Raw genomic sequence first — 47,985 nt, forward strand, 5'->3', positions numbered from 1 at the left:
AGGAGCTGTCCTTAGTACGAGAGGACCGGGATGGACGTACCGCTGGTGCATCAGTTGTTCCGCCAGGAGCATGGCTGAGTAGCTACGTACGGACGGGATAAGCGCTGAAAGCATCTAAGCGTGAAGCCCCCCTCAAGATGAGATTTCCCAGTATGTAAGACCCCTTGAAGACGACGAGGTAGATAGGTTGGAGGTGGAAGCACGGTAACGTGTGGAGCTGACCAATACTAATCGGTCGAGGGCTTATCCAAATCTTAAAACGCAGATTCGTTTCGGATTCAGTTTTCAGGCGATCCAGCTTGAGCAAGATGTCGGCCGCAAAGGTCTGATATTTTCTTGCAGCGATTTCAAGAAGCGAAAGCTTCAAAAAATCATGTTTGGTGGCGATAGCGGAGGGGTTCCACGCGTACCCATCCCGAACACGACCGTTAAGCCCTCCAGCGCCGATGGTACTTGGACCGAAGGGTCCTGGGAGAGTAGGACGTTGCCAAGCACATGAAGCCATTGTTGAGTCATCGACAATGGCTTTTTTGTTGTTTTTGGCGGAATTTGAGGAATACTAGTAAAGAGAACATCTCTTTACCTTATGCCGGTTGCTGTGTTGGCAGCGAATGGCTATAGATATTTATAAATGAAGTGTCCACTCCAAGCGGACTTTCGTCCAAGAATTCGCTTACTCATAGGCAGTTTTCTGAATAACTTCTCCCGTGATGTAATATTCTTGACAGGCCAAAAACCCTTTGCTAAGATGGCAATAATATATTTTTGGACAAGCATCTCAAACCTTAACTGAAGATACGAAAACGTATAGCTTCTAGGTCTTTACCAGTGTCTATCGGGTATGGACTTGAACCTTAGTTTCTTCATTCATAAAGTTTGCAGGCGTTTAGAATAAAGACATTTGAGGAGGAATGACCCAGGTGTGGGAAGATAAGTTTGGCAAAGAGGGATTAACTTTTGATGATGTGCTGCTGGTACCGCGTAAATCCGAGGTGCTCCCAAAAGAAGTTGAATTAACTACGGTATTAAGCAAGAATGTGAAGCTGAACATCCCTTTGATGAGTGCGGGTATGGACACGGTTACGGAAGCGGCAATGGCAATTGCTATTGCGCGTGAGGGCGGTATCGGCATTATTCATAAGAATATGTCTGTGGAGCAGCAAGCGGAAGAAGTGGACCGTGTTAAGCGTTCCGAAAGTGGCGTTATCACCAATCCCTTTTCCCTTACACCAGAACACTGGGTATCTGATGCGGAAGTACTGATGGGTAAATATCGTATCTCCGGTGTGCCTATTGTAGATGACAACAACAAGCTGGTTGGGATTTTGACCAACAGAGACTTGCGGTTTATTCATGATTTCAATATTCAGATCAAAGAAGTAATGACGCATGAGAACTTGGTGACTGCTGCTGTAGGCACTACCCTTCAGGAAGCTGAAGTTATCCTGCAACGACATAAGATTGAGAAGCTGCCTCTGGTGGATGAGAACAACATTCTTAAGGGTCTGATTACAATAAAAGATATCGAGAAGGCCATTCAATTCCCGAATGGTGCCAAGGATGCCCAAGGCCGGCTACTGGTTGGCGCTGCCATCGGCATTTCCAAGGATACGTTTGAACGGACAGAAGCATTGGTAAAAGCCGGTGTCGATCTCATCACTGTAGATTCTGCACATGGGCACCATATCAATATTATTGATGCTGTCCGCAAACTACGCGAACAATATCCTGATCTTACCATTGTGGCTGGTAATGTTGCCACCGGTGAAGCTACCCGTGAGTTGATTGAAGCCGGAGCTTCAGTGGTCAAGGTGGGTATTGGACCTGGATCAATCTGTACCACACGCGTTATCGCCGGTATCGGTGTACCTCAAATTACAGCCATCTATGATTGTGCAACAGTAGCCCGCGAGTACGGAGTTCCCATTATTGCGGACGGCGGAATCAAATACTCCGGAGAGATCACCAAAGCCATTGCTGCAGGAGCATCTGCAGTTATGATGGGTAGCTTGTTCGCAGGTACGGATGAAAGCCCTGGGGATTCGGAAATTTATCAGGGACGTAAATTCAAAGTTTATCGCGGCATGGGCAGTATGAGTGCCATGAAGCAGGGAAGTAAAGACCGTTACTTCCAGGATGATGACAAGAAGTTGGTTCCTGAAGGTATTGAAGGACGCGTTGCTTTTAAAGGCAGTCTCTCAGATACGGTTCATCAACTGATTGGCGGACTTCGTTCAGGGATGGGCTATTGTGGAACCAAAACATTGGAGGAGCTTCGTAATGATACCTCCTTTATCCGGATTACTGGTGCCGGTCTGCGTGAGAGTCACCCGCACGATGTGCAAATTACCAAGGAAGCACCTAACTATTCCCTATAAGTTTGGATATTCGGCATTTTAAGGGCAGATAGGACGAATTTCGTCCTGTCTGTCTTTTTTTGAAGGTACCCCTGTGTTAGAATAGAACAAGCAATGGATATGAGGGCAAAAAGGAGAGTAGTAATCATTGAAGTACAAGCATAGATTCAGCAGTAAACAATTTGTGATTAAGACAGCGACAGTAGGTTTGCTTTTAAATATGCTGGCCTCACCGGTGAATTCAGCACTGGCTGATACAGTCAAGACCCCCGCTACTACAGAGTCAGGCACAGCAGCTACAAGTACAACTGGAACCAAGGCGACAACTGCAGTCAAGATTCCTTCTGTGGAATCGCTGGGATTGAATCTGAAATCGGCCGTTCTGCTGGAACCTACAACTGGTGAAGTGCTGTTATCACTAAATGCGGATGTGCCTCTGCCTCCAGCGAGCATGACCAAGATGATGACAGAGTACCTAGTTACAGAAGCCGTTAACAAAGGCCAGCTATCATGGGATAAAAAAGTCGTAGTGCAGGAGAATGCCTCCAAACAAATTGGATCACGTATTTTTTTGGCACAAGGGGACGAACATACAGTCAAAGAGCTATACATAGCTATGGCGGTAGGCTCTGCAAATGATGCTACGGTAGCTTTGGCAGAAGAGGTTGCTGGATCTGAACAGCAATTCGTTGCTCTAATGAACGAAACAGCACAGAAGATGGGGATGAAGACCGCCTATTTCATCAATGCGACCGGGCTCGACCGGGATGATATGCCTGCGAAATTCCGGCCTGACACAGATCGGGAAACCGTAATGTCTGCTATGGATGCGGCACTCTTGGCTAAATTCATTGTAACTGATCATCCGGATTTCACGGATTTTACTACTATCCAATCCTACAAATTCCGTGAACGTGATAAAGCGCCAATGGTTAACTATAACTGGATGCTGGAAGGAAACAAAAATGTTACAAATTTCAAAGCCTACGCTTATCCGGGGCTTGATGGTCTGAAGACTGGACATACTTCCAATGCGGGTAACTGTTTCACAGGTACAGCTGTCCGCGACGGGATGCGGCTGATCAGTGTGGTAATGGGAGCCGATTCAGAGCCTCACCGTTTCACCGAAACAAAGAAAGTTCTCGATTTTGGTTTTAATAATTTTGAGATTAAGCAGGTTGTTGCTCCTAAGGCAGTTATTGCGGGCAATGAAACCGTTCCAGTATTAAAAGGTAAGCACAAAGACGTCTCCGTTGTAACGGATGCCGGCGTAACATTTATCGTACCGAAGGGAACTGTATCTCCACAAATCAAAACGACTGTTGTTACCAATGATCCATCAACCTTGGTAGCACCGATAGCCGGAGCCAGCAAAGTGGGGAAAGTCACTTATTCCTACCAGGTGGAAGGTATTACTCAGGTTCAGGAGAAAACCGTTAACCTGATAACGGCTGAAGAGGCAGAGAAGGCCGGTTGGTTCAAACTGCTGATGAGAGCCATAGGAGAGTTTTTTGGCGATCTGTTTAAAGGAATTAAGAACTTGTTCTAACGGCTGAAAAATGTCGAAAACAGGAGAAAATCCGAGTAAATAGGTTGTATATATAGCCGCCTTGCGGTAAAATTATATGTTAGATTAAGTAAGTTCATACGGGAGGCTTGGTCATGGAAACAGGAACATCGCGTGTAAAAAGAGGCATGGCAGAAATGCAAAAAGGCGGCGTCATTATGGACGTCATGAATGCAGAACAGGCAAAAATTGCTGAGGCTGCCGGAGCAGTAGCCGTTATGGCACTGGAACGCGTCCCTTCTGATATTCGTGCAGCGGGCGGTGTAGCCCGGATGGCCGATCCTACGATTGTGGAAGAGGTTATCAAGGTAGTAAGCATTCCCGTTATGGCCAAAGCCCGCATCGGACATTATGTAGAAGCGAAGGTTCTGGAATCCCTCGGTGTGGACTATTTGGATGAGAGTGAAGTACTCACTCCGGCTGATGAAGTGTTCCATATTAACAAACGTGAATTCACGGTTCCTTTTGTATGTGGCGCCAAAGATCTGGGTGAAGCGCTGCGCCGTATAAACGAAGGTGCTTCCATGATCCGTACCAAAGGCGAACCGGGAACAGGTAACATTGTTGAGGCCGTGCGTCATATGCGGTACATCAACAGCCAAATCCGAAAGGTGACTAATCTTTCACTGGATGAGTTGTATAATGAAGCGAAGACTTTGGGGGTTCCTTACGAACTGCTGCTTGAAGTACATCAGTTAGGTAAATTGCCGGTTGTTAACTTCGCTGCAGGCGGTGTAGCAACACCGGCGGACGCCGCTTTGATGATGCACCTGGGTGCCGATGGTGTGTTCGTTGGCTCCGGTATTTTCAAATCGGATAATCCTGAGAAGTTTGCCCGTGCAATCGTTGAAGCAACTACTCACTTCACCGATTACAAGCTGATTGCAGAAGTATCTAAGAACCTCGGCACCCCAATGAAGGGAATCGATATTGCCTCATTGTCGCCGGCAGAACGTATGTCGGAACGCGGCCGTTAAGAGAGAAGGTTGTCCCGATGAGAATAGGAGTGCTGGCGCTTCAAGGCGCTGTAACAGAGCATATTGTCAGTATAGAGAAAACCGGGGCTCAGGGCCTGCCAATCAAACGTGTAGAACAGCTGGAGGAGATCGAAGGATTGATTATACCCGGCGGCGAAAGCACTACGATAGGCAAGCTCATGCGCAAGTATGGCTTCATTGAAGCCATCCGTGATTTTGCTGGTCAGGGGAAGCCTATTTTTGGGACATGCGCGGGCATGATCGTACTGGCGAAGCACATTGCGGGGGGCGAACCTGGTCATTTAGAGCTGATGGACATCACCGTTGCCCGGAATGCCTTTGGCCGCCAGCGGGAGAGTTTTGAATGTGATCTGCAGGTTAAAGGAATCCTTGAACCGGTGCGCGCTGTATTCATCCGTGCTCCTCTTATTAACGAGGTTGGGCCGGAAGTTGAGGTGCTCACTCTCTATAACGATGAGATTGTGACTGCCCGCCAGGGGAATCTGCTTGTATCTTCTTTTCATCCGGAGTTGACAGATGATTATAGGCTGCACCAATACTTTGCCGATATGGTAGAGCGTAGTGTAGTGGCCAATCAATAGAACCGCATATAAGAACATTCTGACTCTTTCAAAGCTGCAAACAGCATTTTGAAAGAGTTTGGGCTGTTTTCAGGAGGGAAACTTTGTGCTAGATGTAAAAATATTGCGCAGTGATTATGCCAGAGTAGAAGAGGCACTCAACAAACGGGGTAAATCGCTTGAACTGATTGCTGAATTTCCACAGCTGGATCTGCGCCGCCGTGAGCTGCTGCAAGAGACCGAAGGATTGAAAAACCAACGCAACACCGTATCAGGTGAAGTGGCGAAGAAGAAGAAGAATGGCGAACCTGCAGAGGATTTAATCGTTGAGATGCGTACGGTATCCGACCGGATTAAAGAGCTTGATGATGAAGTAAGAGTGCTTGAGACCCGTATTGAAGAACTGACGATGAGCATCCCTAATATTCCGCATGAATCGGTGCCCGTAGGCAAATCCGAGGAAGAGAATGTGGAATTGCGCCGCTGGTCACAGCCGCGTGAGTTTGGATTCACACCAAAGTCACACTGGGAGCTGGGACAGCAGCTGGACATTATTGACTTTGAAGCCGCTGCCAAGGTTACTGGCTCGCGTTTTGCCTTTTATAAAGGCCTGGGAGCACGTCTTGAACGTGCACTTATCAACTTCATGATGGATCTTCACAGCGGGGAACACCATTATGATGAGATGCTGCCCCCATATATCGTAAATAAGGACAGCCTATACGGCACAGGTCAGCTTCCTAAGTTCGAAGAGGATCTTTTTAAGCTTCGGGATACAGAATATTATCTGATTCCTACAGCTGAGGTTCCGGTAACGAATTACTATCGTGAAGAGATTCTTACAGCTGCGGATCTGCCGAAATATCATGTGGCTTACAGCTCCTGTTTCCGTTCGGAGGCCGGCTCGGCTGGCCGTGATACTCGCGGGCTGATCCGTCAACATCAGTTCAACAAGGTCGAGCTTGTGAAGCTTACCACACCTGAGACCTCTTATGAGGAATTGGAGAAGATGACGGCAGATGCCGAACGCGTGCTACAGCTTCTGGAACTGCCATACCGTGTACTGGGACTCTGCACAGGTGATATGGGCTTTACCTCTGCCAAGACGTATGACCTTGAGGTATGGCTGCCTGAGAGCGGCATGTACCGTGAAATCTCCTCATGCTCGAACACAGAAGACTTCCAGGCGAGACGGGCTAACATTCGTTTCCGCAAGGAGCCTAAGGCGAAGCCGGAATTTGTTCATACGCTGAATGGTTCTGCTCTTGCTGTTGGCCGTACGTTAGCCGCCATTCTGGAGAATAATCAGCAGGAAGATGGCTCGGTAGTAATTCCTGCAGTACTGCAGCCGTATATGCGAAATGTGAAAGTGATCAGCCCGAAAGCTGCACAATAATCATTGTTGCATAATGCTTGCATTGTGTGGTACAATCCTAATGCATGTGAAATTTGGATGCATTGGAGAGGTACCGAAGCGGTCATAACGGGGCGGTCTTGAAAACCGTTAGGGTGCAAGCCCACATGGGTTCGAATCCCATCCTCTCCGCCATTTCTTTTAAGATGAATATATGAAGATAGAAGCTGCCTTCCTTGGAAGGTGGCTTTTTTTGTCCAGCCAGATGGCTCGTTTTCGTGTGTTATGTACAGACAAGTATAAAAAACGCCCTTTCTCCGCAATGTAATAGGGAAGGAGGCTGATAATAACAATGAACCGACAATTACAGCTGGATCAGCAAAGCCTGGTTTCTGCTTGGCAGGAGCGCCTGCCTGCTCTGATGGAGGAGGGAGACAGCTTTAGCCTGCAGGGAGATGCGGCAGACCCGAGCAGTCTGCTCATTCATTTTAATGCTGCCGGACGGCAAGCCTATTCCCTTGATTTTCGTTGTACTTATGTCGATAGCCGCGAAGTAGCCGTAAGTTTGATTGATGCCGAAGAGGCTGGCCGGCCTACCGATGAGCGGGCGGATGCCGTTCAGTCATTGGCGCAGCAGTATACCAGACAAATTCATGAATGCGCGCAGGCCCTTCAAGACCTTACCAATCCATAGGAGGAAACTTAAATATGAGCAAACCGAAGAGCATGCCTGTACCGGGCGTCGAGAACAACAATCAGGAGCGCCGCAAGGATCATAAACCCTCAGGTCCAGAGCCTTTATCCGGTTCCAAAAAGGTTAAACAGGCTAACCATGTAGACCATCATAATCCACAGGGGTAATTGCTTCTGTAGAATATATGGCGAGAAATGTTTCTCATTTTTCCCAAATGGTTTATCATTAGGGAGGGTGAAGAAATTTTTTTCATGGGAGAGGAGATTTATAATGAACAAAAAATGGGGGTTGTCCGCTGCCGCATTGCTGCTAACCGCTGCAGTAATTCTGCCTGGCTGCGCAAACAAAGAGCAAGCACCTAAAGAAGCGTTGAAGTCGGCCGCTGTCAAAGCGACAACGCTCAAATCGTATGAGATGAAGAGCAAGGTGGCCATTAATAATCTGACTATTGATGCGCCGGCTAACGGGGAGTCCGATGCCACCACGGCGCAGGTGCTCAGTATGCTGAAGAATGCCGAGGTTACCATTGATGGTGTCTATCAGGCAGATCCTATGCAAACTGAAATGACGCTGGTGCTCAACCTGAAGGGCGATATGACGATGTCTTTTAATATTCCAATGGTCATGACCGCAGAGAAGATGTATATCAAAGTACCTTCTATTCCGTTCCTGCCGCTTCCGGAGACGGTGGTTGGCAAGTTCGTAGAACTTGATCTGAAAGAACTGGCAGAGAAGCAAGGAACCGAATTTAACCCTGCCTCCATGGATACACAGAAGGTGCAGAAGCTCTCAAATGAGGTGCTAAACACACTGCTTGGGGAATACGATGATCAAAAGTACTTCAGTGACATTAAACCTAAGGACGCCGCTTTGCCGGAGGGTGTTGAAGCAAAACAGGTCGTTCAATTCAAAATCACGAATGATAACGTCAAAGAGGCACTTACTATTTTTGTGAATAATGCCCTGCCGAAGATCATCGATATCGTGGGTAAGCCAGAGTATAAGGAAATGTTGAATATTAAAGATACGGACCTGGCTAAAGTCAAAGAAGAGCTGCAGTCCAGTAAAAGCCGTGCAGAATTCGACAAAGACCTGGCGGATTTGGGGACTTATCTGACAATCAATCAATTTCATATGAACACAGCTATCAATAAGGATGATTTTCCGGTCTATCAGGATCTGCTGATGGATATTAAAGTAAATGATCCTGATAAAGGTGAGAATGTCAGTGTATCCTTAAATGCGAGCAATCAATATAGTAAAATTAATGAAAAGCAGACCTTTACCATCGGTATTCCGCAGGGAGAAAACGTCATTACCATGGATCAGCTTGAAAAGGAATTTGGTTCTATGGGTACTACTTACTAAACAAACTCTGCAATTCGAAAATCCCGCATATGAGCGCCGTCTTGGCGCACATGCGGGATTTTTGGCTGTATCGGATGTAGGTGGGAACAGCTCTTACTCCTCATCCGGCTGGATATCATCAGCAAGTATAGCGTACATACGATGATCTTGCCATTGTCCATTAATTTGGATGAAACGCCGAGCAATTCCCTCAGCCTGAAAGCCATTCTTCTCCAGAACCCGGCGGGACCCGTGATTATGGAGTAAAATGGAGGCTTGCACTCTATGCAGGCCAAGGGAGCGGAATGCAAACTTAAGGACAAGCCGAACGGCGGCGCTTGTGTACCCTTTTCCCTGTAAGGCATAATCCATGAAATATCCAATATCCGCAAACTGTCCAACACCACGCACAACATTGGAGATAGTGATCTGGCCAATCAGCTGACCGTCCAATAAAAATATACCGAACATATATGCCCGGTCTTGCTTAGAATCCTCCAAACGTTGACCGATAAGCTGCAGCTGACTCTCAAGGGTAAAGTAGTCTACCTCCCTCAGGGGCTCAAAGGGCTGATGCTGTTCTTTATTACGCAGACGCAGTTGGAGTAGCTCACTTGCATCTTTGACCTCCAACAGAGCAATATAGATGCCTTGAGGTGTGTCATATAACTTATGAGACATGAATTGTCCTCCTTTATCCTAAGATTTCTTCCGGAGCCGGCGAAAAAAGGTGGTTAGCAGCTCTGCACATTCCTGTTGCAATATGCCCTGAATGACCTCGGTGCGGTGATTAAAACGGGGCTCTTCCAGCAGATTCATTAGTGTGCCTGCGCAGCCGGCTTTGGGGTCGGGTGTACCATATACAGTAAGCGGCACTCTGGACTGGACCATTGCCCCGGCACACATGGGACAGGGTTCCAGGGTCACATACAGCTGACAGTCCAGGAGACGCCAGGAATTGAGCAGGGTACTGGCCTCACGAATAGCAACCATCTCTGCATGGGCGGTAGAGTCCATAGTTGTTTCACGCAGATTGTAGCCCCGGCCGATAATCTCCCCCTGGCGGACTATTACGGCTCCGATAGGAACCTCACCCAGGGCCTCCGCCTTGCGCGCCTCCGCTATCGCTTCTCCCATCCAATATTCATGAACAGCCATTTCCTCCGGGGACAGTTCATTATTTATACGATTCAAGCTCATCTTCCCTTCCAAAACTACTCTTTGTGCAACGAACAAATATTCGTTCTTAACAAATTGTGCATAACTCTGTGGATAAAGCCCGACTTATACACAATTTTGTACACATCGCCATTTGATAAAATGTTTATATGTGCATAACCTGTGGATGGTTTCTTATTCATTGTAGAGAAAGTGTCTATAAAATTCAATATTCACCGAAGTAGGCCTTAGAAGTGAAATGTCTTTTCAAATGAGGGGGCAAAAGGTATGATAATGTTTGAACGCTCCGCTAGGATTTACCAGCGGATAAGAGGTGAACAGACAGCTTGTCTATAAAAATTAAGTTATCGGTAATCATTTTTGGTTCAGTACTTTTAATTCTGGCGCTAAATCTCACACTTAATCTTCACGCAGCCCGTAACAATCTCCGTAATGAGAGCGTACAAAATATGAAGATGACCGCCAGTCAGATTGCCGTTTCCGTCGAGCAGAGCAGCTACAGCTCCAATTACGTGCAGCACCAGATCGCCCAGAACCTGAGATTGGCTGCTATTTTGGCTTCTAAGGAACTAGATCCCGATATTAAGAATGTCAAGAACGCACAGCTGGTAGCTCTAGCTCATAAGCTGGGTGTGTCTAATATTTCACTGCTGGTCAAGACTGAGGATGATGTGGTCGTTGCCAAATCCTCGGATCCTAATGAACTTAATTTGTCCACCAAAGGTATGGGCTATTGGTATGTGGCTTTTCTCGAGCTGTTTGCGGGGCAGGAGGTATCAGTTGGGCAAGGACAGACCTTTGAGCATTTCTGGTCAGGGCCTTTTGAATATTCAACCTCCAATCCCAAATACATTGAGAAGTGGGGATACTATTATGATCCATCGAGAAACTATATAATAGATCCCTTCATTCGCAGCACTGCAGTAAGCGATTATGTGAAGATTATGAACCCTGATGAGATTGTCCGCCAATCTAAAGAGGTCAATCCGGGGATCTTAGAAATCACAGGGATCAATCCCAAAACATTTGGCGTATCGACCATGAAGTCTGATGGCAGTGATTCTGTATACCTTAAGCTGAAAAACCAGGCTATTAAGTATGGTACTTACAAATACGGCAATGTTGAAGAAGACAGGTCGGCGATCATGGAAGCGCTCAGCAGCGGTGAACCCATTACTCTGGACACGCAAGCTCTTGGCAAAAGAGTGCTGAAAACCTTCATTCCAATTAAGCAGCCTGGAGCTGAGGATTATGTCATCAGTGTAGTTATGGATTATTCGGTCATTTCATCGGTAATCCGGGAGCAGCTGTTGAATAATGTGACTACGTCGGTTGTGCTGCTTATTGTCTTTTTCATGGGAAGCTATATTCTTGCAGGTATTGTTACGCGGCCAATTCAGGATATCCTGGCAAAAGTCAACGACGTGGCCAGAGGCAAGTTCGAGCCTCCGCTTAATGTGGCCAGCCGTGACGAGCTTGGGCAATTGGCGCACCGTATTAATGCTATGACCTCACATCTACTTCAGCACACGAACCGGCTGGGACAGACACTGGAAGAGAACCGGGCTGTCAAAGAGCGTCTGGAGTCTGTGATTAACGGTACCTCCGATGCGATTCATACGATGGATATGGAGGGCCGGATTATCAGTACGAACCGGGCCTTTGAGGAGTTGTACGGCTGGAGTGCGAATGATGTATGGCGGAAGATGCCTTATCTGGTGCCAGCCACTGCGCAGAAGCAGGAAGAAGCCCGACTGAGAGAGCTGAAGAACGGTGCCGTCCTGCCTCCGCTGGAGACGATAAGGTTGAAACGTGACGGCTCGGTCGTCGAAGTCAGCGTCAGCAGCTCGGTTATTCGTGACGAGGAGGGCAATCCGCAGTCCTTCGTCCATGTCTCGCGTGATATGACAGAGCGTAACCGGATCGAAGAACTGCTGAGACGCTCTGAGAAGCTGACAACCGTCGGCCAGCTCGCAGCCGGCGTTGCCCATGAAATCCGGAATCCGCTCACTACCCTGCGGGGATTTCTGCAGCTGCAGCAAGAGAAGAAGCTTCTGGTCCCGCTCCATATTGATCTTATGCTCTCAGAGCTGGAGCGGATTAATCTAATCGTAAGTGAATTTTTAATTTTGGCCAAGCCGCAGGCCGTACATTTCCAGCAAAGAGACGTCCGGCTTATTCTGGGTGATGTAATTTCGTTGCTGGACAGCCAGGCGCATTTGTTCGGCATTGAATTCGAAGCCCGGTTTTCCGAACAGCCGGCAACGGTGCATTGTGAAGAAAACCAGCTGAAGCAGGTGTTTATCAATATTGTCAAAAATGCGATTGAAGCTATGCCTGATGGCGGTACGATCACACTGGAGCAACATATGATTGACGATATCGTAGTGATCGTTATCTCTGATGAGGGTGAAGGCGTTCCAGAGGATATGCTGCCCAAGCTTGGGGAGCCCTTCTTTACCAACAAGGAAACCGGAACAGGCCTTGGGCTCATGGTCAGCCAGAGAATTATCCAATCCCACAAAGGCAGCATGGAGATACGCAGTGAATATGGGTGCGGGGCGGAAGTTACCATCAAGCTGCCTGCAGCCGGAGAGCAGGCTCCCGGGCAGGCTATGAATGAAGAACGGAGTGAAGATCGAAGTGAGAATTAATAAGTTCATCAGTGAGACAGGGTTCTGCTCACGGCGTGAAGCAGACAAGCTGGTGGAAGGCGGTAGAGTTAGCATCAACGGAGAACGTGCTGTGCTTGGCAGTCAGGCCGAGCAGGGAGATGAGGTGCGCATAGATGGTAAACTGCTTGAAACAGGCAGTAAGGTCGTCTACATTGCACTGAATAAGCCGGTGGGTATTACCTCTACCACTGAAGCGCATATTCAAGGGAATATTGTCGACTTTGTCGGACATCATGAGCGTATATTCCCCATCGGGCGGCTTGATAAAGATTCTGAAGGATTAATTCTGCTGACCAATGATGGAGATATCGTGAACAAAATATTACGGGCCGAGGGCAAGCATGAGAAAGAATATATCGTGACTGTGGATCGGCCCCTTACCCCATCCTTCATTACCGGAATGTCGAGCGGAGTCAAGATACTAGGCAGCCGGACACTTCCCTGTGAAGTAACGCGAATCAGTGAGCGGGTCTTTCGAATTATTCTTACGGAAGGTAAGAACCGGCAAATCCGCAGAATGTGTTCTGCTTTTGGGTACGAGGTACGGCGCCTGCAGCGCATCCGTGTGATGAACATCCGCCTGGGTACGCTGCAAACTGGAGAATGGCGTGAGCTGTCTGCCCAAGAGAAGCAGGAACTGGGTACCATGCTGAACTATAAGCTGCAGTAACGGCGGTAATTGGACATAGAATAAACAATAAAGAGCTGTTCCGGAGGTCTTATTCAGACCTTTCGGAACAGCTCTTGTTGAATACACATGATTCTATTTTCCGGTAGCAGCAGGATCTATAGTCTGCGTGCCATCCTGATACTTCCGGAGGATGGAGACCTCTACGCGGCGGTTCTTTGCCCGGCCTGCGGCCGTTGAGTTGTCAGCGATTGGATGATATTCTCCATATCCGATGGGACTGAACTTAACCGGGTCCAGATAGGGATTAAGCAGCAGGATCTTCATGAATTGCAGCGCACGGGCTACACTGAGATCCCAGTTGGATGGATACTCACTGTTGGAGATCGGGATATTATCCGTATGGCCCTCTACCAGTACATCGTAATCAGGAAATTGCTGTAGCATCGTAGAAATGGATTTCGCCAGCTGACGGGAATCATCCTTTACCACGGCTTGTCCGGAAGAGAACAAGGCATTGTCGCTAATGGTGATGGTTAACTGTGATTGGTTCAGCTTGGTGCTGAGCAAATCAGTTAAACCATTATTCTTGATATACTGATCGAATTGCTTCTTCAGCTTCTCAAGCTCTTCTTGCTCTTTTTGCTTCAATTTGGCGATTTCATCCTTGCCGGTATTAGGGGCAACGACATTGTTCATTTTTTCTTCTTTACCCTGGTCCATTTGAGTATTTGTAGGAGCATCAGACTTATATTCCAGAACTCCGGACCCGCCGTTAAATACGGATTTGAAGGCCTGAGCCATTTGTTCAAATTTCTGGGCATCCGTAGCGCTCATAGCGTACATAGCGAGGAACAGGGCAACCAGTAGGGTCATCAGATCGGAATAGGGCAATAGCCAGGATTCATCGGCATGCTCTTCGTGCTCCTCATGTCTAGTCTTTTTGCTCACTCGAAGCACCCTCCTTATTAGCTAGTTTCTCGCGTTCAGAAGGTGTAAGGAAGACGGAAAGCTTCTGATTGATGGCAATGGTCGATACCCCGGATTGGATAGACAAGAGTCCTTCTACCATCATTAGCCTGATCTCAATTTCACCTTTGGAGAGCCGCTTCAGCTTGGTCGCAATCGGATGCCATAATACATAACCTGTAAAGATACCAACGATGGTGGCAATGAAGGCTCCCCCGATGGCGTGAGCCAGTTTTTCTACTGCGCTCATATCTGAAAGTGCGGCAATCAGCCCGATTACGGCCCCGAGCACGCCCAGCGTTGGTGCGTACATACCTGCTTGGGAGAAAATCAGTGCTCCGGCTTTATGCCGATCCTCTGTAGCGTGGATATCTTCCATTAATACATCACGGACAAATTCCTGGTCATTGCCGTCGATAATCATCCGCATGCCGTTTCGAAGGAAATTGTCCTCAATTTCGTCCACCTTGGATTCCAGGGCGAGCAATCCTTCACGACGGGTAATGGAGGCCCATTCCATGAACATGGTAATCAGTTCCGATTTGCTGACCATTTTCTTTTTTACAAATATTAACTTGAACAATGACGGGATTTTCTTCATTTCCGAGAGCGGAAAAGCTATAAATAAAGATGCGGCTGTACCTAATAAAATAATTACGTAAGCAGCGGGTGCTGCCAAGGCAGTTAACGGTGCACCTTTAAGAAACATCCCCCATACTATTGTAACCAGACCAAAAATCAAACCGATTATTGTTGAAATTTCCATTTATGCACCTCGTCCATGAGAATTAAGATATGATCTGACTATACCGCCTGTATCATCCATGACCAGCGGTGTGACACTCTGCGTCTGACCAATAACGTATATTCTTATTTATCGACAGCATTCCCTTTTTTGTGAAGTCATTTTTTCGGCTATAATGAGTAGGGCAGGTTATTATTCATCTATGGAGAAAACGGAGTGATTGACGTGGGTGTGAAGCATGGCAGAGATTACAGTGATATTCTGAGTGAACTGACAGAAGCGGTAGGAAGAATTTCTGACGGGTATATATTTTTTGAGATGGAACCTGACGAATGGCAGGAGCTCCCGCAGGAATCGAAGACGGAGGTATGGGAAGCGCTCGCTGAGGACTTGTTCTACGCCTTGGGCAATGAACCGGTTATTGAGGTTGGCAGCGGCGTTGTAATCTACGATAAAGAAACACACCGGATAAATATTTTATTGGGTGAAGAGGATCTGGCTTCAGTTCTACTGGTCTAAAAAACAGACAGCCTTAAGGCGGCCGGTTTGCCCGCAGCCTATGCCACGTGGTAAAATTGATGGAGCCGAGTACTATTTGCCAGGGTTTGCGAATACAATAAACCGAAAAATAGCCATCATCCTGGCGCATCCCTTGGTCTTTTAAAAGCTGAGGGATGTTTTGTTTAAGGCATCAGGTATCATCGCATGGAGAAGGAGCAATAAGCTGTTAATTTAGTAAGGGAGGAAGAACATTGCAATTTACGGAGGAAGAGCTGCGGGAGCAGGTGAGTAAGCTGGAAGGATGGAAGCTGGAACCGAGTACCCTGGTGCGCAAATACATGTTCAATGAATATATGAAAGGCATTGCCTTTGTGGATGAGGTTGCAGCTATATCGGAAGCATTCGAGCACCATCCGCATATTACGGTTGATTACAAAACCGTTGTCCTGCGTCTGTCTACCCTCGGGGAGGATGGCCTTACGGCGCTCGATATCCGGCAGGCTCATGAATTTAATGAGGCTTTTGAGAAGAACCGTTAAAAATTTATCTCATATGTGGCCGATCAGATTGCGAATTCATAACCCTTATATAAAAGAATGCCCGGTACAGGATCAGTGTGATCCGTGCACGGGCATTTTGTGTTCCATATGATGAGATAAGAAGTAAGGTTATTTCTTCTCCGCAAGCCACATCGCTACATTCGCGATCTCCTCAGGCGCCAGCTTCTCCTTGAAAGAAGGCATCTGTCCGCGGCCTTTGGTGACAATGGTGAAAATCTCTCCGGCGTCATGCTTGCCGCCTTCCTGCTGGAGGCTGGGGCCTACGCCGCCCTGAAGCTGGTCACCATGGCAGGTGATGCAATTCGCCTTCTTTACTGTGGCCTCGGCGCTCGCCGCATCCATCTGCACTTCCGGCATCGTTGGTTTGTTCTCCTCAGCGACTTCGGCTTTGCCGGGTAAGGTGAACATTAAGATTACCGCAAAGGCGCAGGCGGCGAAAAACAAACCGCTCATGATCCATTTCTGCATCTGCATCCGTCCCCTCCATGTAAGCTGCTTCCTACATTATACAAGAAGGTAAAGCGTTATCATAGGGTTTGTGACAAAAAAACGAATGATTTGTGCTATTTATCATAGACCATACAATAAAATGGCTTATCGCCCGTTGGAGTCCGGCGTTCATAAGTATCCGTAATCGTAAAGCCACTTTTTTGATAAGCACGAATGGCTCTCTGGTTCCAGGTAAGTACCTCCAGATCTATCTCACGCTCCGGATACCGTGCGAGGGCTGCCTTGACGATGGCGTTCATGAACAGATGCCCCAAGCCTTGCCCGCATAGCTCAGGCCGCATACCAATTCCGAGCCGAACTACACCTTCCATCGGGAACAGCTGTGCAAAGCCACAGAGAAACCCTTGGCTGTTCACCACCGAGACGTATTGCTCACTCCGCAGCCGGGGATCGCCAAACTCAATATCCAGAGCCTGCATTTGCTCCCAGGACATCCAGCCATAAATGTTGTACGGAGGTTTGTATACCCATTCACAAATTTCTGCAGCGTGATTAACTTGCATGGGGACAACGTAAAAAGTTACCGGAGAACTAATCATCCGCCATCCGCCTCCCTTCAGAACGAAACGTTATATCATAATTATATACAAAACGGTTCGATTTCGACGCACAAACAATATATTTTAAAAAATTACAAAAATCGCGGGATTTTATGTTTTGCAAATAACGAGAAGGGTAAGTAATTTTTATAGCAAGTGGAAACGGCTTCGCCGTCCTTTTAAGGACGGTACCCGTATCAGCGAGAAATATAAGGATAATTTATTGCGTGAAACATATAAATTCTTATCTTTGGACAAAAAAACAAGCCCCCTCCAAGATTTCGGCAAAAATCCTGGATAAGAGCCTGTTCGGTTACAAAATTATTGCTTATTGTACATCGTCATTATCTTGGGAATCGGTTGCTACTGCTTGAAAAGCATCTGTGCTCATGATTCGTTTGGCGCCAACGTAGCGGTTGACGTAGTAGCTGTCACCCAGCGAGCTGATGGTTACACCACGCTTGGAAGAAGCGTGTGCGAACTTGCCTTCACCGACATAAATGCCGACATGAGATACGCCTTTGCCGCTTGTATTGAAGAATACGAGATCTCCCGGTCTGATATTATCACGGGATACGGCAGTGCCCATCTGGTACTGGGAACCGGACTGGTGGGGAAGGTTAATTCCCATCTTATCAAACACATACATGGTAAATCCGGAGCAATCGAACCCGTTAGTCGAAATTCCGCCGGTGACGTATTTAGTTCCGATGGCTTTGTCGATAACCTGATCCATTTTGGAGTCTGCGAAAGCGCTTCCTGCTCCGATGGTAAGAATGATCGAAAAGCTGAGTAATGCTGCTGCTAGCTTCTTCTTCAAAAGTGAATACCCCTTCCAAATGCCTACGAGGTTAGCTTAAGGGTTCGGTTGAAGGTCCCCTATGACCCCTCTGTAAATAGGAGGTCAATTCACCCAAAATCGGTTCCCCCGTTTCCCTAATGAATAAGGAACTCGGCATGACTATTGATTAGATTAGCTTACGGATTAAAACAATGACAAAACCTTTGTAAATCAGGTTTGAATAATTACAAAAATGTTACTATCAACTCACTGCGATAATTGTAACAAAGACGGAAGCACTTGGCAATCACCTAAAGCATATTAATACATATTTTTTGAGCCTATTAAGAGAAAAATGCTTGATTTACGCTGGTTCTTTACGCTGTAAGTGAGCTGCATGGAAGGTGTTACTGGAATTTTTATCAAAAGAGGTGTTTCAAAGCTCTAAAATGTGTGTAAAAGGGAGAATAAGGAAAAGGAAAAACCCGGAAAATGATTACGGCAATAATCAGCTACCGGGCTTGTATAAATTACTTTTAGTGTTAGAGGTGTAATGTGAGGGGAACAAGCTTCAATTAATCGTAGGCAACAGTCTTGTAAGCTGTAGTGCTCATCACTCGTTTAGCGCCAACGTAGCGGTTGGCCCAGTAAGCTTGACTCAGCGAAGTTATGGTTACACCGCGTGAGCTGGAAGATTGTGCGAATTTTCCGCCACCGACATAAATGCCGACATGGGAGACTCCTGATCCAAAGGTATTGAAGAATACCAGGTCACCTGAACGCAGGTTGCTCCGTGATACGGAAGTTCCAACGCTGAATTGAGCCTTGGACGTGCGCGGCAGGGTAAGGCCGACATTTTTAAAAACATACGAGGTGAAGCCGGAGCAATCGAAACCGCTTGTGCTAGTGCCTCCGAATTTATAGGTGGTTCCGATAGTTTTTGCGATAACGGTGTCCATCTTGGAATCGGCGAAAGCGCTACCGGCTCCGATTGTGAAAATCATCACTAGTCCAAGTGCTGCTGCGGTACATTTCTTCTTAAAATTCTGACTTTTCAAAAGATGTACTCCTTCCAAGGCCTGCGAGGTTAGCTTAAGGATTCGGTAGAAGGTTCCCCTATGACCCCTCTAAAGCGAGATCAATTCACCCAAAATATGGTTCCCCCGCTTCCCGGTGCAGGGAATTTGGCGTTTTATGCACCAGAAGAGCGACGTGTCGACAATTAGTAAATGCTCGGAATGTTAACGTGTTTGAATGTGTTGCATCTGAAAGATTACAAATTTGTTACTAGTGGTACAGGCATCATTGTACCAGAGGATTTACAGTTTTGCAAATACTCTTATTCACTTTGTAATCTAAAAAAGAGTCCCGCCCCCTCAAGGAGCAGTGACTCTTTTATTATGCCGGCTGAGCGGCTTAATTATTGTGGGAATGATTTACTGGACCAAAGGTGGTATTGAGCGGCGATTCCCCACATTTTGAACAGTGTAGTGGGAAGGGGAGAGAACTGTCTAAGCAGAAGTGCCGGCATCCCCGGACAAAAGATCGATGCCGCTCCGCAAGCAAGCATCATGATCACGCCCCCTGCCCCCATTGCAAAAGATAATCCGACAGAAGGAAGGATCACCTTCAGACACACCAAGAGAGAAGAGAGAGTGCCTGTACCACCCGTATACCCGAACTGCATGTACAGCAGTACTTTTCGGATGAAGAACAGATATAGCAGCCAAGCCAGAATGTAAGGCACCAGTTTCAGCAATAACTTATAATCCAGAATCCCGCTTAACAGCAATCTGTACATTTTGGGAAGAAGCCAATACAGGGGCAGGGCTGTAAGCACCCATTCTGCCAGACTGAACAGCATTACCGGAAGCCCATACAGCCGCATACCCGGAAAAAAGAACATCCCTCGCTCCCCCTTACGTTCCTGATGGAGTTCATGGAGCAGTCCAGCGCGGATGAATGGGGAGAGCAGCAGTCTAAATGCGCTTAGCGCCAGAAGCATCCAAAGCCAGTGCTGAACAGCGGAATCGGTACCCAGTGCGAGCTGGCCCTCCACATAATACAGCAGCCTGCCTATCCCGCTGCCGCCCGCATCCTGATCGGGATAGCGCAGAAGTACCGGGACTACAGCGCTTTTAACGAACTTGTACATGAAATAGCCCCAGAACAGCCGGTAAATGAACAACAGAATTAGTATATAAAATTGCTCTTTCATGCTGTGCCAGCCGCGGGATATCGATCTTTTCACAATCCTTCACCTCACCAGACAAGAGTTCCGAGCAGATTTTCAATCAGGTTGGTTATGCTAAGCGTCCATCGTGAGAGCGTATCAGGTTCCAGTGCCGCGAGCCGGAAATTATTCAGATGCTTATTCTCCAGCAGGATGGAATGTTCGGGGTCAATCTCTGCCGACATTAGCGGCGCTTTGTAGGACAGCTGAAATGTAGTTTGTTTGTCTTTTCCATCCCAATACCGTTGAACAGTATATCCATCCGAAAAGGTGAACTTTACTGGTACATTCCCGTACTGGCTGCCTTTGTTACTCACGGCAACTGTCGAATCATAACGAAGGCTATCTATATCGCTCCCCTTGTGAAGGGTGTTGATAATGTCATCTACGGCAAAATCAGGAGCGCCGCCACTGTAAACATATTGATCGAAATACATCTGCCACGATTTTTTGGTCACTTTTTCTACGGTCTTTTGAAAATCCGCTGTGGAAGGGTGCTGGAAACGGTATTTACGGGCATAGGCGGCCATGATGGCATCCATCGTTTTGGTCCCCACTTGCTGCTCAATGTCTTTAAGGACCAGTTTGCCCCGGATGTATACGTTGCGTGTATAGGCGTCATCTCCGGTGTATTTCCAGGTCTCCAGATTGAGCGGCTGTGATGAGGTAACCAGACTGGCCTGAAGTGCAGAATTAGAGGCTACACCATATTCCTGTTCCATCAGCCGGTCTTCTGCATAAGAGGTGAAGCTCTCATCCAGCCAGGCTTCCTCAAATTCATTGCTGGCTATCATGCCATAAAAAAACTGATGCCCGATTTCATGGATAACCGTACGTTCAAGCTGCGTTCCTGGAGCATCTTCGGTTGCGCCGAAGGCTGTGATGAGTGTAGGATACTCCATCCCGCCTGCGCCATTCCCTGCCTTAGGCGGGACGACGATAGATAGCGTGGAGTAGGGATAAGAACCGTACCATTTGCTGAAAGCGCTAAGAGCAGCTTTGGCCGCCTGAAAATAACGCTCCTGTAAATCCTTATGCAACGGGTCCAGATAGAGCTTAATCCTTACCCCGGGCACGCCAGGAGCAGAGAAGGCTTCCTCGGCAACCGCAAAGTCGGGAGAGGCCGCCCAGGCGAAATCATGAACATCATCGGCGTAGAATTGGTAAATCTTCTGGCCCTGCTTCAGCCTCGCGGTCTTCACTGGGAAGCCGGTTGCTGCGACTGTATAATTGGAGGGCACGGAAAGGGTTACATTGTAGATCCCGAAGTCGCTGTAGAACTCGGAGGTACCGTGGTACTGATGCAGATTCCAGCCTTCCTGTTTTGCCCCCCGGGTGCCAACAGGCTCATACACACTGATCTTGGGAAACCATTGACCAGCCATGACAAAGTCACCTGAAATTCCCATGCGGGCGAATATTTTAGGCAGCTTGACCTCATACTTCAGCCTGAGCGTAACACTTTCTCCTCCGTTGACGGGTTCAGGAAGATGCACCTTCACCAGTGTCCTGTCATTCACATTGCCATCGTCAGGCTGGGCATACTGCAGACGCTGCATGAGTGAGACACCGTCAGAGGTCCGTAAATCGGTCAGAGTCATGCTGCCGTATCCATTCGCTGGCATTCTATCCCCGCGCAGTGTTCCTCCAGATTCTTTCATAAAGGTGGTATCTTCAGAAGCAAAAGCATTCGGGTAAAGATGGAAGTAGAGGTCTTGTACCGGTTTTTGGCCGGGATGGGTCCAGGTCACCGTTTCGGAAGCCCTTAATGACCCGGTAGAGGGGATTAGCTGCGCGTCAATATGATATTCGGCCACCCGCTCGCTTAGCGCCTCCGAGACGGGGAGCGGCTTACTCTCCGGGAGAACGGGTTGCGGAGCTTTGATCTGTGCAGCTACAGGGGACTTGGCCTCTTTGGGTGCGGCAGCTGTCAGAACATCGGGGTTGTGCCCTGATAACGCCCAAATTCCACCTCCTAAGGCGAAGGCGGCCAGGGCCGCAAAGATGAGGGTGTACCTTAATGACAGTGGCTTCATACTGTGATTCCTCCCGTGACAAGCATCTACGGGATGTATATGTTTGCATTCGGCGCATTATTAGCTAAAATTAAATTATATTCACGTTCTATTAGTGAGAGGAAGGATGTGCACCTGTGGATAACAATCAACCAGAGGGTAAAAAACCGATGGCTCTGAATATCGTGAACGCAAAGAGCAAGCATAAAGGCTTCGGAGCAGGTTCCATCGATTTGAACAATGTATCGCCTGTTATTATTGACGGCGGCGAGGCCGTTATCGATATCGGTGCCATGCATGCCAAGAGCAAAGTGGAGAAGGGGATTAAATTCAGCCCGAACCGTGAGGATGTCCTGGACGGAAGACAGGTATGGGTGGTTTGGGTAGCGGTGGACCGTACCCCGGAAGGCCAGTCTTACGGCGGGATTACTGCTTGTGAGATGTGGATTGATACTGAAGCCCGCCGGGGCTGGAAAATTCTTGCTGATCATGTGAACAAGCTGGATTCCGCGCTGAAGCGCAGAGTGATTCTGGAGGGGATTGGAGCAGCTGACAAAGCAGCCCTAAAGTCGCTGCTGATTGCCCATAATGCAGAATGGTGGGACGCGTCGACCGAAGAGTTAAAGGCAGCATTGTCGGAATAAAATTACCTCCGGTGTCTATGAGGACCAATAGATCACGTTACCCAACAACAGCCAAGTCCTCCAATTCAGGAGAGCCTGGCTGTTTGTATTGTGTATGAAAGCGCAGGATGCCGGGATAGCATTGATCCTATGATCTACTGAGCAGGTTGAGCTTGCGCTTGAGCTGGCTAACGCGGGCTTGGCTGATGCCTAGGACCTCTGCGAGCTCCTTCTGATTGGCATAAGGATGCTCTTCAATAGCCTTCTCCAGGCGCTGGCTCATTTCCTCAGTCTTTGTCCGCCGTCCTCCGCGGATAGGCTCAGGATTAAAGTCTGCGGGGCTCTCCGGCTGAAGGTCGTCATCGGCTGTCCGTTCTGGATTGCTGAGTTCTTTCAGACAACTGTTGCAAATGAACTGGTCTTTATAGTAGGTCACATGATCAAGGCTTCTGCAGAACGTGCATTCCGTTGAGGTGTACTTTCTGAGTACGATGATTTCATCATTCAAAATAAAAAATTCGATAGGATCCCCAATGTCAATATTGCGTGTCATGCGGATTTCTACGGGAACCACAATTCTGCCAAGACTGTCCAAACTCCGGATCATGCCTGTATCCTTCATCCCATGTCCCTCATTTACATCTTTAATTTTTTTGTGGATATCTATGATTATAGCAGTAATTGTAAGTTATGAGAACGGGGAAAGCGCATTCATAGTAGATTTTTTGTAAAAAACAGGAAGATTTTTTTTGCGGATTTAAAAATCTCTCCATTCGGGAAGTCCGAAAGGAGAGATGGATTAGGGTTCTTTTGTTTTTTACCCAATTCCGGGTGGCGAAACAGCCTTACCAAACTTTTGGGAGATGAAACGGCTGGGCCTGTCTATCCAAGACACTGACGTAAGGGTTGCCTCTGAGGTAGAACCGCCAGGGAAGCAGGGCGTATTCTTCGGCATAAGAAATATTGATTCGCGGGGCTTGTACAATATCCAGGGTATCGGGCGGGTCACCCTGCTCCAGCCACAGTGGCTCCGCAGGATCATTCAACGGACAGCCGTTCAGACTCTTATCTATACGAAGTGCCCTGCACAGCTTCCCCGGACCGCCGGAGAGGTCCGATGGCTTCTTGACCGTAATGCCGCGATAGGCCGCCATCTGCCCCGTATCGTTGACAGTCAGCGGCTCCACCGCACGAATCAGCACGGCATGCGGATCATCCTTGGCGGCAGTTACTACATTTACGCAGTTGTACATACCGTAAATGAGGTACACGTAAGCAACTCCGCCGGTTCTGAACATGACCTCGGTACGCGCCGTGCGGCGTCCGCCGTAAGCGTGGCTGCCTTTGTCTTCTGAGCCGCCATAACTTTCAGTCTCGACGATCCGGCAGCGGATCTCCCCGTCCTCGGTCCGCCGGACCAGATGCTGTCCCAAAAGAAGCGGTGCAGCCTGGAGTGCTGTAAGCTTATATATATGCGGGGACAAGAGTTTTCTGGAAGACAGTGTCTCCCTGGTACCAGCGTTATCCTTCCGTTCCATAGATTAATGACACCTCACTGGCCGAATCAGGCTATTCATTAGCGCCCTCTTCGATGATTGGTCCCATCGTACCGCAGGAACGGCAGCTGAGCAACCGGGATCAGTTCATCCACCAGCGTTTGATGTCGTTCCATAGGGAGTGATCATCCTTGGTGTCCGCAGCAGGGGGAACAACTTTTCCGTCCTGAGGATCTGCTGCAGAACCGCCTGCACCGTGCCGATCACAGTATTCGGTAGGCTCTGTGCCACTGATGAAGGTTTCCAATTCCTTCTCGGGACAATCAGATGTAGCGAGCTTTCCAGACTCAGGATTGATATACACACTGACGACTCCGTCAGGAATCGGAAAGATTTTGGGCGGTACGTTTGCCAGTGCCTTTTCTGTAAACTGGGCGAATATGGGGGCGGCACGCCGCCCGTCTGATGTAGCAATATTACGCCCTTTGTCATAACCGACCCAGACGGCTGTTGACAGCTCAGGCGTGAAGCCGACCATCCAGCCGTCGGTATCGGTGGTGCCGGTCTTTCCGGCAACCGGACGCTTAATAATGGACGCCACACGGTTGCCTGTTCCTCCGCTCTCAAATACGCCTTCCATTAGCCGGGTCAGCACATACGCTGCTGCCGGTTCTACGACCTTCTCTCCTTGCTTCCGGGGAGCCTCATATAGAAGATTTCCATGGGCATCGGTAATCTTTAGTATTGCTGTAGCCGGAAGCTTTATTCCGCCCCCGCCTATCACAGCAAAGGCTGACGCCATCTCCAGCGGGCTCACTGGTGAAGTACCCAGGGCCAGGGAAGGCACTGGCTGCAGCGGACTGTCGACCCCCATTTTGGCTGCCATTTCAGCTACTTTATCCGCGCCTATTTTCATAATCGTGTTCACCGCATAAATATTGTCGGAGGCGGCAATGGCCTGGCGCATATTAATTTCTCCCAGATACTTGTCTCCGAAATTTTTGGGCTGATAGGTCTTGCGGTCATGATCATAATGGAACAGCGTGGGCTGGCTGTTAAATACGGACAGTCCCGTCATTGTTTTGGAGGACAGTGCGGTTAAATACATAATGGGCTTAAAAGAAGACCCGGGCTGCCGGGTAGTGGCTAACGCATGGTTAAACTGATTGGTACGGTAATTTTTGCCTCCTACCATGGCTTTGATATAACCCGTCCGGGGATCTATCGACACCAGTGCAGTCTCCAGGTCACTAGCGGAATCCATCCCTTTGTCCACAGCCTCCTCAGCCGCCTGTTGCATATCAGGATCGAGGGTTGTATATACATTCAGACCGCCCTGATCCAGTTCTTCGCTGCTAATGTGCAGGGAGTCAATGGCCAGGCTGCGGACATAATCGCGGAAGTAAGGTGCAGCGACGAGGGTATCCTTTTCACCCTGTGGCTTGAAGCTTAAGGTCTCCAGTCTGGCGGAAGTCGCCTGTGCCTCCGTGATATCTCCCATTTCCGTCATCGCAGCCAGAATAATCTGCTGTCGTTTCTTGGCATTGTCCATATGGGTGAAGGGAGAATAATAGGTCGGGCCTTTTGGAATTCCGGCAAGCAGGGCACTTTCCGCCAGATCCAGATCTGCGGCTGCTTTACCGAAATACATCCTTGAAGCGGCTTCGATCCCATAGGCGCCATGTCCATAATAAATCTGGTTCAGATACATATTCAGAATTTCATTTTTGCTGTATTTCATTTCAAGCTGCATCGTGTAGAGGGCTTCTTTTGCCTTGCGCGTCCAGGTCTTCTCATGGGTCAGGTAGAGATTACGAGCAAGCTGCTGGGTTAAGGTACTCGCCCCCTGCGTGCGGTCCCCGGACTCCAGGTTGGCAAGAACAGCGCGTCCCATCCCTCTTACATCAAAGCCGGAGTGATCGTAGAATTTACGGTCCTCCACAGCGAGGGTAGCCTGAATAAGAAGCGGCGAAATTTGACTGAGTGTTACGGGCTCCCGGCTGCGGCCGTCTGTGGTAAAGGTAGTCAGCACATTCCCCCGGGAGTCAAGCAGCTTGGAGCGGATATCGTCAGCGATTGGCGGAAGATCCTTTTGATACAGGTAACCCAGCAGCGCGCAGGCTGCCAGCACAAATAGCACGCTCACCACAGCCAACAGCCGGAACAACCGGCGGAGGCGGTATTTAGGTTTTGGAGGTGCTGCAGGTTCGCGGGGCATGGCATCGGGCTCCTTCCTTTTTTGCGTACAACTTGTCAATTCTCATTATGGGAAAGGAAGAGCTTGGATATTCATAAGGTTATAAGGGCTTTTCCGGAAAGAACAACGTTTTCTGCAATACGGAATAAGGTGGTAACCAAATTGTTTTCATTTTGTGACTTTATCCAGGTAGAAAGAAGAGGGATTGGACAGTATAACAGAGTAGTGTCAAGTAGTATCTATTAGAGACGACAAATCGTTCAGGAGGTGTCATTATGAATTGGACTAAAATGCTGCATCAGGGGAAGCTGACTCTCCTGTCCGCAGTTCTGGTGGCAGTTTCTGCTTGGGGAATGCACGCTTCTCCATCACAGGCAGCCTCTGCGGCAACAGCTGTACCGGCTTGTGGCACCGGTGATCATGGATTGCTGAAAGAACTGCAAGCACGGCATGCTGCATCAGAAGAAACCCCGCTGAGTTTCTCGGATCTGCAATTTCTGAGTGCCGATACAGGAAGGGCAGCGGGTAGCGGCTTTATGATTGGAACCTCGGACGGGGGCTGTCATTTTCAGGAGATTTACCAAGGGCAGTGGAATTTCAGGCAGATTGACTTTCCGAATAATGTCCAGGGCTGGGCACTGGCTTCCGTGAAGGATGCAGCGGCAACCTACCTCATTGCCACCACGAATGGCGGTTCTACCTGGACCCGGATAGGGAATACGGCAACGGATTTTGAAAGAATTGACTTTAAGGATAGTAAGCGGGGCTTCGGCTACAGCCCGAATGCTACCTCCTACACTAATGACGGAGGACGTACTTGGAGTCTGATCCGCACTCCGGCCAACACACGCAGCGCGGAATTTACCAGCCGTGACAAGGGTTATGCACTTGTGATAGCACCGGGGGCCGGCTACCGTGTCATGAAGACTTCGAATGGCGGTTCCACTTGGTCTCTCTCGCTACAATCGGCTTTTGCTTATCCTGAGTCCGGGAGAATCTATGCGAGCGGTGATCAGGTGTACGCTTTGCTGTATGGCGGAACAGGGATGTCGCAGACCTCATACTCACTCTATGCCAGCAGCAATAAGGGTGGCAGCTGGAAACGTGTGATTGCCCAGGATTCTGCCGGGGGCGGACCTGCACCAGGCAGCGGGGCGGCACAGCTTCGGTCCGGACCTGCCTCGGGCAAGCCGGGCAATATGCAGCTTGTAGGCAGCAGCGCCGCCTTTCTGGTCGGCTTCTCGCCTGCTGGCGAAAAAGTAGCCGTAGGCCGTTCTTATAAAGGCGGCAAGGAGTGGACTAACCTTCCAGCTATTCCGGGCAATGAGGGGATGATCTCCTTCACAGGTCTTAAGGAAGGGTGGATGGCTGTCCGCGGGCAGAATACTTCTTCCTTATACAGCACCGGTGACGGCGGATCGACATGGAAGTTGAAATTGTCTTTTAAGGGGACAGGGCAATAAGCTGAACGGCATATCTATTTATGATGAGAAATACCATCAGAGACCGGCCTGTATTAACCAGCGGGAGCGGCTCCGTCACAGGAGCTGCTTTTTTGCGTGCAGTCAACCGGATAAAACAACAAGGCACAGAGGTGCAGCATGGGCTTCAGGTGTGATTTTGCGAACCAATATGGTAAAATTTTAGGTACTTTACGTATGCACCCCATTTCATGCTTAGGAGGACTGCGGCTGTGTCCATTCGCGTATCTGCCATACAATATCATTTACATACCATTTCCTCCTTTGAGGAGTTTGCCGCCCAGTGCGAGCATTATATAAAAACGGCCGAGGAGTTCGGCGCCGAGTTCATCCTGTTTCCCGAATTTTTGACGACACAGTTGATGTCCATTGGCGATGAACGGGGGAATGCTCTTGGCATAGAAGATCTGCCGCAATTTACGGACCGTTACCGGGAGATGTTCTCCGGGTATGCCCAGAAATATGCTGTGCATATCATTGGCGGGACCCATGTGCTTCGTAGAAACGACAAGCTCTATAATGTGGCCCATCTCTTTTATCCGGATGGAAGAATTGCCGAGCAGGCGAAGCTGCACATCACGCCGGCTGAAGTCGAGGGCTGGAATATGGGTGCGGGGGAAGGGCTGGAGGTGTTTCAAACGGAGAAAGGAACCATCGCCATGCTAACCTGCTACGATATCGAATTTCCGGAGATTGTGCGCATGGCCCGGGCCAAGGGGGCGGATGTCATTTTTTGCCCTTCCTGCACGGATGACCGCCATGGTTTCCACCGAGTTAGATACACCAGCCATGCCCGTGCCATTGAGAATCAAATCTACGTCGTGCTCACAGGCACTGTAGGCTCGCTGCCTACCGTAGACCTGATGCGGGCGAACTTTGGCCAGGCTGCGGTAATTACGCCCAATGATATTCCGTTTCCTCCCAGGGGTCTGTTGGCTGAGGGTGAAATTAACGATGATATGATTATCACCGCCGACCTGGATCTGGAGCTGCTCTACAGAGTTCGTGACCGCGGGTCGGTGACCACTTGGCGGGATCGCCGAACGGATCTGTATACAGACTGGATGTAAGGGGGACGAAGAGGCATGTATAACAAGAGCTTTTACGCTTTCGACGGTAAAATCCCAGTGCCTGCAGTGCTCCGCAGCTACAAGGAAGCCGATTTTGCCGAGCTGATTACCATTCAGTCCGAAGCCTTTCCGCCTCCCTATCCTGCTGAACTATGGTGGAACCGGGAGCAGCTGATGAATCATGTGACGCTTTTTCCGGAGGGGGCGCTATGTGTGGAGGTGAACGGGGAACTGGCAGGGTCAGTAACCGGACTGAAAATTCATTTTGACACTGAGGCCCCGGCGCTCCATCATACCTGGTCAGAGGTTACGGCTGACGGATATATTACTACCCACCAGCCGGGCGGGAACACGCTCTATATTGCCGATCTGTGCGTCCGTCCCAAACACCGCAAGCTGGGGCTGGGCAAAGAGTTGGTACAGTCGCTGTATCATGTTGTGGTAGAGCAGAGGCTGGAGCGGCTGCTGGGAGCGGGCCGTATGCCAGGCTATCATCTTCAAGCCTCCAGGATGTCTGCGGAGGAGTATCTGGAAGGAGTGACAGCCGGCAAATGGTCCGATCCGGTGCTCACCTTTCTGCTGCGCTGCGGGCGGTCCCCGGTGGGAGTGGTGGCTGATTATCTGGAAGATGAAGAGTCGGGCAACTACGCTGCGCTCATGGAGTGGCGTAATCCTTTTCTATAATAAGTAAGGAAACATCTTTATCAGAATCGGAGGAGATCCTTGAGTATGGAATATACAAGAATTACGAGTGTCGCGGATCCTTTGTTCAGACAAGTACATCATCTGCTGTCAGATGTGTTTCCCCCTGAGGAAGTTCTTGAATTCAGCTTGTGGAAGGAACCTCTGGAAGATCCCGGCATCCGTGTATTTGCTGCTGTGCATGATGGCGCTGTTGTGGGCACTACGGAATACCGTTATTACACCGACTGGAATGTGGCGATGACCGATTTCACTATCATTGGCCGGGAGGGCCTGGGAATAGGGCGCTTCCTGGCTCAGAGCCGCCTGAAAGACTTGAAGAAGCTGGCAGCAGGCAATGGTAAAGAGCTATTTGGCATGTTCGCCGAGATTTACGATCCTTACCGGGTGGAGTATGCATTTGGGGGCATCAAGCCTATGGACCCGTTTGTCCGCAGGGAGGTGCTGTCACATCTGGGATACAAGCGGATGGATTTCCCGTACGTTCATCCCTCCTGGCAGGGTGACGGGGAGGCGGTGTCGGGTCTTGACCTGTGCTTTATGCCGGGGGATGAGGATTTGAGGCAGGTCAAGGCTTCTTTGGTTGCGGACTTTCTGACCCGCTATTATGCAGTACTTGCCGATAAGCCGGAAGCCTGGACGTCTATGGTAGAGGGGCTGAAGAGCAGGGATACAGTGTCGCTGCTGCCTTTGTGACTCTGGAATTCATCCGCTAAAAGCGGCATGAATCAAGAAATCCGGAGACAACAGCTCCTGGAAGTCCAAATTAGCGATTGAATTGCCCTCCCGATCTGGATATAGTGTACAATGGGAAAGCGAATGTGCCTTAGATTATATAAGTGTGAATAAGCGAGGAACGTGTGATGACTGAAGTGCAGCAAGGCAAATACGGCGTTTCCGTAACGCTTACGAGCGTACAGGGCGGAGAACGGAATGTGGTACACGCCTCAGGTGAGGCTATTGCCAGAGGAGATCAGCTGTATATCCGTTATGAAGAAACGCAGACAGGCCCTAAGGGCGAGCAGGTTTCTGTCCGAACCACTTTGAAGATTTCAGACAGTGAACTGAAACTGATTCGACACGGCGGTGTCCAGTCGGAGCAGTCCTTTGTTCCGGGACAACGTCGGCCGGGATTCTACCGCTCGCCATATACACAGTTTAATCTCTCCACAGCCACCCGGAAACTGGATATGAAGCGCGAGGGAAGATCGCTTGCGGTTTCGTGGGAATATGATCTTTACGTATACGGGGAATTATCGGGACAGTTCGCTATAAGTTTGCATATACAGGAGGAACTACAATCATGACACATAGTCAAAATCCGCTTCAGTTAGCCAATGAACGGGTGAAGGAAGCGATCGCTGGCGCCATTGTCGCCGCTGGCCTGGTCACCATAGAGGAGCTTCCGGCCATCGTACTGGAAGTACCCAAGGACAAAGCCCACGGAGACCTGGCTACCAATGCTGCGATGCAGCTAACCAAGATTGCCAAGCGCAATCCACGGCAGATTGCTGAAGCGATCATTGAGCACCTGGATAAGGGCAATGCTTCTATTGAAAAAGCAGAAATTGCCGGACCGGGCTTCATCAATTTTACGTTGTCAAAAAGCTACCTCTACCCGGTAATCGCCCTCGTGGCTGAACAGGGTGAGGACTATGGCCGCATTAATGCAGGCCAGGGGCAGAAGGTCGAGATGGAATTTGTCAGCGCGAATCCTACCGGCAGCCTGCATCTGGGACATGCCCGCGGGGCTGCTGTTGGCGATGCGCTGTGCAACGTGCTTGATTTTGCCGGGTACCAGGTCACCCGCGAGTATTACATAAATGATGCCGGAAACCAGGTTCAGAACCTGTGCAAATCCATCGAAACCCGTTATCTCCAGGAGCTGGGCCAGCAGGCGGAAATGCCGGAAGACGGCTACCATGGCGAGGACATCAAGGGTTTTGCCAAAGAGCTGGTGGCCGAAAAGGGCGACGAGCTGCTGTCCATGACACCAGGCGACCGCGCAGCCTTCTTTCGTACCTATGGTCTTACCAAGGAGCTGGATAAAATCAAACGCGACCTTAACCGGTTCCGCGTGGGCTTCGATATCTGGTTCAGTGAGACCTCCCTGTACGAGAACGGTGAAGTGCTGCGTTCCCTGGACGAGCTGCGCGATCGCGGTGAGGTCTACGAACAGGACGGGGCGACTTGGCTCCAAACAACGAAATACGGCGATGACAAGGACCGCGTATTGATCAAGAACGACGGAACCTATACCTATCTAACCCCGGATATCGCGTATCACAGCGACAAATATGGCCGGGGCTATGACAAAATGATCAACATTTGGGGCGCCGATCACCACGGCTATATTCCCCGGATGAAGGCGGCCATGTCTGCACTTGGCAATGATCCGGAGAAGCTGGTCGTGTTGATTGCCCAAATGGTCAGTCTCTTCCAGAACGGCGAAAAGGTTAAAATGTCCAAGCGTACCGGCAAAGCGGTAACGATGGAAGACCTGATGGACGAAGTCGGAATCGATGCCATCCGTTATTTCTTCACCATGCGCAGCATGGATTCACATCTGGACTTCGATATGGATCTGGCGATTTCCACTTCCAACGAGAACCCTGTATTCTATGTGCAGTATGCACATGCGCGGATCTGCAGTATTTTCCGTCAGGCTGAGGAGCAAGGAATTCTATTGCCTGATTTTGCCGAAATCGACTATGCCAAGCTGACCGCTGCACATGAATATGATCTTCTTCGCAAAATCGGCGAATTGCCGGCGGAGATCGAGATAGCTGCCAGCAGCTATGCGCCGCATCGTCTGATCCGTTACGTATACGATTTGGCTTCGCTGTTCCACAGCTACTACAAAGCGGAGCGCGTCATCACCGAGGATGCCGCCCAGACCGTAGCCCGCCTTGCTCTGCTGGGCGCGGCCCGGACCACAATTGCCAACGTGCTTCGTCTCGTTGGTGTAACTGCACCGGACCGGATGTAACGGTCCAGTTTAAGCAAAAGCTCCGCCCCCGTATAATTTGGAGGCGGAGCTTTTGCTATACTTACTGACTAGGGGAATGTGATTGATCTACGCTACTCATTCCTACTGCTCAACCCGGCCTAAGCCAGCTGGGTATGCCGGGACAACTCCCGGTGCAAGCGGTCCGCCCGTGGCCCGCCCAAGGCCTACCCGCTGCCCTTGCGGGCATAGGAGGCCGCCGCCCCTACGCCTTCGCGGCGGTGGCCCGCTTCGCCCGTGCGCCTGCCCGCAGCAGGCGCAGGGCATCGGCCACCCCGCCGCCTAAGGCCGTGCGGCGCTGGCCTTTGCGCAGCCGCACCGGCGATGCCGTGCGGCGCAGGAGCAGCTTCAGCTCCCGTGGCGAGAGGCCCGGGCGCAGCGCGAGCAGCAAAGCGGCGGCTCCCGTGACATGCGAGGTCGCCATGGAGGTGCCGCTCATCTCTTTGTAGCCCTCCTTCAGCCAGCAGGAGGGCACGCCCTCGCCGGGTCCGTATACATCGATATACGGACCCCGGTTGCTGAAGGCCGCGACGCGGTGCCTCCGGTCAAGGGCGCCGACGGCGATCGTCTCGGGGTAGCGGGCGGGATAGTCCCCGCCGCGTTTGCCGTCGTTGCCGGAGGAAGCAATGATGGCGATCCCGGCCCGGTAGGCCTTGATCACCACATCGTGAAGGGCTTTACTTCTCGTTTTCATGCCGAAGCTCATATTAATGATATCGATCTTGTTCTGTACGCACCAGTCGATGCCGAGTACAATGTCCGACACATAGGCCGAGCCGCTGTGGTCAAAGGCCTTGACCGGGTACAGCTGTGCCCGCGGCGCTACGCCCATCATGCCGCGGGTGCCGCCGGCCGCCGCCAGCGTACCGGCGATATGAGTGCCGTGTCCGTTATCGTCGAGCGGCAGCATGCCGCGGTGCAGCAGGTTCACGCCGGAAGCCAGCGAATGCCTAAGATCCGGGTGCCGGTAATCGGCACCTGTATCAATGACTCCGATCTTTACATGCACTCCGGTCGACCGGGACCACGCCTGCGGAGCATGAATGGCTCTGACGCCCCAAGGCATCATGGCGGTCCCTGATTTTTCAGGGGCCACCGCGTGAACCTGTATCCGGGAATCCTCTTCGATGCTTAGGGAATCTTCATATTTATAGAGCAGCTTCCCCGCACCCGCGGCGGGCACAACAAATGCCCGGATTAATGGGGATATTTGTACTTGCCGCAATTCTGGTTTCTTTGCCTTCAGTGCCTTCCACTCTGATAGCGCTCCGGCATACTGGCGGGCATCATTGAAGGTGACAATGCGCCGCTCGGCATTTTTGGGGGCAGCCGATATCTCACCAAGCAGCATCTGCCAAAATCCGTAGTAATCCATAAGTTACGCCGTCCCCTCCTCGGTGCCGTGCTGCCATATTGTATGAGGGGAGGCAGACGTCCGAATGGGAACTTGCCCTTTTTTAGCGAAATAGGCTGCCCATCGTGTCAAAAGGCGGAGCTTTACATAAAATAAACAGAAGAGAGCGCGAGTTCTCTTTGCAACATCCCGTAAGGAGCCGATCCTTGGCGTGGATACAGTCATGCGCGGAGGAACTTCCTCCGCCTTTTTGGCGTGAGTGAATAACAGGTTTCAGAGCAGGCCCGGGAATACATCATTCAGCCGGATGGTTTTGACTTGCAATTTGCTGCCAAATAGGTTTTACTTAGTTTTGTTAATGGATATTATGAAATAGAAATTAACGGTAATGTGAACAATGCGTGAGAGGAAGTGTCCTTTAGTGAGTACGCCACTCAATTTAAAGCTGGACCCTGAGAAAATAAAAGAAATGCCGATGGTGGACCTGGCTTTCCTGGTACTCAAAGCAGCCAATACACCTTACTACTACCGTGATCTGATGGTTGAGGTAGCCAGTTTGCGCGGTATGACCGATCAAGAAAGCCAAGATACTATTGCCCAGTTATATACCGAGATTAATATTGACGGGCGTTTTGCCTGTGTTGGAACCAACCTGTGGGGGCTTAAACGCTGGTACCCTCTGGAACGCTCTGACGATCCTGTCGGCAATACCAAACGCGTGCGTATCATCAACGATGAGGATGACGATCTGGAAGACGATGATTTCGCCGAAGAAGAAGAGAACTACGCTGCAGAGGAAGAGGATTTCGATGCTATCGACGAAGATCGCGACGACCTCTATTCCGACGACGACAGCGAAGAAGAAGTCGACGAAGATGTTGTTATCGATGAAGACGACATTGACGAAGATGAGGTTGATGATGAAGATTCCGAAGACGGCGAAGCAGAAGATGCCGATGATGAGGATGAGGACGAGAAATATTAAAGTAGTATACGTTTGCGCGTAATTCCTCCCTTGACATGGGTGGGACCGTCAGAGTAAACTATTGCATGGGCTTATAATGGAAGTTAATATTGTTTTCTAAAATAAAAAGTGCCCCGGGTCTACGGGTGTCACTTTTTTGTTTTTTTAAAAGATAGAACTCATATGTTTCACGTTATTAATTATCCTTATCTTTCTATAGAAATGGATGGTTTTTTCCGGGATTCATTGGAGAAGTAACTTTTTGGGTTCCCCGTTTTGATAATCGAAAAAAGGGTTACGATAAACACCAAGCGTGCCTGAATTTCTGGACTTTATTTAGGAGGGTTTTACAGTGACAAAGTATATTTTTGTAACGGGGGGCGTTGTGTCTTCCCTGGGCAAAGGCATTACCGCCGCTTCTTTGGGCAGGCTGCTCAAGAACAGAGGATTGAAGGTGACTATTCAGAAGTTCGATCCTTACATTAACGTAGACCCTGGAACCATGAGTCCTTATCAGCATGGCGAAGTGTTTGTCACTGATGATGGAGCGGAAACGGACCTTGATCTTGGGCACTACGAACGGTTTATTGACATCAATCTCTCGAAGAACAGCAATGTTACAACCGGTAAGATATATTCCTCGGTCATCAGCAAAGAGCGGCGCGGGGAATACTTGGGCGGAACCGTTCAAGTCATCCCGCATATCACGAACGAGATCAAAGAGCGCGTATTCCGTGCAGGCCGCGAGACAGGATCAGATGTGGTCATTACAGAAATCGGCGGTACCGTGGGCGATATTGAGAGCTTGCCGTTTATGGAAGCTATCCGTCAGATCAAAAGCGACATCGGCCGGGAAAATGTAATGTATATTCACGTAACCCTGATTCCATATATTAAGGCTGCAGGAGAAGTGAAGACCAAGCCGACACAGCACAGCGTGAAGGAGCTTCGCAGCATCGGGATTCAGCCTAACGTGATCGTCTGCCGTACGGAGTATCCTTTGACCGACGATATGAAGGCCAAACTTGCTTTGTTCTGCGATATCGACGCCAACGCCGTAGTAGAATGCCGCGATGCCTCGACATTGTATGAGGTTCCGCTGAACCTGCGCGATGAAGGCTTGGACGAGATTGTAGTCAATCACCTGAAGCTGACCACTCCTGCACCGGATATGCGTGAGTGGGAGAGCATGCTGAGCCGGATTCAGCAGCTTGAGCGCACGGTTGAAATTGCCATTGTCGGCAAGTATGTAGCACTGCATGATGCTTATTTAAGTGTAGTGGAGTCGCTGTCCCATGCCGGTTTTGCTTCGAATGCTGAGGTGAAGATCCGCTGGGTCGATGCTGAACAGGTTACTGACGAGAATGTAGATGAACTGCTGGGAGGCATTGGCGGAATACTCGTTCCAGGCGGTTTTGGTGACCGGGGAATCGAAGGTAAGATTTCCGCCATTCGTTATGCACGAGAACAATCCATTCCTTTCTTCGGCATCTGCCTGGGAATGCAGGTTTCCGTGATCGAATATGGCCGTTCCATTCTGGGACTGGCTGGTGCAAACAGCTCGGAGATCGATCCGTCTACACAGCATCCGCTTATCGACCTGCTGCCGGAGCAGAAGGATATCGAAGATATGGGCGGGACCATGCGTCTTGGTCTTTACCCATGTAAGCTTCTTCCTGAATCACTGGCAATGTCCTGCTACGATGATGAATTGGTATATGAGCGTCACCGTCACCGGTATGAATTCAATAATGCTTACCGCGATGAAATCGAAAAAGCCGGCCTCGTGATCTCCGGTACCTCTCCGGACGGCCGTCTGGTAGAGATTGTCGAGCTCCCGGGCCATCCATGGTTCTTGTCGGTGCAGTTCCATCCGGAGTTCACCTCCCGTCCGAACCGACCACAGCCGCTTTTCCGCGAATTTGTCAAAGCATCACTGACTCATTCCGAACAACTGTAATTTCATAAGAAGGCCTTTATAGGGCCCCGATGAGCCTCCGTATGGAGGCTTTCTTTGCAATATAGGACTGAACATAGTTCACAATTCCTCATGATACCGCCTTTTTTTTGAAAAGCGTGAATTGTCTGCACGGCGCAGTCTGGTTATAGTCCATAAAATGACATAGATTTAAGCATTTTAACCAATTAGCAGGATTTTGGCTGTAGGGAACGAATAATTAGGTTTCGTATAGACTTTTTAGGTTAAGGGGCCATTAGCTGTGTGAGTGCGCGGTATGGACAATCTGCTTCAAATTCTGGGAGGGTATGGTATGGAAAAGAAAAAAGTGTTAATTGTTGATGATCAGAACGGAATCCGGATTCTCCTCATGGAAGTGTTTAATAGCGAAGGGTATACCACATTTCAAGCAGCTAACGGAAAGCTGGCATTGGACATTGTCCGCAGCGAATCCCCCGATCTGGTCTTGCTGGATATGAAAATTCCAGGAATGGACGGACTTGAGATCCTGAAGCATCTGAAGGAGATCAATCCTGCGATCAAGGTTATAATGATGACAGCTTACGGTGAACTGGATATGATTAAAGAAGCAACCAAACTAGGGGCGCTGATGCACTTTACGAAGCCGTTTGACATCGATGAGATGCGGGTAGCTGTAAATATGCATCTTAACAATAAGTCGATAGACCAGTACAACTAACCTAGGAAATCTACAGTTTGGGAATGAGGGGTTATGGATACGCTAAAAAGGAACAGTCTGCCCGGGCTATGGGTTGGCCTGATATCGTCCCGCCGGGACATTTTTTTGTGTATCCTATTTAGTATTTAACACAGGATGTGCTATAATAGGCCTGTATGTGATGTCGGCTTATATAAGCAACCAAACATTCTTAGGAGGATTGAAACCATGCCATTAGTATCTATGACAGACATGTTAACCAAAGCACTTGAAGGAAAATATGCAGTCGGCCAGTTCAACATCAATAACTTGGAGTGGACACAAGCGATTCTTGGTGCAGCAGAAGAAGAAAAGTCACCAGTAATCCTAGGCGTATCTGAAGGCGCAGCTCGTCACATGGGCGGCTTTTACACAGTAGTTAAGATGGTTGAAGGTCTTGTCCATGACATGAAAATCACCGTTCCTGTTGCTATTCACCTGGATCACGGTTCAAGCTTTGACAAATGTAAAGACGCAATCGACGCCGGATTTACATCCGTAATGATCGATGGTTCCCACCACCCAATCAGCGAGAACATCGAAATGACCAAAAAAGTCGTTGATTATGCTCATGCTAAAGGTGTTTCTGTAGAAGCAGAAGTAGGAACTGTCGGCGGACAGGAAGACGACGTTATCGGCGGCATTCAATATGCAGACCTTAACGAATGTGTAAGCCTTGTTAAAGAAACTGGAGTTGACACTTTGGCTCCTGCTCTTGGTTCCGTACACGGTCCTTACCATGGTGAGCCTAACCTCGGATTCAAAGAAATGGAAGAAATCCGCGATGCAGTTAAGCTTCCACTCGTTCTTCACGGTGGTACTGGTATTCCTGAGCATGACATCAAAAAATCTATCTCCCTGGGTACTTCCAAAATCAACGTGAACACTGAGAACCAAATCGCGTTTGCTAAGGTTGTTCGCGAAGTTCTGGCTGCAAAACCGGATGCTTATGATCCTCGTACATTCATCGCACCAGGCCGCGAAGCTATCAAACAAACCGTTATCGGCAAAATCCGTGAGTTCGGTTCCAGCAACAAAGCCTAATATATTTTTGATGCACTGGACAGGCTCTGTAGAGCTATCTTTAAGCTGAATAGTCTGATATGGAAAGCACCGCCTAGCCGGTGTCTTTCCGTTTAATATAAGGAGTTATTTACCTATGGTGATAACCGGTCCTTATATTTTACTGTTGAAACGGGTGCCGTCCTTGTTATAAGGACGGCGCATCCGTTTCTAATTAATATAATTAAGCTAAGCCACAGCAGGTATTGCCAGGGCAAGCTGCAATACACGTAGGGGGAACCGGATAAATTTATGGAAAAATTAATGATTGGCGGTGGACGTCCTTTAGAAGGCGTCGTGACCATCAGTGGAGCGAAGAATAGCGCAATCGCGCTTATTCCTGCGGCGATCTTGGCCGAGTCTGAAGTTGTTCTGGATAACTTGCCGTCCCTTAGTGATGTAGCTGTATATTCCGAAATTCTGGAAGAGCTTGGAGCCACAGTCTCCTGGACAGGCAGCCAGATGAGAATTAATCCCTCCCGTATCGTATCCATCCCAATGCCTAACGGACCGGTTAAGAAACTCCGGGCTTCATATTACATGATGGGAGCACTCCTTGGAAGGTTCAAGGAAGCGACGATTGGTCTTCCTGGCGGCTGCAATTTCGAGCCTCGTCCAATTGACCAGCACATTAAGGGCTTTGAAGCGCTGGGTGCAACTGTGACCAACGATCATGGCTCTATTCATCTGTATGCCAAAGAACTGCGCGGTGCCAAAATTTACTTAGACGTATCTAGCGTAGGTGCCACTATTAACATTATGCTTGCGGCTTCACGTGCCAAGGGCTCAACAATCATCGAAAATGCGGCTAAAGAGCCTGAGATTATAGATGTAGCTACTCTCCTGAACTCCATGGGCGCTGTTATTAAAGGCGCTGGTACCGAAACGATCCGGATCGAAGGTGTTACGGAAATGCACGGGTGCCGTCACTCTATCATACCCGACCGTATTCAAGCTGGAACATACATGATTGCTGCTGCGGCTACGCGCGGCAATGTATTGATAGATAATGTAATTCCCAAGCATTTGGAGGCACTCACGGCCAAGTTGCTTGAGATGGGCGTAGATATCGAAGAACTGGATGAAAGTATCCGAGTCATCGGCAGAGCTAAATACGAGCATGCTGATGTCAAAGCACTGATATACCCCGGTTTTGCCACCGATTTGCAATCTCCAATGACGAGTATGCTTACCCAGGCGGAAGGCGTTAGTGTACTCAGCGATTTTGTATACAGCAACCGATTTAAGCATGTGCCCGAACTGGTGCGAATGGGCGCCAAAATCCGTGTAGAAGGCCGTTCTGCCATCATTGAAGGAAGTAAGCTGAATGCTGCTAAGGTCAAGGCTGCCGATCTGCGTGCAGGTGCAGCACTTGTGATTGCCGGCCTGACGGTGGAGGAAGGAATTACTGAAGTCACGGGTGTGGAGTATATAGATCGTGGTTACGACAATTTAGTTAGCAATTTGTGCAATTTGGGAGCCAAAGTATGGCGTGAGAACGAATAAATCAGGTTTAACCGATCTCCTGGAAGAGGTGTTTTTTTGCTCTCGAACTGCATATCCTCTTCCAGAATGGGTAATGCTATCCTAATAAGCAATTTAATAGACTCCTATTTTTTGCTGGTTAACCTGCTAGAAGAACTTATCATAAAAATTGAATAGGTGGTTATTACATGGATCTTCAAATTTCCGATTTGGAAGAAATGAAGCTGACCGATTTGTATAAGCTGGCGAAAAAATACCAGATTCCATACTACGGGACGCTTAAAAAGCGGGAACTGATTTTTGCCATCCTCCGGGCGCAGGCAGAACAGAGCGGGCTCATGTTTATGGAAGGCGTTCTTGAGATTTTACCGGAAGGATACGGTTTTCTTAGGCCGATCAATTATTTGCCCAGTGCGGAAGATATTTATATTTCGGCTTCACAGATCCGCAAGTTTGACCTCAGAAGCGGCGATCTTGTATCGGGCAAATGCCGAACACCCAAAGAGAATGAACGCTACTTCGGATTGCTTCAAGTCAATGCCGTCAACGGCGAGAATCCTGCCAGTGCAGCAGAGCGTTTGCATTTCCCGGCGCTAACACCTCTTTATCCGCAAGATAAGCTGCCGCTTGAAACATCCCCTACACACTTGTCCACTCGAATAATGGATTTGCTTGCTCCTGTTGGCCTGGGGCAGCGTGGTTTGATTGTAGCACCTCCCAAAGCAGGGAAAACGCTCCTCTTAAAAGAAATTGCCAACAGCATTTCCACTAACAATCCTGAAATTGCCCTGTTCGTACTACTTATTGATGAACGTCCCGAGGAAGTAACGGATATGCAGCGTTCCGTGAAGGGCGAAGTTGTGGCATCTACGTTTGATGAACTTCCAGAGAATCATATCAAAGTAGCTGAACTTGTATTGCAGCGGGCTTTGCGGTTAGTGGAGCATAAGAAGGATGTTGTTATTTTGCTGGACAGTATTACCCGGCTTGCACGTGCCTACAACTTGGTTGTACCCCCGTCCGGGCGTACACTGAGTGGCGGGATTGATCCGGCCGCGTTCCATCGTCCCAAGCGTTTTTTCGGATCGGCGCGGAATGTGGAGGAAGGCGGAAGCTTGACTATACTTGCTACAGCGCTTATTGATACAGGATCGCGTATGGATGATATCATTTATGAAGAGTTTAAAGGTACAGGAAACATGGAGCTTCATTTGGACCGTAAGCTGGCAGAGCGCCGCATTTTCCCGGCCATCGATATACGCCGTTCCGGCACACGCCGCGAAGAGGTGCTGTTGAGCAAGGAAGAGCTGGATACCATTTGGGCAATTCGTAAGAATATGAATGAATCGTATGACTTTGTTGAGGGCTTCCTAAAAAAGCTGCGTGACAGCAAGACAAATGCTGAATTCCTGGCGTCCTTTGACGTTGCCGGAAACAAAGAGTCTTCATCGCCAAGCGGGACAGCCAGCAATGGAGGTACCTCGAACAGCGGCTCGTCCGCACGTCGTACCACCCGGCCGAAGACACCCTCTGTTCCTACCACCTGAGAAACGATAATAAGGAGACTAACATGTATTTGGTATATGCCGACGGGCAAGGAAACGTATATGATCATCCCGAGCTGTATGGGCTGGCCCGCAGCGGGGATATGATTGTTGAGATGCTGGAGGAAGAATTAATACCACTGCCGGAGGGAGCCACCCTGGTAGGTCTGCCTAACACACGGGCGGTAGGTATGAATCCTGAGACGGGTGAGATGCTGCCGCTTCCGGAAGGCTTACAAGCTGTCGGGGCCCTGCTTCCGCAAGGCTTTACCCGCTTGTGTCTTCCCGGGTATGTCAAGACAGACAAGTCGTATAAGCTTCCACTCTTCGGTTATTCAGCAGTAGTGTGGAAAGATGGCGGCTTCTATGTGGCCGCCGATCTTACGGATGACCCGGAGCAATGGAACCCGCTTAATTGTGATCGGGAAGATGTAGAAGTGGGGGTAGGCAGTTTAACCGCCAAGTACCCGGAGAACCGTCTATACGATCATCTCTCCAATTGTGCACTGGGCTACGAATGCCTGACCTCTTCTAATACCTTTCTGGGACGCTGGGAGGGGGCTGTCCCTGTCTCCTATTCATGCAATGCCGGATGCTTTGGCTGTATCTCTGAACAGCCTGACGATAGCGGCTTTGTATCCCCTCAGACACGAATGAATTTCCGTCCCACAGTAAATGAGATTTCAGAGGTTATGCTGGAGCATCTAAAAACACCCCAGTCCATTATCAGCTTCGGTCAGGGCTGTGAAGGGGAACCATCCACACAGGCGAAGCTCATTATTGAGTCTATTCGTGAAGTCCGTTCCATTACAGATATGGGTTATATCAATATCAATACTAACGCAGGTTTAAGCGATCATATCCGCGGTATAGTTGATGCTGGACTGGATCTAATGCGTGTCAGCACAATCAGTGCGTTGGATGACCATTATAATGCTTATTACAAGCCGCGCGGCTATACGCTGGCAAATGTGGAGAAGTCTTTGAAATACGCAGCTTCACAAGGTGTATATACATCGATCAATTATCTGATCTTCCCGGGGGTTACCGACCGTGAGGAGGAGATTGAAGCGATGGTGGAATTCGTTAGACGTACAGATTTGAAGCTAATCCAAATGCGCAACCTTAATATTGATCCGGAGAGTTACTTGGAATTAATTCCACCGGCTCAAGGTGAGATACTGGGAATGAAGACGATGCTGGAGATCTTCCGCGAGGAACTTCCTGGTGTTGTTATAGGTTCATATACACATGTGCCACCAGCGGATTTGGCCCGTGCTAAGCAGCGTCGCGTGCAAATATAACCGCAAACAACCAGGAACTGGACATATTGCAGAGCCAGGCCTTTCGTGCTAAAATACCGCTTAGATATTTTATTAACTCTAGGTCCGCATGAGGCCTAGGGCACGAGAGGTGAGGTTTATATGCAATCCGTTATTCAACCTAAGTACAATGTAACCAAGGTAACCTGTGCATGTGGCAATACATTCGAAGCCGGTTCTGTGAAATCAGAGCTGCGCGTCGAAATTTGCTCCAGCTGCCACCCGTTCTATACAGGTAAGCAGAAGTTCATGGATGCCGGTGGCCGTGTTGATAAATTCAAGAAAAAGTATGGCATCTAATGGAGTAACCACACAAGCGGTTATGGATTAGTCCAGCCCCCGGACATGGCGTCCGGGGGCTTCTCCTTTAATTGGAGTTTCATCTGGAGTTGATTTTTGCCTTGGTGTAAGCTATACTTATCTTCGCCGTGCTAGACGGGGAGGTAGCGGTGCCCTGTAACTCGCAATCCGCTGTAGCGAGGTTGAATTCCTGTTAGAGGTGCTGTCGATGTGAGGCCTTGGTTCCTACGGGCTGTGTTGACGGTTGGGTCCTCCGCAATGAGTGCTTATGAACCTGGTCAGGTCCGGAAGGAAGCAGCCATAAGTAAGTTTACTCTTGTGCCGGAGGGTGGCCTAGCCCGAGCAGTGTTGTAGGGTTGCCGCTTGGATCGCAGCCATCAATAACAGGTGCACGGTTTAACATATTGTCCATTACAGTATCTTTGCCACAAGCGAAGGTGCTTTTTTGTTTTTGGTCAAAGTCTAGTGGATATAGTATAATAAATTAGCGACAAATGCCGAAAGCGGCAGCCTAAGAGAGGGTAATGCATAGTGGAACATATCGCGCTGTATCGTGCCTGGCGGCCGCAGTCGTTTCATGACATGGTAGGGCAACAGCACATAATTCAGACGCTGCAGAATGCAATTCGCGAACAGCGGGTTTCGCATGCCTACCTGTTCAGCGGACCGCGGGGGACCGGCAAGACAAGTGCCGCCAAGGTTCTCGCCAAAGCGGTCAATTGCGAACGCAGCGAAGGTCCGGAACCCTGCAACGAGTGTCCCTCTTGCCTGCGGATCACTGCGGGTAACGTCATGGATGTGCAGGAGATTGACGCAGCGTCGAATCGGGGCGTTGAGGAAATACGTGATCTCCGGGATAAGGTGAAATATGCACCTACCGAAGTTCGCCGTAAAGTGTATATCATTGATGAAGTGCATATGCTGACTACAGAGGCTTTTAATGCGCTGCTGAAGACGCTGGAAGAACCGCCTCCACATGTAATGTTTATTCTGGCGACGACAGAGCCTCATAAATTACCGGCAACGATTATTTCCCGCTGCCAGCGTTTTGATTTTCGCCGGGTGTCACTGGAGGAGCAGACAGCACACTTAGCAGTGATCTGCCAGAAGGAAGGTATTTCCGCAGACGCAGATGCTCTGCAGTATATTGCCCGACTTTCCGATGGTGGAATGCGTGATGCGCTCAGTATACTGGATCAAATTTCATCCTTTACAGATGGTCAGGTTACCTATCAGCAGGTATTAGGCATGACCGGGGGAATTCCTTCCGAACAGTTCGCGCGCCTGGCAACGGCCATTCTGAATGGGGATATGGGACTTCTTTTGGAGCTTGTTGAGCAGCTTATGCATGAGGGTAAGAGTGCTGATAAATGTCTGGAGAACCTGCTGTATTATTTCCGTGATTTGCTTATGATCAAGATGGTCCCAGGGGCCGATCAACTAACAGACCGGGTGCTGAATCCAGCGGAGTTCCGTGACATGGCAGCAGCATTTTCTAGGGACCGGCTGTTTCTGATCGTAGAGACACTAACCCGTTATCTGGGTGAGATGAAATATGCAACACACCCGCAGACGCTGTTTGAAGTAGCACTGATGAAGCTATGCAGCCTGCAACAGCAGGAAGCTTCTCCCCAAGAAGCCTCTCCGCCTCCCTTTGCTTCCGTTTCCAATCAAGCTGGCGGTAGCGCTGCAGCCGTGGACTCTGGCGAATTGGAGCTCCTCAAACGGCAGATTGCTGCCCTGGAGAAAAAGCTGGAGCAGGCTATGCAGTCTGGCGCCATTTCTGCCGGAGGGCGTGGTGAACAGGGGAATGCGGGCAGACCGTCTGCCGCTCAAGCACCAGCACCACGAATATCTTCTCCTTCGAAGCTTCCGCCCCAGTTAGATAAGTTTATTGCGGGGAAGGACAGTGCTGATTTTGCTGAAGTGTATAAGAAATGGAGTGCTGTCCTGCAAGGGGTGAAGGAAGAGAAGGTGACGGTTCATGCATGGTTTGTCGACGGAGAGCCTGTGGCTGTTATGGAAGATGCTGTGCTGGTTGCCTTTAAGAATACAATTCACCGCGACACCACTGAGAAGCCGGCTAACAGACAGGTGATCGAGAATGTATTTGCAGCCCGTCTGGGCAGACCTTACCGGCTTGTGACCATGCTGCTCCGCGACTGGAATGAGGCTGCGATGAAATCTGCTGCTCAGACTGGCACAGAGGAACTCCGGCTGGAGCATGAACACGAAACTCCGGACACCCGGACTGAACCATGGATTGACGAGGCGATCCAGCTCTTTGGGGAAGACCTTGTTGTCATAAAAGAGTAATTAACCTATTAGCGCTGAATGCGCATTCCAAAGGAGAGACGATGAATGAATAATATGAACCAAATGATGAAGCAGGTCAAAAAAATGCAGGAGCAAATGCTCAAGGCACAAGAAGAGCTGGGCAGCAAAACTATTGAAGGATCTTCCGGTGGCGGTGTGGTAACCGTACAGGTCAATGGACATAAGAAACTGCTATCAATCCAGATCAAACCAGAAGCTGTTGATCCTGAAGATATCGAGATGCTGCAGGACCTTGTAATTACTGCTGTAAATGATGCTCTTACCCAAGTGGAAGAATTGGCTAATAACGACATGGGTAAATTCACTGGCGGGATGAAGATTCCTGGCCTGTTCTAAACCTTACTCCATCTGTCCAAAGGAGAACCGATATTTTGTATTATCCAGAACCGCTAGCCAAGCTGATTGAAGCTTTTACGCGTCTGCCCGGAATTGGCCCGAAGTCAGCCGCACGGCTGGCCTTTCATGTGCTCAATATGAAAGAAGACGAAGTTATTGATTTTGCCAAGGCGCTGGTCAGCGTCAAACGCAATCTTCATTATTGCTCGGTCTGCTGCAATATTACGGATACCGACCCTTGCCGGATCTGTCAGGACAAAACCCGGGATGCCTCGGTAATCTGTGTAGTCCAGGATTCCAAGGATCTTGTGGCTATTGAACGAACCAAGGAATTCGACGGCTATTACCACGTGCTGCAGGGTGCAATCTCTCCTATGGAGGGTGTAGGTCCGGATGACATACGTCTGAAGGAGCTGTTGACCCGATTAAGCGATGAGAGGGTAAAGGAGCTTATCATGGCGACCAACCCTAACATTGAGGGTGAAGCTACAGCAATGTATATCTCCCGCTTAGTTCGTCCCTTCGAGATCAAAATCACCAGAATAGCCCATGGGCTGCCTGTAGGCGGCGACTTGGAGTATGCGGACGAGGTAACCTTGTCTAAAGCGCTTGAAGGCCGGCGTGAGCTGTTCTGAACAGTCTGACGTCATGTTATTTCAATAAAGGAGCCCATTGGGGCTTCTTTTTTTTGGCTTTTTTTGCGGTAAAGAATATTTCTGAAGAGAAATTTCGCGAATCGTTTACTACCGTTCTGGTTCTAAGTTTGTCCCGGTTTCGATATGAATGAGAATAAAAGAGGGCGCGATTTCAGAGCGGGCCCAAATTTATTCTTATGAGGAGGTATAGGGAATGGGATGGTGGAGCAATGGGCGGCAAAGCAGTAGAGAGAAAGCACAGCAGGACGACCACTGGAGTGTGTTTCTTGATGTTCAGCAGGCGCAATCCGAGTGGGAGAGAGCCCATCTGATGTTTGACGAGGCGCGGGGTCAGGATCAAATTGATTACGCCATATATATTTTGGAAGCGGCAGAGCGTAAATATCAGATCCATTTGAAGCATGCCAAAAACTTGGGTCTTAATAGAGCCCGGCTCTAGGGGTGACCGATGAACACAAAAGGAGGATTATCATGCTGAGAATGGCCGCGATAGCTGTGTTGGTGTTATCAGGACTTTTATTACTTCTTATTGTTTTCCGGAAAAAATTGGGCTGGGCATGGCTTAGCCTGTTCGGAACACATCTTCTTCTGGCTGCGCTAGGTATTTATGTGGTCAATTTCTCAGGCTTAGTTACAGATATATACATCCCCCTGAACCCTGCAACTATAGGCGCAGTAACGGTTCTTGGCCTTCCTGGAGTGCTGATGCTTCTAGGGTTAAAAATAACTTTGTTCTAAAGGTTGACGTGGATTGTGGATATATGATACATTAAGTCTCGGCCCTTTGGACAAGGTATCCTAAGATAACTTGCCGAGAAGCCAAGCGGAAAATTAAAATTAAAAAACGCTTGACTAAAATAAAGGTGCTGTGATATATTATAAAGGTCGCTGCTGACAAGCAACGATGAAGAAAAACGAGACATTGATCTTTGAAAACTGAACAACGAGTGAGTGGGATTTCACGCAAGTGAGATCCAAAAATAGAGAATATTTTATTCTCGTCAGATGTTTCAAAATGAGAAATCGCTCTTTCTAAATACCAATTTGGAGAGTTTGATCCTGGCTCAGGACGAACGCTGGCGGCGTGCCTAATACATGCAAGTCGAGCGGAGCTTATCCTTCGGGGTAAGCTTAGCGGCGGACGGGTGAGTAACACGTAGGC

General features: G+C 49.2%; 46 protein-coding genes, 1 tRNA gene, 3 rRNA genes, 1 other RNA gene and 2 riboswitches. Of the genes, 37 read left to right on the plus strand and 14 right to left on the minus strand.

Going from position 1 to position 47,985, the window contains the following annotated elements:
• The 11 genes from A3849_RS24205 to A3849_RS24255 form a co-directional block, all read left to right on the plus strand.
• Positions 1-251, plus strand: a 23S ribosomal RNA gene (locus A3849_RS24205); the annotation flags it as partial.
• Positions 252-376: 125 nt separating this feature from the next.
• A 5S ribosomal RNA gene (rrf, locus tag A3849_RS24210) occupies positions 377-493 on the plus strand.
• A 427-nt stretch (positions 494-920) separates the two neighbouring features.
• Complete coding sequence (gene guaB, locus A3849_RS24215) at positions 921-2,378, plus strand: IMP dehydrogenase (RefSeq protein ID WP_074086992.1); 1,458 nt, start codon at positions 921-923, stop codon at positions 2,376-2,378.
• Between the two features lie 127 nt (positions 2,379-2,505).
• Positions 2,506-3,906: a D-alanyl-D-alanine carboxypeptidase family protein gene (locus tag A3849_RS24220; RefSeq protein WP_074113695.1), complete on the plus strand. Its 1,401-nt coding sequence runs from the start codon at positions 2,506-2,508 to the stop codon at positions 3,904-3,906.
• Positions 3,907-4,019: 113 nt separating this feature from the next.
• Positions 4,020-4,901: a pyridoxal 5'-phosphate synthase lyase subunit PdxS gene (pdxS, locus tag A3849_RS24225; RefSeq protein WP_074086956.1), complete on the plus strand. Its 882-nt coding sequence runs from the start codon at positions 4,020-4,022 to the stop codon at positions 4,899-4,901.
• Positions 4,902-4,918: 17 nt separating this feature from the next.
• The gene (gene pdxT / locus A3849_RS24230; protein WP_074113696.1) at positions 4,919-5,503 is read left to right on the plus strand and encodes a pyridoxal 5'-phosphate synthase glutaminase subunit PdxT; all 585 of its coding nucleotides are present in this window, start codon (positions 4,919-4,921) and stop codon (positions 5,501-5,503) included.
• Positions 5,504-5,588: 85 nt separating this feature from the next.
• On the plus strand, positions 5,589-6,878 hold the full coding sequence (serS, locus tag A3849_RS24235) for a serine--tRNA ligase (protein ID WP_074113697.1): 1,290 nt from the start codon (positions 5,589-5,591) through the stop codon (positions 6,876-6,878).
• 64 nt (positions 6,879-6,942) lie between these two features.
• Positions 6,943-7,031, plus strand: a tRNA-Ser gene (locus A3849_RS24240).
• Positions 7,032-7,188: 157 nt separating this feature from the next.
• Entirely contained in the window at positions 7,189-7,530 is a 342-nt protein-coding gene (locus tag A3849_RS24245; protein ID WP_074113698.1) for a hypothetical protein, read from the plus strand.
• 14 nt (positions 7,531-7,544) lie between these two features.
• Complete coding sequence (locus A3849_RS24250) at positions 7,545-7,697, plus strand: small acid-soluble spore protein P (protein ID WP_074086960.1); 153 nt, start codon at positions 7,545-7,547, stop codon at positions 7,695-7,697.
• 103 nt (positions 7,698-7,800) lie between these two features.
• On the plus strand, positions 7,801-8,898 hold the full coding sequence (locus A3849_RS24255; protein WP_074113699.1) for a hypothetical protein: 1,098 nt from the start codon (positions 7,801-7,803) through the stop codon (positions 8,896-8,898).
• Between the two features lie 93 nt (positions 8,899-8,991).
• On the opposite strand, the gene A3849_RS24260 is transcribed toward A3849_RS24255, so the two are convergent.
• Complete coding sequence (locus A3849_RS24260; protein WP_074113700.1) at positions 8,992-9,558, minus strand: GNAT family N-acetyltransferase; 567 nt, start codon at positions 9,556-9,558, stop codon at positions 8,992-8,994.
• 18 nt (positions 9,559-9,576) lie between these two features.
• The gene (tadA, locus tag A3849_RS24265) at positions 9,577-10,035 is read right to left on the minus strand and encodes a tRNA adenosine(34) deaminase TadA (protein WP_256700899.1); all 459 of its coding nucleotides are present in this window, start codon (positions 10,033-10,035) and stop codon (positions 9,577-9,579) included.
• Positions 10,036-10,382: 347 nt separating this feature from the next.
• On the opposite strand from tadA, the gene A3849_RS24270 reads away from it, so the two are divergent.
• Positions 10,383-12,710 (plus strand): ATP-binding protein, encoded by a 2,328-nt coding sequence (locus A3849_RS24270; protein WP_074113702.1) that lies wholly within the window; start codon positions 10,383-10,385, stop codon positions 12,708-12,710.
• Positions 12,700-13,401, plus strand: a complete 702-nt coding sequence (rluF, locus tag A3849_RS24275; protein WP_074113725.1) for a 23S rRNA pseudouridine(2604) synthase RluF — start codon at positions 12,700-12,702, stop codon at positions 13,399-13,401. The genes A3849_RS24270 and rluF overlap by 11 nt, the downstream gene beginning before the upstream one ends.
• Positions 13,402-13,494: 93 nt before the next feature.
• Here rluF and motB read toward each other — a convergent pair whose 3' ends face one another.
• Positions 13,495-14,310 (minus strand): flagellar motor protein MotB, encoded by an 816-nt coding sequence (gene motB / locus A3849_RS24280; protein WP_074113703.1) that lies wholly within the window; start codon positions 14,308-14,310, stop codon positions 13,495-13,497.
• Positions 14,294-15,094 carry a flagellar motor stator protein MotA gene (gene motA, locus A3849_RS24285; RefSeq protein WP_074086966.1) on the minus strand — a complete coding sequence of 267 codons (801 nt, stop codon included), beginning with the start codon at positions 15,092-15,094 and terminating at the stop codon, positions 14,294-14,296. Before motA ends, motB begins: the two co-directional genes overlap by 17 nt.
• A gap of 204 nt (positions 15,095-15,298) precedes the next feature.
• Here motA and A3849_RS24290 point away from each other — a divergent pair, with 204 nt between their 5' ends.
• Both A3849_RS24290 and A3849_RS24295 read left to right on the plus strand, forming a co-directional pair.
• Positions 15,299-15,592, plus strand: coding sequence for a hypothetical protein (locus A3849_RS24290; RefSeq protein WP_074113726.1), 294 nt, complete (start codon positions 15,299-15,301; stop codon positions 15,590-15,592).
• A 233-nt stretch (positions 15,593-15,825) separates the two neighbouring features.
• Positions 15,826-16,113 (plus strand): 4a-hydroxytetrahydrobiopterin dehydratase, encoded by a 288-nt coding sequence (locus A3849_RS24295; protein ID WP_074086967.1) that lies wholly within the window; start codon positions 15,826-15,828, stop codon positions 16,111-16,113.
• Between the two features lie 129 nt (positions 16,114-16,242).
• On the opposite strand, the gene A3849_RS24300 is transcribed toward A3849_RS24295, so the two are convergent.
• The 6 genes from A3849_RS24300 to A3849_RS24325 all read right to left on the minus strand — a co-directional run bounded on the left by A3849_RS24300 (position 16,243) and on the right by A3849_RS24325 (position 22,233).
• Positions 16,243-16,602, minus strand: a complete 360-nt coding sequence (locus A3849_RS24300; RefSeq protein ID WP_074113727.1) for a c-type cytochrome — start codon at positions 16,600-16,602, stop codon at positions 16,243-16,245.
• A gap of 95 nt (positions 16,603-16,697) precedes the next feature.
• The gene (locus tag A3849_RS24305; protein ID WP_074113704.1) at positions 16,698-17,183 is read right to left on the minus strand and encodes a GNAT family N-acetyltransferase; all 486 of its coding nucleotides are present in this window, start codon (positions 17,181-17,183) and stop codon (positions 16,698-16,700) included.
• Positions 17,184-17,511: 328 nt separating this feature from the next.
• Positions 17,512-18,003 carry a C40 family peptidase gene (locus A3849_RS24310; protein WP_074113705.1) on the minus strand — a complete coding sequence of 164 codons (492 nt, stop codon included), beginning with the start codon at positions 18,001-18,003 and terminating at the stop codon, positions 17,512-17,514.
• 5 nt (positions 18,004-18,008) lie between these two features.
• A riboswitch (cyclic di-AMP (ydaO/yuaA leader) is annotated at positions 18,009-18,151 on the minus strand.
• Between the two features lie 388 nt (positions 18,152-18,539).
• Positions 18,540-18,968: a C40 family peptidase gene (locus A3849_RS24315; RefSeq protein WP_074113728.1), complete on the minus strand. Its 429-nt coding sequence runs from the start codon at positions 18,966-18,968 to the stop codon at positions 18,540-18,542.
• A gap of 57 nt (positions 18,969-19,025) precedes the next feature.
• Positions 19,026-19,164: riboswitch (cyclic di-AMP (ydaO/yuaA leader) on the minus strand.
• A gap of 220 nt (positions 19,165-19,384) precedes the next feature.
• Complete coding sequence (locus tag A3849_RS24320) at positions 19,385-20,215, minus strand: hypothetical protein (protein WP_083613644.1); 831 nt, start codon at positions 20,213-20,215, stop codon at positions 19,385-19,387.
• Between the two features lie 11 nt (positions 20,216-20,226).
• Complete coding sequence (locus A3849_RS24325) at positions 20,227-22,233, minus strand: M1 family metallopeptidase (RefSeq protein WP_074113706.1); 2,007 nt, start codon at positions 22,231-22,233, stop codon at positions 20,227-20,229.
• Between the two features lie 116 nt (positions 22,234-22,349).
• Here A3849_RS24325 and A3849_RS24330 point away from each other — a divergent pair, with 116 nt between their 5' ends.
• Positions 22,350-22,856, plus strand: coding sequence for a YwhD family protein (locus A3849_RS24330; RefSeq protein ID WP_074113707.1), 507 nt, complete (start codon positions 22,350-22,352; stop codon positions 22,854-22,856).
• Positions 22,857-22,983: 127 nt separating this feature from the next.
• Here A3849_RS24330 and A3849_RS24335 read toward each other — a convergent pair whose 3' ends face one another.
• From A3849_RS24335 to A3849_RS24345, 3 genes are all read right to left on the minus strand, one after another.
• Complete coding sequence (locus A3849_RS24335; RefSeq protein WP_074113708.1) at positions 22,984-23,457, minus strand: AbrB/MazE/SpoVT family DNA-binding domain-containing protein; 474 nt, start codon at positions 23,455-23,457, stop codon at positions 22,984-22,986.
• A 223-nt stretch (positions 23,458-23,680) separates the two neighbouring features.
• Positions 23,681-24,373: a DNA-3-methyladenine glycosylase gene (locus A3849_RS24340; RefSeq protein ID WP_083613645.1), complete on the minus strand. Its 693-nt coding sequence runs from the start codon at positions 24,371-24,373 to the stop codon at positions 23,681-23,683.
• 100 nt (positions 24,374-24,473) lie between these two features.
• Positions 24,474-26,549, minus strand: a complete 2,076-nt coding sequence (locus tag A3849_RS24345; RefSeq protein ID WP_074113709.1) for a transglycosylase domain-containing protein — start codon at positions 26,547-26,549, stop codon at positions 24,474-24,476.
• A 254-nt stretch (positions 26,550-26,803) separates the two neighbouring features.
• Here A3849_RS24345 and A3849_RS24350 point away from each other — a divergent pair, with 254 nt between their 5' ends.
• The 6 genes from A3849_RS24350 (at position 26,804) to argS (ending at position 32,770) form a co-directional block, all read left to right on the plus strand.
• The gene (locus A3849_RS24350) at positions 26,804-27,991 is read left to right on the plus strand and encodes a WD40/YVTN/BNR-like repeat-containing protein (protein ID WP_083613646.1); all 1,188 of its coding nucleotides are present in this window, start codon (positions 26,804-26,806) and stop codon (positions 27,989-27,991) included.
• Positions 27,992-28,221: 230 nt separating this feature from the next.
• Positions 28,222-29,079, plus strand: coding sequence for a carbon-nitrogen hydrolase family protein (locus A3849_RS24355; protein WP_143191892.1), 858 nt, complete (start codon positions 28,222-28,224; stop codon positions 29,077-29,079).
• A 15-nt stretch (positions 29,080-29,094) separates the two neighbouring features.
• Entirely contained in the window at positions 29,095-29,763 is a 669-nt protein-coding gene (locus tag A3849_RS24360; protein WP_074113711.1) for a GNAT family N-acetyltransferase, read from the plus strand.
• A gap of 45 nt (positions 29,764-29,808) precedes the next feature.
• Positions 29,809-30,477 carry a GNAT family acetyltransferase gene (locus tag A3849_RS24365; RefSeq protein WP_074113712.1) on the plus strand — a complete coding sequence of 223 codons (669 nt, stop codon included), beginning with the start codon at positions 29,809-29,811 and terminating at the stop codon, positions 30,475-30,477.
• A gap of 167 nt (positions 30,478-30,644) precedes the next feature.
• Positions 30,645-31,088, plus strand: coding sequence for a YwiB family protein (locus A3849_RS24370; RefSeq protein ID WP_074113713.1), 444 nt, complete (start codon positions 30,645-30,647; stop codon positions 31,086-31,088).
• Positions 31,085-32,770 carry an arginine--tRNA ligase gene (gene argS, locus A3849_RS24375; protein ID WP_074113714.1) on the plus strand — a complete coding sequence of 562 codons (1,686 nt, stop codon included), beginning with the start codon at positions 31,085-31,087 and terminating at the stop codon, positions 32,768-32,770. The genes A3849_RS24370 and argS overlap by 4 nt, the downstream gene beginning before the upstream one ends.
• 223 nt (positions 32,771-32,993) lie before the next feature.
• On the opposite strand, the gene A3849_RS24380 is transcribed toward argS, so the two are convergent.
• Complete coding sequence (locus A3849_RS24380) at positions 32,994-34,163, minus strand: S8 family peptidase (RefSeq protein WP_074113715.1); 1,170 nt, start codon at positions 34,161-34,163, stop codon at positions 32,994-32,996.
• 400 nt (positions 34,164-34,563) lie between these two features.
• Between A3849_RS24380 and rpoE the strand changes: the two genes are divergently transcribed.
• The 15 genes from rpoE to A3849_RS24455 all read left to right on the plus strand — a co-directional run.
• Entirely contained in the window at positions 34,564-35,127 is a 564-nt protein-coding gene (gene rpoE, locus A3849_RS24385) for a DNA-directed RNA polymerase subunit delta (protein WP_074113716.1), read from the plus strand.
• Positions 35,128-35,458: 331 nt separating this feature from the next.
• Positions 35,459-37,066, plus strand: coding sequence for a CTP synthase (locus tag A3849_RS24390; RefSeq protein ID WP_074113717.1), 1,608 nt, complete (start codon positions 35,459-35,461; stop codon positions 37,064-37,066).
• Between the two features lie 310 nt (positions 37,067-37,376).
• Complete coding sequence (locus A3849_RS24395; protein ID WP_074113718.1) at positions 37,377-37,763, plus strand: response regulator; 387 nt, start codon at positions 37,377-37,379, stop codon at positions 37,761-37,763.
• A 207-nt stretch (positions 37,764-37,970) separates the two neighbouring features.
• On the plus strand, positions 37,971-38,825 hold the full coding sequence (gene fba, locus A3849_RS24400) for a class II fructose-1,6-bisphosphate aldolase (protein WP_074113719.1): 855 nt from the start codon (positions 37,971-37,973) through the stop codon (positions 38,823-38,825).
• A gap of 270 nt (positions 38,826-39,095) precedes the next feature.
• A complete protein-coding gene (locus A3849_RS24405) occupies positions 39,096-40,349 on the plus strand; it encodes a UDP-N-acetylglucosamine 1-carboxyvinyltransferase (protein ID WP_074113720.1) in 1,254 nt (417 codons plus the stop codon).
• A gap of 167 nt (positions 40,350-40,516) precedes the next feature.
• Positions 40,517-41,875 carry a transcription termination factor Rho gene (gene rho, locus A3849_RS24410; protein ID WP_074086985.1) on the plus strand — a complete coding sequence of 453 codons (1,359 nt, stop codon included), beginning with the start codon at positions 40,517-40,519 and terminating at the stop codon, positions 41,873-41,875.
• Positions 41,876-41,898: 23 nt separating this feature from the next.
• Positions 41,899-43,176, plus strand: coding sequence for a radical SAM family protein (locus A3849_RS24415; protein WP_074113721.1), 1,278 nt, complete (start codon positions 41,899-41,901; stop codon positions 43,174-43,176).
• Positions 43,177-43,296: 120 nt separating this feature from the next.
• Entirely contained in the window at positions 43,297-43,494 is a 198-nt protein-coding gene (gene rpmE, locus A3849_RS24420; protein ID WP_074086987.1) for a 50S ribosomal protein L31, read from the plus strand.
• Between the two features lie 126 nt (positions 43,495-43,620).
• Positions 43,621-43,889: signal recognition particle sRNA large type (ffs, locus tag A3849_RS24425), an RNA gene on the plus strand.
• 136 nt (positions 43,890-44,025) lie between these two features.
• Positions 44,026-45,810: a DNA polymerase III subunit gamma/tau gene (dnaX, locus tag A3849_RS24430; RefSeq protein ID WP_074113722.1), complete on the plus strand. Its 1,785-nt coding sequence runs from the start codon at positions 44,026-44,028 to the stop codon at positions 45,808-45,810.
• 45 nt (positions 45,811-45,855) lie between these two features.
• Positions 45,856-46,167: a YbaB/EbfC family nucleoid-associated protein gene (locus tag A3849_RS24435; RefSeq protein WP_074086989.1), complete on the plus strand. Its 312-nt coding sequence runs from the start codon at positions 45,856-45,858 to the stop codon at positions 46,165-46,167.
• 35 nt (positions 46,168-46,202) lie between these two features.
• On the plus strand, positions 46,203-46,802 hold the full coding sequence (gene recR / locus A3849_RS24440) for a recombination mediator RecR (RefSeq protein WP_074113723.1): 600 nt from the start codon (positions 46,203-46,205) through the stop codon (positions 46,800-46,802).
• A gap of 214 nt (positions 46,803-47,016) precedes the next feature.
• Complete coding sequence (locus A3849_RS24445; RefSeq protein ID WP_074113724.1) at positions 47,017-47,262, plus strand: hypothetical protein; 246 nt, start codon at positions 47,017-47,019, stop codon at positions 47,260-47,262.
• A 32-nt stretch (positions 47,263-47,294) separates the two neighbouring features.
• Positions 47,295-47,561: a pro-sigmaK processing inhibitor BofA family protein gene (locus A3849_RS24450; protein ID WP_178382790.1), complete on the plus strand. Its 267-nt coding sequence runs from the start codon at positions 47,295-47,297 to the stop codon at positions 47,559-47,561.
• A 303-nt stretch (positions 47,562-47,864) separates the two neighbouring features.
• Positions 47,865-47,985 (plus strand): 16S ribosomal RNA (locus A3849_RS24455); the annotation flags it as partial.

Origin of the sequence: Paenibacillus sp. P46E (assembly GCF_001909095.1) — a bacterium.
Classification (GTDB): Bacteria; Bacillota; Bacilli; order Paenibacillales; family Paenibacillaceae; genus Paenibacillus_AQ; species Paenibacillus_AQ helianthi.

Coding starts and splice junctions, on each gene's coding strand:
- pdxS (WP_074086956.1), top strand. CDS start 4,020: ATGGAAACAGGAACATCGCGTGTAAAAAGAGGCATGGCAGAAATGCAA.
- pdxT (WP_074113696.1), top strand. CDS start 4,919: ATGAGAATAGGAGTGCTGGCGCTTCAAGGCGCTGTAACAGAGCATATT.
- A3849_RS24245 (WP_074113698.1), top strand. CDS start 7,189: ATGAACCGACAATTACAGCTGGATCAGCAAAGCCTGGTTTCTGCTTGG.
- A3849_RS24250 (WP_074086960.1), top strand. CDS start 7,545: ATGAGCAAACCGAAGAGCATGCCTGTACCGGGCGTCGAGAACAACAAT.
- A3849_RS24255 (WP_074113699.1), top strand. CDS start 7,801: ATGAACAAAAAATGGGGGTTGTCCGCTGCCGCATTGCTGCTAACCGCT.
- A3849_RS24260 (WP_074113700.1), bottom strand. CDS start 9,558: ATGTCTCATAAGTTATATGACACACCTCAAGGCATCTATATTGCTCTG.
- tadA (WP_256700899.1), bottom strand. CDS start 10,035: ATGGCTGTTCATGAATATTGGATGGGAGAAGCGATAGCGGAGGCGCGC.
- motA (WP_074086966.1), bottom strand. CDS start 15,094: ATGGAAATTTCAACAATAATCGGTTTGATTTTTGGTCTGGTTACAATA.
- A3849_RS24300 (WP_074113727.1), bottom strand. CDS start 16,602: ATGCAGAAATGGATCATGAGCGGTTTGTTTTTCGCCGCCTGCGCCTTT.
- A3849_RS24305 (WP_074113704.1), bottom strand. CDS start 17,183: ATGATTAGTTCTCCGGTAACTTTTTACGTTGTCCCCATGCAAGTTAAT.
- A3849_RS24315 (WP_074113728.1), bottom strand. CDS start 18,968: ATGATTTTCACAATCGGAGCCGGTAGCGCTTTCGCCGATTCCAAGATG.
- A3849_RS24325 (WP_074113706.1), bottom strand. CDS start 22,233: ATGAAGCCACTGTCATTAAGGTACACCCTCATCTTTGCGGCCCTGGCC.
- A3849_RS24335 (WP_074113708.1), bottom strand. CDS start 23,457: ATGAAGGATACAGGCATGATCCGGAGTTTGGACAGTCTTGGCAGAATT.
- A3849_RS24340 (WP_083613645.1), bottom strand. CDS start 24,373: ATGGAACGGAAGGATAACGCTGGTACCAGGGAGACACTGTCTTCCAGA.
- A3849_RS24345 (WP_074113709.1), bottom strand. CDS start 26,549: ATGCCCCGCGAACCTGCAGCACCTCCAAAACCTAAATACCGCCTCCGC.
- A3849_RS24350 (WP_083613646.1), top strand. CDS start 26,804: ATGAATTGGACTAAAATGCTGCATCAGGGGAAGCTGACTCTCCTGTCC.
- A3849_RS24360 (WP_074113711.1), top strand. CDS start 29,095: ATGTATAACAAGAGCTTTTACGCTTTCGACGGTAAAATCCCAGTGCCT.
- A3849_RS24365 (WP_074113712.1), top strand. CDS start 29,809: ATGGAATATACAAGAATTACGAGTGTCGCGGATCCTTTGTTCAGACAA.
- A3849_RS24370 (WP_074113713.1), top strand. CDS start 30,645: ATGACTGAAGTGCAGCAAGGCAAATACGGCGTTTCCGTAACGCTTACG.
- argS (WP_074113714.1), top strand. CDS start 31,085: ATGACACATAGTCAAAATCCGCTTCAGTTAGCCAATGAACGGGTGAAG.
- A3849_RS24380 (WP_074113715.1), bottom strand. CDS start 34,163: ATGGATTACTACGGATTTTGGCAGATGCTGCTTGGTGAGATATCGGCT.
- A3849_RS24395 (WP_074113718.1), top strand. CDS start 37,377: ATGGAAAAGAAAAAAGTGTTAATTGTTGATGATCAGAACGGAATCCGG.
- fba (WP_074113719.1), top strand. CDS start 37,971: ATGCCATTAGTATCTATGACAGACATGTTAACCAAAGCACTTGAAGGA.
- A3849_RS24405 (WP_074113720.1), top strand. CDS start 39,096: ATGGAAAAATTAATGATTGGCGGTGGACGTCCTTTAGAAGGCGTCGTG.
- rho (WP_074086985.1), top strand. CDS start 40,517: ATGGATCTTCAAATTTCCGATTTGGAAGAAATGAAGCTGACCGATTTG.
- A3849_RS24415 (WP_074113721.1), top strand. CDS start 41,899: ATGTATTTGGTATATGCCGACGGGCAAGGAAACGTATATGATCATCCC.
- rpmE (WP_074086987.1), top strand. CDS start 43,297: ATGCAATCCGTTATTCAACCTAAGTACAATGTAACCAAGGTAACCTGT.
- A3849_RS24435 (WP_074086989.1), top strand. CDS start 45,856: ATGAATAATATGAACCAAATGATGAAGCAGGTCAAAAAAATGCAGGAG.
- A3849_RS24445 (WP_074113724.1), top strand. CDS start 47,017: ATGGGATGGTGGAGCAATGGGCGGCAAAGCAGTAGAGAGAAAGCACAG.
- A3849_RS24450 (WP_178382790.1), top strand. CDS start 47,295: ATGCTGAGAATGGCCGCGATAGCTGTGTTGGTGTTATCAGGACTTTTA.